The organism is Opitutus sp. sgz309028 (genome assembly GCF_059821195.1).
The window spans coordinates 460609-516703 of the sequence record NZ_JCAMRR010000002.1; the positions used below are offsets into that span (position 1 = coordinate 460609).

The 56095-nt window shown below is 65.3% G+C and carries 50 protein-coding genes and 1 tRNA gene (2 of these 51 running past the window's edge); 21 read left to right on the top strand and 30 right to left on the bottom strand.

Annotated elements, in window-relative coordinates; all coding sequences use genetic code 11:
• The 8 genes from AC6RV7_RS07710 to AC6RV7_RS07745 all read right to left on the bottom strand — a co-directional run.
• Window positions 1-446, bottom strand: partial view of an ABC transporter permease gene (locus AC6RV7_RS07710; protein WP_500093337.1) — the start only. Its footprint begins 1957 nt before the window's first position; 446 of the gene's 2403 nt are visible here — the first part of the coding sequence; the start codon lies at window positions 444-446; the stop codon falls past the left edge of the window.
• 82 nt (window positions 447-528) lie between these two features.
• Complete coding sequence (locus AC6RV7_RS07715) at window positions 529-3012, bottom strand: ABC transporter permease (protein ID WP_500093338.1); 2484 nt, start codon at window positions 3010-3012, stop codon at window positions 529-531.
• Window positions 3013-3106: 94 nt separating this feature from the next.
• The gene (locus AC6RV7_RS07720) at window positions 3107-3811 is read right to left on the bottom strand and encodes an ABC transporter ATP-binding protein (protein ID WP_500093339.1); all 705 of its coding nucleotides are present in this window, start codon (window positions 3809-3811) and stop codon (window positions 3107-3109) included.
• A 180-nt stretch (window positions 3812-3991) separates the two neighbouring features.
• The gene (locus tag AC6RV7_RS07725; protein WP_500093340.1) at window positions 3992-5245 is read right to left on the bottom strand and encodes an efflux RND transporter periplasmic adaptor subunit; all 1254 of its coding nucleotides are present in this window, start codon (window positions 5243-5245) and stop codon (window positions 3992-3994) included.
• Between the two features lie 155 nt (window positions 5246-5400).
• Window positions 5401-6204, bottom strand: coding sequence for a glycosyltransferase (locus AC6RV7_RS07730; RefSeq protein WP_500093341.1), 804 nt, complete (start codon window positions 6202-6204; stop codon window positions 5401-5403).
• 218 nt (window positions 6205-6422) lie between these two features.
• Window positions 6423-7754 (bottom strand): sensor histidine kinase, encoded by a 1332-nt coding sequence (locus AC6RV7_RS07735; protein WP_500093342.1) that lies wholly within the window; start codon window positions 7752-7754, stop codon window positions 6423-6425.
• 153 nt (window positions 7755-7907) lie between these two features.
• Window positions 7908-9278 (bottom strand): sigma-54-dependent transcriptional regulator, encoded by a 1371-nt coding sequence (locus AC6RV7_RS07740; protein ID WP_500093343.1) that lies wholly within the window; start codon window positions 9276-9278, stop codon window positions 7908-7910.
• 32 nt (window positions 9279-9310) lie between these two features.
• A complete protein-coding gene (locus AC6RV7_RS07745) occupies window positions 9311-9553 on the bottom strand; it encodes a hypothetical protein (protein ID WP_500093344.1) in 243 nt (80 codons plus the stop codon).
• Window positions 9554-9810: 257 nt separating this feature from the next.
• Between AC6RV7_RS07745 and AC6RV7_RS07750 the strand changes: the two genes are divergently transcribed.
• From AC6RV7_RS07750 to AC6RV7_RS07775, 6 genes are all read left to right on the top strand, one after another.
• Window positions 9811-9887: transfer RNA gene (locus tag AC6RV7_RS07750), tRNA-Pro, on the top strand.
• A 97-nt stretch (window positions 9888-9984) separates the two neighbouring features.
• Window positions 9985-10458: a VanZ family protein gene (locus tag AC6RV7_RS07755; protein ID WP_500093345.1), complete on the top strand. Its 474-nt coding sequence runs from the start codon at window positions 9985-9987 to the stop codon at window positions 10456-10458.
• Entirely contained in the window at window positions 10436-12463 is a 2028-nt protein-coding gene (gene ligA, locus AC6RV7_RS07760) for an NAD-dependent DNA ligase LigA (protein ID WP_500093346.1), read from the top strand. The genes AC6RV7_RS07755 and ligA overlap by 23 nt, the downstream gene beginning before the upstream one ends.
• A 70-nt stretch (window positions 12464-12533) precedes the next feature.
• The gene (locus AC6RV7_RS07765; protein ID WP_500093347.1) at window positions 12534-13859 is read left to right on the top strand and encodes a hypothetical protein; all 1326 of its coding nucleotides are present in this window, start codon (window positions 12534-12536) and stop codon (window positions 13857-13859) included.
• Window positions 13860-13996: 137 nt separating this feature from the next.
• On the top strand, window positions 13997-14629 hold the full coding sequence (locus AC6RV7_RS07770; protein WP_500093348.1) for a carboxypeptidase regulatory-like domain-containing protein: 633 nt from the start codon (window positions 13997-13999) through the stop codon (window positions 14627-14629).
• 7 nt (window positions 14630-14636) lie between these two features.
• A complete protein-coding gene (locus AC6RV7_RS07775) occupies window positions 14637-16862 on the top strand; it encodes a hybrid sensor histidine kinase/response regulator (protein WP_500093349.1) in 2226 nt (741 codons plus the stop codon).
• Window positions 16863-17064: 202 nt separating this feature from the next.
• Here the strand turns inward: AC6RV7_RS07775 and AC6RV7_RS07780 are convergent, their stop codons facing one another.
• From AC6RV7_RS07780 to uppS, 8 genes are all read right to left on the bottom strand, one after another.
• On the bottom strand, window positions 17065-17532 hold the full coding sequence (locus AC6RV7_RS07780) for a DoxX family protein (RefSeq protein WP_500093350.1): 468 nt from the start codon (window positions 17530-17532) through the stop codon (window positions 17065-17067).
• 147 nt (window positions 17533-17679) lie between these two features.
• Window positions 17680-18273 carry a hypothetical protein gene (locus AC6RV7_RS07785; protein WP_500093351.1) on the bottom strand — a complete coding sequence of 198 codons (594 nt, stop codon included), beginning with the start codon at window positions 18271-18273 and terminating at the stop codon, window positions 17680-17682.
• Window positions 18274-18428: 155 nt separating this feature from the next.
• Window positions 18429-19823, bottom strand: a complete 1395-nt coding sequence (dnaA, locus tag AC6RV7_RS07790; protein WP_500093352.1) for a chromosomal replication initiator protein DnaA — start codon at window positions 19821-19823, stop codon at window positions 18429-18431.
• A gap of 510 nt (window positions 19824-20333) precedes the next feature.
• Entirely contained in the window at window positions 20334-22364 is a 2031-nt protein-coding gene (gene ispG, locus AC6RV7_RS07795) for a (E)-4-hydroxy-3-methylbut-2-enyl-diphosphate synthase (RefSeq protein WP_500093353.1), read from the bottom strand.
• A 78-nt stretch (window positions 22365-22442) separates the two neighbouring features.
• Window positions 22443-23870, bottom strand: coding sequence for a site-2 protease family protein (locus AC6RV7_RS07800; RefSeq protein WP_500093355.1), 1428 nt, complete (start codon window positions 23868-23870; stop codon window positions 22443-22445).
• An 18-nt stretch (window positions 23871-23888) separates the two neighbouring features.
• Entirely contained in the window at window positions 23889-25076 is a 1188-nt protein-coding gene (gene dxr / locus AC6RV7_RS07805) for a 1-deoxy-D-xylulose-5-phosphate reductoisomerase (RefSeq protein ID WP_500093357.1), read from the bottom strand.
• Between the two features lie 112 nt (window positions 25077-25188).
• On the bottom strand, window positions 25189-26022 hold the full coding sequence (locus AC6RV7_RS07810; protein ID WP_500093359.1) for a phosphatidate cytidylyltransferase: 834 nt from the start codon (window positions 26020-26022) through the stop codon (window positions 25189-25191).
• A 141-nt stretch (window positions 26023-26163) separates the two neighbouring features.
• The gene (gene uppS / locus AC6RV7_RS07815; RefSeq protein WP_500093361.1) at window positions 26164-26922 is read right to left on the bottom strand and encodes an undecaprenyl pyrophosphate synthase; all 759 of its coding nucleotides are present in this window, start codon (window positions 26920-26922) and stop codon (window positions 26164-26166) included.
• Between the two features lie 134 nt (window positions 26923-27056).
• Between uppS and AC6RV7_RS07820 the strand changes: the two genes are divergently transcribed.
• From AC6RV7_RS07820 to AC6RV7_RS07845, 6 genes are all read left to right on the top strand, one after another.
• The gene (locus AC6RV7_RS07820; RefSeq protein WP_500093363.1) at window positions 27057-27350 is read left to right on the top strand and encodes a 4a-hydroxytetrahydrobiopterin dehydratase; all 294 of its coding nucleotides are present in this window, start codon (window positions 27057-27059) and stop codon (window positions 27348-27350) included.
• A 71-nt stretch (window positions 27351-27421) separates the two neighbouring features.
• Entirely contained in the window at window positions 27422-28120 is a 699-nt protein-coding gene (locus AC6RV7_RS07825) for an MTAP family purine nucleoside phosphorylase (protein ID WP_500093365.1), read from the top strand.
• A 93-nt stretch (window positions 28121-28213) separates the two neighbouring features.
• On the top strand, window positions 28214-29047 hold the full coding sequence (locus AC6RV7_RS07830) for an NAD(P)-dependent oxidoreductase (RefSeq protein WP_500093367.1): 834 nt from the start codon (window positions 28214-28216) through the stop codon (window positions 29045-29047).
• Between the two features lie 94 nt (window positions 29048-29141).
• A complete protein-coding gene (locus tag AC6RV7_RS07835; protein ID WP_500093369.1) occupies window positions 29142-30113 on the top strand; it encodes an AAA family ATPase in 972 nt (323 codons plus the stop codon).
• Window positions 30114-30130: 17 nt separating this feature from the next.
• Window positions 30131-31354, top strand: a complete 1224-nt coding sequence (locus AC6RV7_RS07840) for a DUF58 domain-containing protein (RefSeq protein ID WP_500093371.1) — start codon at window positions 30131-30133, stop codon at window positions 31352-31354.
• A 7-nt stretch (window positions 31355-31361) separates the two neighbouring features.
• A complete protein-coding gene (locus tag AC6RV7_RS07845) occupies window positions 31362-33602 on the top strand; it encodes a transglutaminase TgpA family protein (protein ID WP_500093373.1) in 2241 nt (746 codons plus the stop codon).
• A gap of 33 nt (window positions 33603-33635) precedes the next feature.
• On the opposite strand, the gene AC6RV7_RS07850 is transcribed toward AC6RV7_RS07845, so the two are convergent.
• The 4 genes from AC6RV7_RS07850 to AC6RV7_RS07865 all read right to left on the bottom strand — a co-directional run bounded on the left by AC6RV7_RS07850 (window position 33636) and on the right by AC6RV7_RS07865 (window position 38188).
• Window positions 33636-35618: a peptidoglycan D,D-transpeptidase FtsI family protein gene (locus tag AC6RV7_RS07850; protein ID WP_500093375.1), complete on the bottom strand. Its 1983-nt coding sequence runs from the start codon at window positions 35616-35618 to the stop codon at window positions 33636-33638.
• Window positions 35618-36139, bottom strand: coding sequence for a rod shape-determining protein MreD (gene mreD, locus AC6RV7_RS07855; protein ID WP_500093377.1), 522 nt, complete (start codon window positions 36137-36139; stop codon window positions 35618-35620). The genes AC6RV7_RS07850 and mreD overlap by 1 nt, the downstream gene beginning before the upstream one ends.
• Before the next feature lie 93 nt (window positions 36140-36232).
• Entirely contained in the window at window positions 36233-37060 is an 828-nt protein-coding gene (gene mreC, locus AC6RV7_RS07860) for a rod shape-determining protein MreC (RefSeq protein WP_500093379.1), read from the bottom strand.
• Window positions 37061-37177: 117 nt separating this feature from the next.
• Window positions 37178-38188 carry a rod shape-determining protein gene (locus AC6RV7_RS07865; RefSeq protein ID WP_500093381.1) on the bottom strand — a complete coding sequence of 337 codons (1011 nt, stop codon included), beginning with the start codon at window positions 38186-38188 and terminating at the stop codon, window positions 37178-37180.
• Window positions 38189-38371: 183 nt separating this feature from the next.
• On the opposite strand from AC6RV7_RS07865, the gene AC6RV7_RS07870 reads away from it, so the two are divergent.
• Window positions 38372-40699 carry a cation:proton antiporter domain-containing protein gene (locus AC6RV7_RS07870; RefSeq protein ID WP_500093383.1) on the top strand — a complete coding sequence of 776 codons (2328 nt, stop codon included), beginning with the start codon at window positions 38372-38374 and terminating at the stop codon, window positions 40697-40699.
• Between the two features lie 69 nt (window positions 40700-40768).
• Here the strand turns inward: AC6RV7_RS07870 and tatA are convergent, their stop codons facing one another.
• From tatA to dnaG, 3 genes are all read right to left on the bottom strand, one after another.
• Window positions 40769-41008, bottom strand: coding sequence for a twin-arginine translocase TatA/TatE family subunit (gene tatA / locus AC6RV7_RS07875; RefSeq protein ID WP_500093385.1), 240 nt, complete (start codon window positions 41006-41008; stop codon window positions 40769-40771).
• Between the two features lie 112 nt (window positions 41009-41120).
• Complete coding sequence (gene rpoD, locus AC6RV7_RS07880; protein WP_500093387.1) at window positions 41121-42965, bottom strand: RNA polymerase sigma factor RpoD; 1845 nt, start codon at window positions 42963-42965, stop codon at window positions 41121-41123.
• Window positions 42966-42987: 22 nt separating this feature from the next.
• Window positions 42988-44859 (bottom strand): DNA primase, encoded by a 1872-nt coding sequence (gene dnaG, locus AC6RV7_RS07885; protein WP_500093389.1) that lies wholly within the window; start codon window positions 44857-44859, stop codon window positions 42988-42990.
• Window positions 44860-44978: 119 nt separating this feature from the next.
• On the opposite strand from dnaG, the gene AC6RV7_RS07890 reads away from it, so the two are divergent.
• The 4 genes from AC6RV7_RS07890 (at window position 44979) to rpmG (ending at window position 48163) form a co-directional block, all read left to right on the top strand.
• Entirely contained in the window at window positions 44979-46022 is a 1044-nt protein-coding gene (locus AC6RV7_RS07890; protein WP_500093391.1) for a DUF362 domain-containing protein, read from the top strand.
• Between the two features lie 66 nt (window positions 46023-46088).
• Entirely contained in the window at window positions 46089-46463 is a 375-nt protein-coding gene (locus AC6RV7_RS07895) for an NADH-quinone oxidoreductase subunit A (RefSeq protein ID WP_500093393.1), read from the top strand.
• Window positions 46464-46584: 121 nt separating this feature from the next.
• Window positions 46585-47925 (top strand): diadenylate cyclase, encoded by a 1341-nt coding sequence (locus AC6RV7_RS07900; protein ID WP_500093395.1) that lies wholly within the window; start codon window positions 46585-46587, stop codon window positions 47923-47925.
• Window positions 47926-47998: 73 nt separating this feature from the next.
• Window positions 47999-48163, top strand: a complete 165-nt coding sequence (gene rpmG / locus AC6RV7_RS07905; RefSeq protein ID WP_500093397.1) for a 50S ribosomal protein L33 — start codon at window positions 47999-48001, stop codon at window positions 48161-48163.
• 109 nt (window positions 48164-48272) lie between these two features.
• Here the strand turns inward: rpmG and AC6RV7_RS07910 are convergent, their stop codons facing one another.
• The gene (locus AC6RV7_RS07910; protein WP_500093399.1) at window positions 48273-48521 is read right to left on the bottom strand and encodes a hypothetical protein; all 249 of its coding nucleotides are present in this window, start codon (window positions 48519-48521) and stop codon (window positions 48273-48275) included.
• 114 nt (window positions 48522-48635) lie between these two features.
• Window positions 48636-49727, bottom strand: a complete 1092-nt coding sequence (locus tag AC6RV7_RS07915) for an Mrp/NBP35 family ATP-binding protein (RefSeq protein WP_500093401.1) — start codon at window positions 49725-49727, stop codon at window positions 48636-48638.
• A gap of 108 nt (window positions 49728-49835) precedes the next feature.
• Between AC6RV7_RS07915 and AC6RV7_RS07920 the strand changes: the two genes are divergently transcribed.
• Entirely contained in the window at window positions 49836-51029 is a 1194-nt protein-coding gene (locus AC6RV7_RS07920) for a biopolymer transporter Tol (protein WP_500093402.1), read from the top strand.
• A gap of 78 nt (window positions 51030-51107) precedes the next feature.
• Here AC6RV7_RS07920 and AC6RV7_RS07925 read toward each other — a convergent pair whose 3' ends face one another.
• Both AC6RV7_RS07925 and AC6RV7_RS07930 read right to left on the bottom strand, forming a co-directional pair.
• Window positions 51108-51737: a superoxide dismutase gene (locus tag AC6RV7_RS07925; RefSeq protein ID WP_500093405.1), complete on the bottom strand. Its 630-nt coding sequence runs from the start codon at window positions 51735-51737 to the stop codon at window positions 51108-51110.
• Between the two features lie 115 nt (window positions 51738-51852).
• On the bottom strand, window positions 51853-52374 hold the full coding sequence (locus AC6RV7_RS07930) for a nucleoside deaminase (RefSeq protein WP_500093407.1): 522 nt from the start codon (window positions 52372-52374) through the stop codon (window positions 51853-51855).
• Between the two features lie 142 nt (window positions 52375-52516).
• Between AC6RV7_RS07930 and infA the strand changes: the two genes are divergently transcribed.
• Window positions 52517-52780, top strand: coding sequence for a translation initiation factor IF-1 (gene infA, locus AC6RV7_RS07935; protein ID WP_500093409.1), 264 nt, complete (start codon window positions 52517-52519; stop codon window positions 52778-52780).
• A 101-nt stretch (window positions 52781-52881) separates the two neighbouring features.
• Window positions 52882-53826 carry a site-specific tyrosine recombinase XerD gene (gene xerD, locus AC6RV7_RS07940; RefSeq protein ID WP_500093411.1) on the top strand — a complete coding sequence of 315 codons (945 nt, stop codon included), beginning with the start codon at window positions 52882-52884 and terminating at the stop codon, window positions 53824-53826.
• Window positions 53827-53840: 14 nt separating this feature from the next.
• Here xerD and AC6RV7_RS07945 read toward each other — a convergent pair whose 3' ends face one another.
• The gene (locus tag AC6RV7_RS07945; RefSeq protein WP_500093413.1) at window positions 53841-54164 is read right to left on the bottom strand and encodes a hypothetical protein; all 324 of its coding nucleotides are present in this window, start codon (window positions 54162-54164) and stop codon (window positions 53841-53843) included.
• A gap of 142 nt (window positions 54165-54306) precedes the next feature.
• Here AC6RV7_RS07945 and AC6RV7_RS07950 point away from each other — a divergent pair, with 142 nt between their 5' ends.
• Window positions 54307-55557, top strand: a complete 1251-nt coding sequence (locus AC6RV7_RS07950; protein ID WP_500093415.1) for an AIR synthase-related protein — start codon at window positions 54307-54309, stop codon at window positions 55555-55557.
• 8 nt (window positions 55558-55565) lie between these two features.
• Here the strand turns inward: AC6RV7_RS07950 and AC6RV7_RS07955 are convergent, their stop codons facing one another.
• Both AC6RV7_RS07955 and AC6RV7_RS07960 read right to left on the bottom strand, forming a co-directional pair.
• Window positions 55566-55775, bottom strand: coding sequence for a hypothetical protein (locus tag AC6RV7_RS07955; protein ID WP_500093416.1), 210 nt, complete (start codon window positions 55773-55775; stop codon window positions 55566-55568).
• Window positions 55776-55832: 57 nt separating this feature from the next.
• A protein-coding gene (locus AC6RV7_RS07960; protein WP_500093418.1) for a DUF1697 domain-containing protein crosses the window boundary here: on the bottom strand, window positions 55833-56095 show its 3' end. Its footprint extends 289 nt past the window's final position; 263 of the gene's 552 nt are visible here — the last part of the coding sequence; its start codon lies beyond the right edge, outside the window; its stop codon occupies window positions 55833-55835.

Sequence of the window (56095 nt, forward strand, 5' to 3'; positions counted from 1 at the left end):
TGCCAGAACGAATGACTGAGGAGAACGACATGGTTTTTCCCCGGCTGAAATTCGTCCGGTGCAAACGGACGGCCAAAGAGGGGCGCAGTGCGAAACGTGTCGCCCATCTCCGAAGAAAGCATGACGCCGACGAGGCGTTCCGCCGGCCGCCCCGCCTCGGACCAGGAGGATGCGGCGAACGCCTGCTCGGTCAGCGACGAAAGCCCCGTGATCTGCGCGCGGAGCTCCTGGATCTCCGTGGCGGAAAACGTGTAGAACCGGCCGCCGCGCGTCGTGGCCTGGATGGAAACGATGTCCTGAGGATTCGGATACGGCGCAGAACGAAAGAGCAGCGTGTCGACGACGCTGAACATCGACGTGTTGACGCCGATGCCGAGCGCGAGCGTCAGCAGGGCGATGATCGTGTAGCCCGGCGACTTCAGGAGGGAGCGGAAAGCGTATTTCATACCTGCCAGAGTTTGAGATTCAGGAGGAGGGCGGGGGTCGGGCGGAAGAGAACAGAAGCGCCCGGCTGAAATGCGGTGCGGCCTATTCGGTGCGGAGAGCCTCGATCGGATCGACACGGGTCGCGCGGCGGGCGGGAATCCAGCAGGCCGCGCCGGCGGCAAGCAGCAGCGCGAGCGCGCCGGCGATATAGCTGGTGAGATCGAAGGCTCCGACGCCGAAAAGCTGGCTTTGGAGCAGGCGGGTGGCGAACCAGCCGCCGGCGAGTCCCAACGCGATACCGGGCAGGATGAGCGTCAGGCCGCGCCGCAGCACAACCAGGAGCACGCTGTGGCGCTGCGCGCCGAGCGCCATGCGGATCCCGATTTCGCGGGTGCGGCGGCCGACATTGAACGCCAGCACGCCGTAGATGCCGATCACGGCGAGGAGCAGCGCGGTGCCGCCGAAGAAGGCGAAAAGGCTCATGTTGAACCGGCGGCCGGAATAGGAATCCGCGACACGATCGGACATCAGCCGCACGTCGTGGATCGGATGATCGGGAGCGACGGCGCGGATCGCCTTCTGCACGGCGGCCACGGCCGCGCTCGGTTCGAGCCGCGTGCGCACGGCCAGATGCACGCCGAACGGCGCCGGAAACTGATGCAGCGCGAGGTAGAACTCCGGCTTCGGATCCCGGTCGAGCGTTTCCTGGCGGGTGTTGCCGACGATCCCGACGACGCGGGCCACCGGGAGATTTGCGCTCGGGAAACCGAGCTGGAAGCGCCGGCCGATCGGATCTTCGCCGGGCCAGAGGCTCTCGGCCATCCGCTCGCTGACGACGCAATCGAGCTCCAGGCCGCGATAAACCCGGGCAATGGTTTCGACGGAGATCGGCGTGTTGGGAGCGATCTCGGGTTGCGGCTCCCGACCGGTGAATGCACGGCCACGCAACACGGGGATGCCCATCACGCGGAAGTAGTCGGTCGTGACGAAGTGGGAGTTGGCGGACGGCAGCTTCCCCGCCTCGGGCACCGGCAGGTCAGTGCGGAAGATCACCATGCTGGACGTGTTCCAGCTGAACGGCAGCGCGGAGCCAAAGGCGGCGGACTCGACCTCCGCCAGCGTGGCGACCTCGGCCAGAATGCGTTCCTGGAAACGTGTGTGAGACCACGCATCGCGTTGCAGTTCGCTGACCGCGGGCGGCGCGACCTGCAGGGTGATCACGCGCGTTGGATCGACGCCCGGCGAGATGGCGGTGAGGCGTTGCAGGCTGCGCACCATGAGACTGGCGGCGACCAGCAGGACGAGCGCGAGGGCGACCTGGCCGACGACCAGCAGATCGCCGACCTGCCAGTGGCCCGGCAGGAGGCGGAGCGTGCGCGGCGTGTTCTTGAGCGCGTCGTTAGGGTCGATTCGCGACGCGTGCCAGGCGGGGACGAGTCCGAAGAAGAGACCGGTCAAGACGGTGATGCCGGCGAGAAAGAAGAGCACGTTCGCATCGTAGCCCGATTGCGTGGCGACGATCGGCTGCATCTGCCACGGCACGAGACGGCGTCCGAAATCGTAGCCCCACAGACTCAACAGCGCGCCGACCGCACCGCCCACCGCGGCGATCAGCAGACTCTCGGTGACGAGCAGACGCACGAGCCGGAAGCGGCTCGCGCCCAGCGCCGTGCGGACCGCGATCTCGCGCTCGCGGGCGAGCGAGCGTGCGAGGAGCATGTTGGCGACGTTGACGCAGGCGATCAGCAGCACGAGGCCGACGGCGCCGAGCAGGAGCAGCTGGCTCGAGCGGGCTTCGCTGGCGAGATTATCGCGCAATGGCTGCACGCGGATGCCGGTGCCGGCGTTGGCCTCGGGCCACGCGAGCTGCAGCCGCTGCGCGATCACGTCCATCGCGGCCTGCGCCGATTCGAGGCTCTCGCCCGGTTTTAGGCGGGCGACGACGCGCGTGCCATTATGGTTTTCGCGATCTTTGAGAAACATCTCGTCCGCGGCGGGCGCGACCGGGAGGAACAGTTCGGCGGCGCGGAAGAAACGGAAATCGGGCGGCAGGATGCCGGCGACGGCGTAGGCGCGGCCCTCGATGAGCACGGACTGGCCGATGGCGGCGGGATCGCCGCTGAAAAACCGCTGCCACCCGGCATGCGTGAGCCAGACGACGGGCGCGGCGCCGGGCCGGTCGTCCTCCGGGGCGAGCGCCCGGCCCAGCGCGACGTTGACGCCCAGGACATCGAAGAACCCGGCGGAAACATAGCCGGCGGAAACGAGCTCGCTCGCGCCGGCGGTCTTCAGTTTGACGCTGTTGGTGCGGTAGATCGCGAGATCGGTGAACACCTCCTGCTGGGCGACCCAGTCCAGGAAGTTTGGATACGAAACGGACATGTCCGGCCACTGGCGGTTGCGCTCCGTGACATGCATGAGCCGCCCCGGCTCGGGGTAGGGCAGGCTGCGCAGGAAGGTGGCGTTGACGATGCTGAACAGCGCGGTGTTCGCGCCGATGCCGATCGCGAGCGTGAGCACGGCGACGACGGTGAAACCGGGCGATTTCGTCAGTTGCCGGAAAGCGTAGCGCAGGTCCGGGATCATGGACGTCGAAGTTTGAGGTTCAGGTGGAGGACGGACGCGTGGGCGCCGCAGGAAGCTTGAACCGAGACTTCCAGCGGCGACGGACGGATTGCGCTCAGGTTCGGGTGGGATCGGACTCGACCTGTTCCTGCACGACGCGACCGTCGAAGATATGGATCGTGCGGTCGGCGTTGCGGGCGAAGCGGGCGTCGTGCGTGACCATCACGATCGTCGCGCCGCCCTGGTGGAGCTCGGAGAGGAGCTGCATGACGGCATCGCCGTTTTTCGAATCGAGGTTGCCGGTGGGCTCGTCGGCGAGGAGGACGGCGGGTTTGCCGGCGAGCGCGCGGGCGACGGCGACGCGCTGCTGTTGACCGCCGGAGAGCTGGGACGGGAGGTGTTTCGCGCGGTGCCCCATGCCGACTTTCTCGAGCGCCTCGAGGGCGGCGGCCTTGCGCTCGGCGGCGGGCATGCCGCGATACGTGAGCGGCAGCTCGACGTTCTCGAACACGGTCAGATCGCCGATGAGATTGAAGGATTGGAAAATGAAACCGATCTCGCGATTGCGGATGCGGGCGCGCTCCGGGAGCGAGAGGCCCTGGACGGGACGGCCGTTGAGGACGTAGGTGCCGTCGGTCGGCGAATCGAGCAGGCCGAGAATCGAGAGCAGGGTGGATTTGCCGCAGCCGGACGGGCCGGCGATGGAAACGTATTCGCCTTTTCGGATCTCCATGTGGATGCCGGAGAGGGCGTGGGTTTCCACTTCGTCGGTGAGGAACACTTTGGTGACGCCTTCGAGTTTGATGAGCGAGTCGGACATGGTGAGGAGGAGTTGAGTTGGGGAGAGGAAAGGTCAGCGCGGAGTTTTCGGATCGGTCGCCACGAGGGCGACGAGCAGGGCGAGAATCACTAGCAGCGGGATCACGGTGAGAGAGGTGCGCCTCTCGAACACGCGAGGTTGGGCAAAGGTTACAGAAGTTGTGCTCGTTCGGGAAAAAACTCAGTCGAGCTTGATCCGGTCGTTCGTCTCCCACTGCTGCATGTCGGAGAGGATCACCCGGTCGCCGGGCTGGAGTCCGCCGAGGACCTCGATCGTGTTGACGGAACTGCGGCCGAGTTTGACGGGGACGCGGCTGGCATAGGCGCCGTCCGGTTCGAGCTTGAAGATCTGGACCGTGGTCTGTTCCTGGCCGAAGGCCGGGCGCCCGACGTAGACGACATCGTCGAGGCGTTCGAGCTCGATCGTGCCGTCCACCGAGAGGTCGGGCCGAGCGCCGCGCGGCAGTTCGCCGTTCATGCTCACGTCGACGGTGACGGTGCCGTTCTGGACGGAGGGATCGATGCGGGAAACGTGGCCGGCGACGACGCCGTTGCGCGTGTCGACCTGCGCGACCTGGCCGATCTCGATGTCGCGCGCCTGCGTCTCGGCGATGCGGATCTCGGCCTTGAGCCGGCGCGGGTCGGCGACGCGAGCGAGGTTGGTGCCGGGCTGCACCTGGGCGCCGACCTCGACGGGCAGAATCTGGAGGATGCCGTTCATGCCGGCGCGCACGGTGAGCGCGTCGAGTTCGTCCTGGCGGAGCTTGGCTTGCGCGCGGAGGCGGTCGACCTCGGCGACCTTGACGGCGAGTTGGGGCGCGATGGAGTCTTTGGTGAAAGCGTAGCGCTTCTGCTCGATGTTGTAGCGGGTTTCAGCCTGCTCGGCGGTGACCTTGGAAAGCTTCACGTCGAGCGGGGAAACGAGTCCGTCCTTGATGAGCTCCTCGTTCACCTCGGCGCGAAGCTTGGCCTGTTCGTAGTCGGCTTTGGCGGTCGCGGAGGCGGCTTCGGCGGCGAGCACGCCGCTTTCGAGCTGGACCTTGAGATTGGAAAGTTCGGCCTCGGCGGCTTTCAGCTGCGACTCGGCGTCGGTCGCGGCGCGCACCACGTCGGGATTGGTGAGGATCAGGATCACGCTGTCGGGGGCCACGGTCGCGCCGGGACGAAGGACGATCTTGTCGACGCGACCCTGCGTCCGCGCAGCGATCCAGGTGATTTCTTCCGGAACGAGCGTGCCGAGACCGCGCACCTGGCGAAGCATCTGACCGCGCTTCACGTCACCGACCCAGACGAGGTTGCGCTCCACGGTGGGCGCGGCTGGCTTCAGGCGCGCGAGTACGACGGTGATGCCGATGAGCGCGACGGCGATGGCGCTGCCAACGAGGATGCGTTTGCGAAGCTTGGCCTTGGCTTGTGATGGGCGCGGGATGTCCATGCGTGCACATCTGATTGCACGCGCCGTGCCAGCGTTTAGTTCACGTTATAAACCGCTGACAGGAAATGGATAGAAAAACGGGGCGGCGGCTTCGAACGCGGGCAAGGCATCGAAGCCGGGACGCTGGCGTCCCGAAAGTGGGATCCGCGGGCGGGCTAGATTTCGGCGGCGAGGGGCTCGTCGGCGACACCGTGTTCGCACCGGATGCGGCGTTCGCGGCGGGTTTGCTCGAGGATGCGCTCGTTTACGTTCATGCGGTAGCGGGCGATGCGGGGATGATCGAGATGGTAGACGATTGCCTGGCCGAAGACGGTTTTGGCAACGAGCCCGGCGTGACGGAGGCGCAGTGCGAGCTCAGCCTCCTCGTGACCCCAGCCGACGAAGCTTTCGTCGAAACCGTTGACCCGGAAAAAATCTTCGCGCCAGACGGCGAAGTTGCAGCCGCGGATCGCGTGTCGTTCGTTTTTGGATACGGAGGCGAAGGGCCGGCGGACGGCGCGGCGCAGGTGATAGAGGCGGCCCTGCGCGAAGAGGACGAAAGGCTGCAGCCGCCGCGGCGAGAGATCGCGGATATAGCGTGCGCGGATGCCGGCGCGGCGTCCCTGGACAAAACAGCCGCGCGCGGCATGGCGGCAGTGATCGGCGATGAAACGGCGGTGCGGCAGGCAGTCGCCTTCGAGGAAAATAAGATAATTGCCGCTGGCCGCGCGGACGGCGCGGTTGAGCGCGGCGGTTTTCTTGAACTCGAAATGCGGCTGCCAGAAACGGCGGATCGGAAAGGGCAGGCGGGCGGACCAGCGCTCGATCAGCGCGGTGGTCTGATCGTCCGAACCGTCGTCGACGATCAGCAGTTCGGCGGGCGGACGGGTTTGAAGACTCAGTGCCTCGAGGACCAGGTTGAGGGCGACGGGATTGTCCGCGAGGCTGAGGATGAGCGAGGGACGAAGGGAAGTGTTCATGGTGACGTCAGCGGTGGCGCGGCGGAGGAAGCGAAGAGTCGGTTCGCAAAAAAAACCGCCGTTGGCGGGGCGGTCAGTCTCTCACAAATGGCGCAAACCTCCGCGCCGCGCAACGCCGCCCCGCACGCAAACCTCCCGGCTTCCTGCTCGGGAGGTTTACCGACGCGAAGGGTGACGTTCGCGTGACGGAAAACGCGTGCGATCGCGGCGACCGGGCGTCACGCCGGCAAGCGCAGGCGGGCGACGCTGCCGCTGCGATCCTTGCGGTTCTCCAACGAAAGTCCGCCGCCGTGATTTTCCGCGATCTGACGGCAGAGCACGAGGCCGATGCCCGAGCCGTCAGGCTTGGTGGTGAAGAACGGAACGAACAGATTCGAGGCATTGGCGATGCCGGGACCTTCGTCCTCGATGACGATCTCGATCGCGCCGGGCAGGCGCTGCCAGGTCACCTGCACGCCGCCGCCGGTTTCGAGCGCGGCTTCGGCGGCGTTTTTGACGAGATTGATCAAAACCTGTTCGATCTGCGCGGCGTCGCAGGCGAACGATGCCGGCGGTCCTTCGACCAGCGCGACGGCGCGGCGGGTTTCGAGCGCGGTGACGCGGCGGACGAGCGGGCCGAGGTCGCAGACCGCAAGGGAGGGGGCCGGCAGGCGGGCGAGCCGCGCATAGGCCTGCATGAAGCGGCTGAGGCTTTCCGCGCGCGACGCGATGATCTCGAGCCCCGACTGCAGGTCCTCCTCCCAGTCGGGGGCGCGTTGCGGACGTTTCAACAAGCTGCCCAGGCTGCCGGCGATGGATTTGATCGGCGCGAGTGAATTGTTCAGTTCGTGACCGAGCACGCGCACGATGCGTTGCCAGGCCTGCAACTCCTCCTCGCGCAAGGTGCGGCTGAGATCCGCGATCACGATCAGATGGTGCGGCCGACCGCCTTCGCGAAACAAACTGCGCCGCATGCCCCAGCGGCCGTGACCGCCGGGAAACGACGCGGTCGCGAGGAGCCGGTTCGGCTCGCCGGCGAGACAATCGGCGAGGCCGAGCTCGGTGGCGTCGCGGCCGAGGATGCGTTCCGCCGGTTTCGCGAGCAGGATCTGGCCGGCGTGGTTCGCGAGGCGGAGCTTGCCGTCCGCGTCGAAGGCGAAGATGGCCACGTCGATCTCCTCCATGACCGTGCGGAGCAGGGCGGTGGCCTCGAGCGCGCTGAGACGCTGCTCCTGCAACGTGCGGCTGAGCGTGTTGATCTCGGCCATGACGTCGCCGAGCGGTTCGTCGCGCCGCGCGCCGCGCGCGCGGACGGAGAAATCGCCTTCCCGCAGCGCGGACAACAGGTTCGCCATGGTCTGCAGCGGCCGGACGACGCGCGCCTGCAGGGCGAGGGCGAAGCCGAGCCAGCAGCCGACGATCACGAGCGTGAGCGTCCACTGCACCTTCGGCGTCGCCGCGCTGCCGAGCCACAAATAATACATCGCCACCAGCACGGCGGGCAGGCCGGCGAGGAGGCTCTGGAAAAAAACCAACTGCTCGTGCGAGAAGCGGCGTTTGGACGGCGACATCAAAAAGGAGAAACCACGAAAGACACGAACGACACGAAAAGAAATAGGCCCACGGAACACACGGACCACACAGAAATGCTATTTCCGATTTCCGTGCGTTCCGTGTATTCCGTGGGCGAAATTTTCAGCCTTTCTTGGTTTCAAAACCTGCGCTCAGAGCCCGTATTTTTCGAGCCGGCGGTAGAAGGCGCTGCGGCTCAGGCCGAGTTCCTCGGCGGCGCGGCGGGCGTTGCCGTCGCAACGGGCGAGGGTCTTCTTGATGAGGAACGCTTCCACTTCCTCGATGCTCATTTCCTCGAGGCGCGGCGTGGCATCGCGCGCGACGGTGAGGCCGAGGTCCGGGGCGCGGACGACTTTGCCCTGCGCCATGAGCACGCCGCGTTCGACGGCGTGGTCGAGCTCGCGGACATTGCCGGGCCAGCCGTAGTCGCGCATCGCCTGCACCGCGGATTCGTCGAAGCCGGTGATCGATTTCCGATAGCGTTCGACGTGCTGCTTCAAAAAATGCTGGGCGAGCAACTCGATGTCTTCGCGGCGCTCGCGCAACGGCGGAAGATGAAGGTGGATCGTGTTGAGCCGGAAAAGGAGATCCTGGCGAAATTTGCCGGCCGCGACCTCGGCGGGAATATCGGCGTTGGTGGCGGAAATGAGACGCACGCTCGCACGATACGTGCGGGACGAACCGACGCGCTCGAACTCGCCGGTCTCGATCGTGCGAAGCAGCTTCGCCTGCTGGCTCATCGGAATGTTGCCGATCTCGTCCATGAACAGCGTGCCGCCGTCGGCGAGCTCGAACCGGCCGGCGCGATCGCTCTTCGCATCGGTGAACGCGCCGCGCACGTGTCCGAAGAGCTCGCTTTCGAAAACGCCCTCAGGCAGTCCGCCCATGTTGACGGAGATGAAAGGTTTTCCGGCGCGGACCGAGACGGCGTGGAGGGCTTGCGCGACGACGCCTTTGCCCGTGCCGTTTTCGCCGGTGATGAGGACGTTGGCGTCAGAGGGGCCCACGCGAGCGATGACCTCGAGGACGGGACGCATCGCGGCGGACTGGGCGATCAACGTCGGCCCGCCTTTGCCGCGCAGGAGCTGGTTTTCTTCCTGCAGCCGCTGGTAGGCGCGGACGGCGCTGCCGAGTGCAATCTGGTTTTGGACGATCGCGAGCAGGCGCGGGTTGTCCCAAGGCTTGGTGATGAAATCGCGGGCGCCGCGCCGCATCGCTTCGACCGCCACATCGACGCTCGCCCAAGCTGTCATCACCACAATCGGCAGCGAGGAATCGATCGACTGGAGCTTGTTGAGCAGATCGAGGCCTTCCTGCCCGGAGGTGGTGTCGCGCGCGTAGTTGAGGTCCATCAGCACCATCGCGAAATCGCGCGCTTCGACGGCCTTGATGACGGCGGCGGGCGATTTGACGGTTTCGATCTGGTAACCCTCGGACTTGAGGAGCAGCCGGAGCGCTTCCAACACATCGGGTTGATCGTCGGCGATCAGGACGCGGGGCGAGGACGTGTCGGAAGCGGCCATGGCGCGAGGAGACGAAGCGGGCGAAGGGGGAGTCAAGCGGCGAGGCGGTGCGATTCGTGGCGACGGGCGGCGCGGGCGGCAACGCGGGCCGGGCGGGCGGAGCGGTCGCTGTAGTCGCCGATCATCAACAGCACGAAGAAGGCGGCGGCGAAAAAGGCGATGGTCGATTCGGCATTGATGGCGGCGGGAACGTGAACACCGGCGTTCTCGGCAAGCGCGACACACGGATAACCGGCGGCGAGGAGGATCGTGAAGAGCTTCAGCAAGGTTTTCATGATTTGTGGAGGTTGCCCCTAGCTTTGCACCCGCCGTGCCAAGCGCCCCCTGATTTTACAAGCGCCTATAAGAAAAAAGGTAGAGAAATTCGATCCCTGTGCGCCGCGGCGAAATTCTTCCGCCGCCGGGAGCCGGCTATCCCAAAATCGGGAAGAAATCGGGGGCGGCGAAGCGCGGGCGCGTGAAGTCGTCCCTGTCGCCGAGAAAAACACTTGCCTCGGCTCCCGGGCTGCCGCTTTCTGACCGTTCTCTTGTTCGGGCTGTAGCGTAGCCTGGTAGCGCGCTTGCATGGGGTGCAAGAGGTCGTGAGTTCGAATCTCACCAGCCCGACCATTTCGCATCCTCCGGGAGGATCGCGGGAGAACGCGCACGCGGCGATTTCCTTTACGCTCGCGATCTTTTCGGCGCTGTTGCTGTCACGCAGTCGACCATGCCGCCGCCTTTGCCGCAATCCGATCGTCGCAAGCTCCTCTGGCCTCTCCTGCTGGCCGTGATGGTCACGTGGTGCTCGGCCGGATCGGTGCCGGACGTCGGTGGAGGCATCCCGTATTTCGACAAGATCGTTCATTTCTTCGTCTACGGATTGATGGCGACGCTCGTGGCGCGGCTCGGTTGGGTGCAGCAGACCCGGCCGCTCGGCATCTACGCGGCGGTGCTGGTGGTGTCGGTCTTCGGAATCACGGACGAACTGCACCAGTATTTCACGCCCGAGCGGTCGATGGATGTTTACGACTGGATCGCCGACACGCTCGGGGCGTCGCTGGCGACGCTGTTGTATGCGGAATGGCGGACGTATCGGAATTTCCTGGAGACGCCGTTCGCGGCCTGGTTCGGCAAACGGCGCGTTGAAATCGCGGGCGCTCCGTGCGTAATCGCCGCCGATGGACTCAGCCGCAGCTCGTAAACGGATCGCCGAACTTCGCTCGCAGATCGCCCGGCACGACGAGCTGTATTACCGGCAGGCGCGGCCGGAGATTGCCGATTTCGACTACGACCTCCTCAAGCGCGAGCTCGCCGACCTCGAACGCGAGTGGCCGGAGCTCACCGCTGGCGTGTCCCCCTCCGCACAGGTCGGCGACGACCGCACGGAAGGCTTTCAGGTCTACCGCCATCGCGAGCGGATGATGAGCCTCGACAACACCTATTCGGAGGACGAATTGCGCGAGTTTTACGCGCGGCTGGTGCGCGACCTGGAGCGCGAGGATCTCGCCTTCGTGGTCGAGCCCAAGATCGACGGCCTCGCGGTCAGCCTCACCTACGAAAAGGGGAAACTCGTGCGTGCCGTCACACGCGGCAACGGCGTCGAGGGCGACGACATCACCGCGAATGCGCTCACGATCAAGACGCTCCCGCACGAACTGAAGCCCACCGCAGGGGCGCCGCGGCCGGACGTGATCGAGATCCGCGGCGAGATTTTTCTCACGCTCGCGGAATTCCAGCGGATCAACCGCCAGCGCGAAGAGGAAGGCGAGCCGCTCTACGCCAATCCACGCAATCTCGCCGCCGGCACGATCAAGCAGCTCGACGCGCGCGAAGTCGCGCAGCGGAAACTCGAAATCGTGTTATACGGACGTGGATACGTGGAGCCGGTGAGCGCGCTGCCCGAAACCCAGACGCAATTTCACGGCTGGGTGAAAGCGTGGGGCCTGCCGACCGTGGAAAAATTCTGGACCGTGCGCGGTGCCGAGGAGGTGCTCGCCGCGATCCGCCAGCTCGACGAGTTGCGGGACGCGTTTGCGTATGCGACGGACGGCGCGGTCGTGAAGCTCGATTCCGTGCCGCTCCAGCGCCGTGCCGGTTCGACGAGCAAATCGCCGCGCTGGGCCATGGCTTACAAATTCGCGCCGGATCGCGCGGAGACGAAGCTGCGCGAGATCACGATCCAGGTCGGGCGCACGGGCGTGCTCACGCCGGTGGCGGAACTCGAACCGGTGGTGCTCGCGGGAACCACGGTCGCGCGCGCGACGCTGCACAATCGCGACGAGATCGCGCGCAAGGACATCCGCGTCGGCGATTACGTTTACGTGGAGAAAGCGGGCGAGATCATCCCGGCGGTCATCGGCGTCAATCCCACGCGGCGCGCGCCGGAGTGCGTGCCGTATCAGTTTCCTCAACACTGCCCGGAGTGCGGCACGGCGGTGGTGCAGATTGAGGGCGAGGTGGCGTTGCGCTGTCCGAATTTCGAATGTCCGGTGCAGGTGCGACGGCGCGTGCAGCATTTCGCGTCGAAGGCATGCCTCGACATCGAGGGCCTCGGCGAAGCGATGGTCGACGTGCTGGTGGAGAAGGGCTGGGTGCGCGGCCTGGCGGATGTTTACGGGTTGAAACGGACGGACCTGCTCACGCTCGGAAAAAGCGTGGAGAAATCCACCGACAATCTCCTGGCAGCGATCGAGACGAGCAAACGCGCCGAGTTGTGGCGCTTCATTCACGGCCTGGGCATCCCGCATGTCGGCGCGGCGGCGGCGAAGGACCTGGCGCGCACGTTTCGCAGCCTCGAAGCGCTGGCCGCCGCCAAGTATGAGGACTTCATCCGCCAGAAGGAATCGGTGATCAGCGGCATCGGCGAGACCATGGCGCTGGCGATTCTGGCCTATTTCGCCGAGCCGCGGAATCGAACTGTCGTGGAGGAACTGATACGGGCGGGCGTGACACCGGTGGTCCCGACAGCAGGCAGCTCGCTGGCGGGAAAGACGTTCGTGCTGACCGGCACGTTGCCCACGCTCACGCGCGACGAAGCCACGGCGCAGATCGAAGCGGCGGGCGGCAAGGTCAGCGGGAGCGTCAGCAAGAAAACGAGCTACGTGCTGGCCGGGGAGGAAGCGGGTTCGAAACTGGAGAAGGCGAAATCGCTCGGCGTGCCGGTGATCGACGAGACCGCGTTCAAGCGGCTGCTGGCCGGCGAGTGATCCGCCACGGACGTCCCGCGATGCGCGCGCTTGCCAGTTCGCGCGACTCTGCTACCACCGGCAGCGACGCATGCCTTTCCAGCTGGCAACGTTTCCTCGGGGGGTGAGGAGTGCGACGTTCGCCGTCGCGTCGTTCCTGTGTGCCGCGGCCGAGGATCCGTCCGCCCGACTCGAGGCTCTCGCGGCGCAGAACGCCCGGCTGGAGGCGCAGCTCGAAGAGCAGCGCAAGCTGGTCGAGCAACTGGCGGCGCAACTGGCGGAGATGCGCGGCGCGACGCAGCGGCATGACCGGGTGCTGGAGGAGTTGCAGTCGGCGTCCGACGCACCGTCGGCGCGATCAGGCGGCGGCGGACATGCGGCCGTGCGCATCACCGGCGAGGCCGGACTCGCGTTCTTCAAGACGGGGTCGGCGGGCCAGTTTCCGAATTCGGAGTTTCGCGTCGACGATGCTAAGGTCGCGATCGAGGCGCAGGTCTGGAAAAACGCGTTCGCGTTCGCGGAGTTCAATCTGCTGTTGCGCGAGAACAACGACGAGGCGTTTCACCTGGGCGAGCTCTACGTCGATTTCGAAAGCGTGCTGGGCGGCCGCGCGGTGAACCTGCGCGCGGGCCGGTTGAACGTTCCGTTCGGCGAGGAATATCAGGTGCGCGGCGTGCTGGCCAATCCGCTGATTTCGCATTCGGTCAGCGACATCTGGGGCGTGGACGAGGGCGTGGAGGTATACGGCGAGGTGGGAAAATTCAGCTACGTAACGGCCGTGCAGAACGGCGGGCACAGTCTCCTGCGTGACCACTCCTGGGACAAATCCCTCGCGGCGCGCGTCGGCTACGATCCGAACCGCTGGCTGCATGTGAGCGCGAGCGCGATGCGGACGGGGCAACTGTCGACGAGCGGCGATGCGCTGTCGGAGGTCTGGTTCAGCAACGGCTTTTTCCGCGCGCTCGGAGCGCCGGGAACGACGAAGGAGTTTTCCGCCAATCTTTACGAACTCGACGCCAAGGCGCGCTGGCGCAGCGGGCACCTCGCGGTGGCCGCGGGCTGGGTGAGATTCGACGATGACGATGTCACGGCGGACCACACGCGGCGGATGAATTATCAGTCGGTCGAGTGGATGCAGCGCGTCGGCGAGCGGCTTTACGGCGTCGTGCGCTACAGCGGGATCGAGGCGCCGCGGGGCTATCCGCTGGCGGGATTCGGCAACGCCGGCGCGTTTTTCTACAATCCCGGCGCCCCGTGGACGGAACGTTTGCGGCGGGTGAGCGCGGGTTTCGGTTACCGCTTGGGGCCACCGCTGGTGTTGAAATTCGAATACAGCGTCGAACGCGGACGCACCGTGGCGGGCGCGGATCGTGACGACCAGGACTTCCTGGCGGCGGAGGTGGGATTCAAGTTCTAGCCGGGATCTACGATCTTGTGGGGAAAATGACTCAACCGGGAATCAACCTTGCGCCAGGGCCCGAGCGACCGGCCGGCGGCCACGGCGTGGTCGGGCGTCGCCGCGCACAACTTTCCGTTCTGCTCGCGTTTGCCGTGATGAGCTCCTCCGCCCTGGCGGGAACGCTCGCTGGCACGGTGCGAGCCCGCGGCGCCGCGGAAACGGGCGGAGGGGGCAGCGACGGCGCCTACGGCAGCCGGCGGTATAAGTTCGTCGAACGAATCGACTACGATCGGTTGCAGGACTTTGTGGTCTCGATCGAAGGCCCGCTGCCGGCCGCGGGTGCTTCCCGCGTGGATACGGTGGTGCAGAAAGACGCGGCGTTCGAGCCGCACGTGCTGCCGGTGGTCGCGGGCACGGTGGTGCGCTGGCCGAACGAGGACGATATTTACCACAACGTTTTCTCGATGTCGGACGAGACGCCGTTCGATTTGAAACTCTACAAGCGCGGCGAGCGCGTGCCGGAGGTGCGGTTCGAGAAGGTCGGCCGCGTGGATGTGTTCTGCGGCATTCACACCCAGATGCACTGCATCATTCTCGTGCTGCCGAATCCGTTTTTCGCCAAGACGGACACCCGCGGCCGCTACACGATCAAGGACGTGCCGGCCGGCACGTATCGGCTGAAGGCCTGGCACGAACGCCTGCCAAGTCGCGTGCAAGACGTCGTCGTGCCGGCGGACGGCACGGTGACGGCCGACTTCGTGCTCGGAGTGGGCGCAGCCGGCGAGTAGGGGTGCGATGACCGGGACGCGATTGAGTTTTCAGACGAAGGTGCTGCTCGCCGTCCTGGCCGTGCTGGTGCCGCTGCCGGTGATCACGGTCTGGCTGGTGAGCGATCGCATCGGCGTGCAGATGCTCGACGAGGCGCGGCAGACGCTGACGTCGGCGGAGGACGCGTTCGTGAAGTCGCTCGAGATCCGCGCGCGCGCGGCGATGTTGCGCTATCAAGCGGTCGCCAACGAAGCCCGCGTGAAGGTGACCGCGGGGCTGAACGATTCGAAGACGATGGACTGGCTGTTGCGCAGCCTCCTGAGCGAGGCCAACGACGACAGCGAGGTGATGATCTTCACGACCCGCGAAGGCGGCCGGCTGGCGGGCGTGAGCCGGCGCGCGGAGCCGAGCGTCGAAGCGTTCGCGCACGGAGCGGAGGAGTTCACGGGCGCCGCGTTGAACGGCGAGGCGGTGGCGGGGATGTGGGCGGCCGCGGGCCGCGCCTATGCGGTGGTGGCCGTGCCGACCCAGGCGGAGGCGGGGCCGCCGCTCGGCGCGATCACGGTGGGTATTCAGATCAATGATGCGGTGCTGCAGCAGCTGCGATCGCCCCGCACGGAAATCCTGCTGTTGAGCGAAGAAGCCGTGGCGGCCTCGACGTTGAAGGACCCCGACCGGCACGGTGAGCTGCTGCGGCAGATCGGCTTCGGGGCGACGCCCGAGCCGGTTGAAACCCGACGCAACGTGCGCCGCGTCCAGCTGGACGGCGAACACTACCTGGCGCTTTCCGGTGCGTATCGCGGTCGCCCGGGGCTCGCGTTTCGTTACCTCATCCTCTCGTCCTACGAATTGCGGCTGCATGCGCTGCAGGACGCCCGGCGGACCCTCGTGGCGGTGGGCGCAGCCAGCATCCTGCTCGGCGGCGCGGTCGTATGGTTTTTCCTGCGACGGATCACGCAGCCCTTGCGCGAGCTGCGCGACATGGCGGAAGCGGTCGGCCGCGGCGATTTTTCCCGGAAGGTGGTGCGGTTCTCCAACGACGAGTGCGGCGAACTCGCGCAGGAGTTCAACCGGATGACGTCCAACCTCCAGACGTCGCGCGCGGAGCTGGAGAAAACCGTCTCGACGCTCAAGAACACGCAGGCGCAGCTGATCCAGAGCGAAAAACTTTCCGCCGTCGGCCAGTTCGTGGCGGGCGTCGCGCACGAGCTGAACAATCCGCTGACGGCCGTGATCGGTTTCGCCGATCTGCTCGGAGGCGCGGAGACGAACGAGAAGAACCGGCGCCATCTGGAGCTCATCGCGAAGAGCGCGCATCGCTGTCACAAGATCGTGCAGAGCCTGTTGAGCTTTGCGCGCCAACACGCGCCGGAGCGCCGGCTCGTCGAGATCAACCGCGTGGTCGACGAGGTGCTCGAGATCATGGCTTACGATCTGCGGACGAGTAACGTGGCGGTGAAGCGCGAGTTCGCGGAGGGCCTCCCGCCGTTGATGGCGGACCCGCATCAGTTGCAGCAGGTGTTTGTCAACATTCTCGGCAATGCGCGCCAGGCGATCGAACCCTTCCGCCGCGACGGCGAGGTGATCGTGAGCACGCGGGTCGTAGAAAAAACCGTCTACATCGAATTCAAGGACAATGGACCCGGCATCCGGCCGGACGCGTTATCCCGGATCTTCGATCCTTTCTTCACCACCAAGCCGCTCGGCAAGGGCACCGGCCTCGGTCTGAGCCTTTCCTATGGAATCATCCAGGAGCACGGCGGAAAAATCGGCGTGCAGAGCGAACTCGGCCATGGCGCGACATTTCGCATCGAGCTCCCCGCGGCCGCGGCCCCCGGAGCGATTCAGCGCGAACCGGAACGGCCGGCGCAGGTGGCGACTCGCTCGGGCGCAGGGAAGGCCGTGCTGGTCGTCGATGACGAGAACTGGATCCTGGAGCTGACGCAGGACTTGCTGCGCGCCGAAGGCTATACCGTCGAAACCGCCTCGGGCGGGGAAGAGGCGCTCGCGCGGATCGCGGGACGTCATTTCGACGCGATCGTCTGCGACTGGAAAATGCCCGGGCTAAACGGCCTGCACCTTTACGAACAGTTGCGAACCGGGCAGCCCGCAGCGGCGACGCGCCTGCTCTTCATGACGGGCGATGTGATCAACGAGGACTTCCAGGCGTTCCTGAAGAAGAACGCGCGGCCATGTCTCTCGAAGCCGTTCGCGATCGAGGAATTTCGCGCCGCGGTGGCGAGCGTGCGGTAGGAGCGGTCGAACCGGCGAAGTGGATCGTCTCGGCGATCGCGTTCTCCGCGGGCCCGTGCGGGGGCGAACGCCGGCGATTTTAGGACCACAGAATGCACAGAGGGCACGGAATGAGTGACTGGAATCGCGAGCCAGCCCGCCGCGGGCTCGATGCATTCCGTGGTCGAAAAACTCCGCATCCGCTCCGCAAAACGCGACGGTTCTAGAGTGTCGACGGGGAGACGCTGGGATGCGCGGCGGATTTTTTCTGGGCCATCGCCGCGTCGATCGACAGCGGGCCCGGGCCGCTGATCAGGACGACGACGAGCAGGAACAGCACGAGCGCGGAAAGCTCCAGCGACTGGCCCAGCGCGAACAGCCCGTCCTGTCGGTGAACAATGAATACAGCGCCGGCGAGGATCGGGATTTGCGCGAGCGCGGCGACGCGCGTGAGCAGGCCGACCGTCAGCAGAATGCCGCCGACGAAATGCGCGAGTGTCACGTAGTGGAGGAGCGCTCCCGTGACGAGCCACGGTTGGTTGGCCTGGGAAAGCAGGTTGAGAAAGAAGTCCGTGCGGACATCGAAGACCAGCAACACGCCGCGGGCGAAGAGGGCGAGCCCGAGGTAGATGCGGACACAGTCGAGCCAGAGATCGCGGTGCGATTCCGCCCAAGCGAGGAACTTGGCCATGGTGACCTCCTGTGGTGGGGTTGATGTGTGCACCGGCGCGACGGCGCCGGACCGCGCAGCGTAGGCGGCCGCGTCCTGCCGTCAAACGGCGCGCGCACTCGGGAGGCGGCGTTGTGCCGCGATCGGGTCGATGACCGTCGGACGAACTCAGTAACCGCGCTGCTGCAAAGCGCGGCTGAGCTCCTGCATGAAGGCCTGGGCGTCGTCGGGCTTCGGCCGGTAACCGGGCTGGCTGATCTCGGTGAAGCCGGGGCGGCCGTATTGGTCGATGATCCACTTGCCGGTGACACCGTCGCTGAAGGTGACGGTGCCGCTGGCGACGGCGCCAGGGATGAGCGTGACCTTGTCGACGGCGACGCTGACGTTGCTCGCGCCCGGCGGCGGTTCATCGAACGCCTCGTCCGCAAATTCTTCTTCCGCGGGGATGTCTTCGCCGGCTTCGTCTTTGGCGAGGCCGAGCTTCTCCTTCGCCTTGTCGAAAAAGCCCTTCTTCTCCGGCGGCGGCGCCCCGCGGTCGCTGGCAGGCGGCGGAGCCGTCTGAGCTTTGGAAAGGTCGGACGTGTCGACCTTCGGGGCGGGGTCCTTGAGCGAGAGGTTCAGGTCGTCGACGAGAAAACGCACATCGCGGTAGGTCATCGAGACCTGGAATTCCTCGGCCAGCTTTTTTTGGATCGTGGAAAGATTGTCGCCGGCGGCGACCCAGCTGGAGACGGCTTGTTGCTGCTCAGGAGTGAGGGACATGGCGAAGGTAAAAAGCTAGGAGCGGAGAGCTGAGAGTCTAGAGCAAGAATGCAGAAACGCCAGTGCGGGCCGGAGATGCATCCGAACTGTTTCATTCCGCCGAGGCTCTGGCCTCCCGGCGCTTGGCTCTGGGCTCGCGCGCAGCGCGCGAGTCCCTACTTCGACAACTGGGCGCGGAGGAAATCGACGCTGCCGCGGGTGGTGGAGTCCTGCTCCATCATGTTGTCCACGGCTTTGCAGGCGTGAATCACCGTGCCGTGATCGCGGCCGCCGAAGGCGTCGCCGATTTCCTGGAGCGAATGCTTCGTCAGGGTGCGGGCGAGATACATCGCGATCTGGCGGGGAATGGCGATGTTGTTCGGCCGGCGCTTGCTCGTCATGTCGCTGTGGCGGATCTGGAAGTGATCGGCCACGCGTTTCTGGATCGTTTCGATCGTGAGAATGTTCTGCGCCTGCTCCATCAGCACGTCCTGCAGCAGCATCTCGGTCGTCGGGAGATCGAGCGGCTTGTTGGTGAGGGCGGAGTAGCTGGCGACCTTGATCAGCGCGCCTTCGAGGCGGCGGATGTTCTTGGAAATATTCTGCGCGATGAAGGTCAGAACCGCGGGCGGGATGTCGAATTTCAGGCTGACGGCTTTGCTGCGCAAGATGGCGAGGCGGGTTTCGAAATCGGGCGCCTGGATGTCCGCGGGCAGGCCCCATTCGAAACGGGAGACGAGGCGGGACTCGAGTTTCTGGATCTCGCTCGCGCGGCGATCGCTCGAAAGGGCGATCTGCTTACCGGATTCGAACAGGTCGTTGAAGGTATGGAAGAATTCCTCCTGGATGCGCTCCTTGCCGGCGAGGAACTGGATGTCGTCGATCAACAGCACGTCGACGTGGCGGTAACGCTGCCGAAACTTCGTGAGACTGTTTTCCTGCAGGGCCTGGATGAACTCGTTGGTGAACTTTTCCGTTGAAAGATACGCGACGTGGGCCTGCGGGTTGTTGCGCAGGATGGCGTGGCCGATGGCGTGCATCAGGTGGGTTTTGCCCAGACCGGTGTCGCCGTAGATGAAAAGCGGATTGTAGGCCTGGGCGGGCGCCTGCGCGACGGCGAGGGCGGCGGCGTGGGCCATCTGGTTGTTGGAACCGACGACGAAGGTTTCGAACGTGTTACGCGGATTGAGCGTTCCGGCGGCGGGGCCGCGTTCGTCATAACGACCCTTCGGCCGGGAAGCGGTGCGGGCGCGATTGGCGGCGGGTTCGGGCGCGGCTGGACGCGAGCTGGGCGAGGGCGACGGCGCGCGATGGGCGTCGGTCTTCTTGAGCGTGACATTCACCATCCGGCCGGCGGTCAGGCGCAGCCGTTGCGTGATCAGGTCGAGGTAATTATCGTGAATCCAGATCGCCGCGAAATCGTTCGGGACCCCCAGGAGCATGGAGTCCTCGGTGGCCTCCAGGCACGTCATGGGCTCAAACCACATCTGAAACACGTCTTCAGGAAAGAGCTCCTTGAAGTCGCATTTGACGGTTTCCCAAAGGCTGGGCGGCAGGGACAATGAAGGCATTGGCTGAACGAAATCGCAGGTTTATTCACAGAGCGCCCGTCGCGCGTGGTTTTCACGTCTCTCTTCGCCGGATTTCTGCGTCGGTTCAGCGGGAAAATAGGGAGCTGCCATCATTCGAAAATCGGGGGATGAACGAAGAATTATAAACTACTGATGGACAGACGGTAGCTGGATGAAGCCTGCTGGCCGGCAAAAAACGCGGAAGGGGGACGTAAGAAAGAACGGGGCGGGACGCCGTGAACGACTGAGTGGGGGCGGAGTAACTGAGAACCAAAAAGTCATTTCAAGGCCAACTTTCTCCCAAGTTGTTCACATCGTCCGTGAGCATAACTTCGCTCACTTTTTTGTTGCGTCCCGGCCCGGAGTTTCGCGTCCGACCAGCATCGGGGTTTTACCGTAGTGCCGCCCCGATTCCGTCGCCCCGCAGCGGGCTTGTGAAGCCGTCTGGCGGGTGACGCGCCGGTGACGATTCCGTGACGGTCTTGCTTTTTTCAATACACCGGCCGGCGCTCAGGCCGGTTCCTGCTCGGGCTCGACCCACTTGCCGTGTTCCTTGATCAGGGCGATCAGACGCGCATCCGCCTCGGCGGCGGGGATGTTGTATTGGACGCACTGCTTGCCGACGTAGAGGTTGATCTTGCCGGGCGCGCCGCCGACGTAGCCGAAGTCGGCGTCGGCCATTTCGCCCGGTCCGTTCACGATGCAGCCCATGATGGCGAGCTTGACGCCTTTGAGATGGCCGGTTTGCGCGCGGATCCGCTGCGTCGTGGTTTGCAGATCGAAGAGGGTCCGCCCGCAGCTCGGGCACGCGACAAATTCGGTCTTGGAGATACGGGCGCCGGCGCCCTGCAAAATATTGTAGACAACCTTCGTGGCACGGATGGGATCGGCCTCGGTCTCGACGCTGACCAGATCGCCGAGGCCATCGCATAAGAGCGCCCCGGTGAGGAAGCTCCCTTCGAGCAGCCGCGAAAGAAAACTCGGATCCGGTTTCACCGCGGTGACGTCGGTGTTACGAATCCACAGCGGCGCGCGCGATCCGCTCCGGCGCAGCGCTTCAGCCAGTTCGCGGTAGCGACCGATGCTGTGGCCGGATGGGCACGTCGTCGCCGAAGCTTGAGGATCGAGGGTGAAAATCAGCGCTTCGTCGCCAAGCAAACGAAGGGTGTCGGCGAGCGCCGGGACGGCTTCCGGAGCCACCTGCACGGCGACGGCGAAACGCCGCGCGCGCGCGACGCGGGTGAACTCGACGAGCGTCGGGCCTTCGCCGGCGGCGAAGGTCCGGACCAGCAGCGTGCCCGGTGCAAGCGCCGCGACGGGTGACGTCAAATCGGCGGGCGTGAGCGTCGATGCGAGTTCCAGCGCGTAAAAGGCGTCCGCCGGTGGCGGCAGCGCCGCGAGTTCGGCCGCGTCGCAGATCGGCACGAGCAGACCTTCGGCCGGCGTGTCGGCGAGCGCGCGACCGCCGCGTTGGGACAGAAACGCCGCGACTCCGGCGAGCGGCACTTTCGTGATCACGCGCGGTGGATGCTCGGGGCCGACGATGAATTTATCTCCCAGCGTGACAGTCGCGGTCTCGCGGCGCGCGAAATGAAAGGGATCGAGGGTGTCGGCGGCCGGCGCGGGCGAGGAGCCGGCGCTCGCGGCCGGCGCGCGCCACAGCGACATCGCCTTGTCGGCGATGGTGCGGGCGACCGGGATCTCGTAAACGCTGTCCTCGGTGAGCGACACGCGGATGGTATCGCCGAGACCGTCGAGCAGCAGCGAACCGATGCCGATGGCGCTCTTGATGCGGCCGTCCTCGCCGTCGCCCGCCTCGGTGACACCGAGGTGCAGCGGATAATGCATGTTTTCCTGCTGCATGCGCTCCACGAGGAGCCGGTAGGCCTGAATCATCACCTTCGGATTCGAGGCCTTCATCGAGAGAATGATCTGCTTGAACGAATGCGACTCCGCGATCCGGAGGAACTCGAGCGCGCTCTCGACCATGCCGAGCGGCGTGTCGCCGTAGCGGTTCATGATCCGATCGCTGAGCGAGCCGTGATTCGTGCCGATGCGGAGCGAGCGGCCGAGCGCCTGGGCGCGGAGCACGAGCGGCGAGAACGCCTCATGCAGTCGCTGGAGCTCGCGATCGTAGTCGGCGTCGCTGTATTCGCGGACGGCGAATTTCTTCTTGTCGGCGTAGTTGCCCGGATTCACCCGGACCTTTTCGACGTGCTCGACGGCCTCCATCGCCGCGCTTGGGAGGAAATGGATGTCGGCGACCAGCGGGATGTGACCGAAACCCGCGGCGGTGAACTGCGCCCGGATGTCCTTCAGGCATTGCGCGGCGGCGACGTTGGGCGCGGTGACACGGACGATTTCGCAACCGACCTCAGCGAGCGCGATGGACTGCCGGACCGTGGCGGCGACATCCTGCGTGTCGCTTGTCGTCATGGACTGGATACGAAGCGGATTGTCGCCGCCGACGCCGACGGCGCCGACTTTCACCTCGAGAGTGCGGCGGCGGATCGTTTGGAAACGCGAAGCGCAGTAGGACATGCTGGGAAGCTGGGACGCTGACACGCGAAAAACGGAAATTGCGGCGGGAGGCGTTTCCCGGATTTCCCGTTCTCCGCTTTATTTCCGGGCGGGCGATTCCGTGCGGTCGGCCTGCACGTCACGGGCCCAGCGGCGGACGTCGAAGAAGCTCACGTAGATGATCAGCGAGAAAATGAGAACGAAGAACGCGCTCTGCGTCGCCATGATGAAGTTCGGCGGCAGCTGCCGGCGGCGCAGCCGGCTGATCGTCGCGAAGAGCATCTGGCCGCCGTCGAGGACCGGGATCGGCAGCAGATTGAAGATCGCGAGGTTCACGTTGACCAGGATGGTGAACCACAGCACGCGGCGGATATCCCATTGCGCCTGCTGGTGCAGCGCGCGGGCGATGCCGATGGGGCCGCTCATTTTGGACGGGCCGACGTCGGAGCTCGGGCTGAGCAGGGCCGAGAGCGTGCGGAAGGTCATGCGGACGTCGTCGCCGATCTGCGTCCAAGGATTGGGGTGCACGACGATCACGTATTCGCGATAACGGATACCGATGCGGTAAACGGGCTTTCCGGTGCGCTCGTCGGTTTCCTGCTGCGGCTGGATCGTCCGGGTGAACTGGGAGTCGCCCCGCTGGAAAATGAACTCCGTCGGCTGGTGGGCGTTTTTCATCAGATGCTCGCTCACGGCGGAGCGGCTGAACACGCGTTTGCCGTCGAGCGCGACGATGCTGTCGCCTGGTTGAATCCCGGCGCGCTCGGCCGGCGAGCCGGCCAGGATTTGCTCGGCGGTGAGGTCGTCCGCGGGTTCGACGCCGGCGACGCGGATCTGATCCTCGCCGAGCAACTGAGGATAAACGGTGATCGGCATCCGCTGGCCGTCGCGTTCGATCACGAACTTCGCCTCGCGGCGGCCGTCGTCGGTGCGGCCCTTGCCGAGCAGGACGGCGTTGATGATGTCTTCGAAGTTGGCGACCGCGAGGCCGTCGATGGATTTCACGATGTCGCCGGCTTGGAGACCCGCTTCGGCAGCGGGGTTGGGGACGACCTTGCCGTCCTCGAGCGTGACGGTCGGGGCGACGTTGCCGAGCTTGGTGGTGGCCAGCACGGAAAGGGTCGGCTGGCCGACGATCCACACGATGGTGGCGAGGACGAGCGCGAAGAGGAGGTTGAAGGCGGCGCCGGCGGCGAACACCAGCATGCGGCTCGTGTAGCTGACGGGCGGCAGTTTCTCGACATCGACGTTGCTCTTGCCCTCCACGGTGGAGAGGTCCGCGAGCTGCGGCAGCAGGACATAGCCGCCGAACGGAATCCATGAGAGCCGGTATTCGACGCCATCGCGGCCGCGCCACGAGAAGATCGCGGGGCCGAAGCCGATCGAGAAACGTTCGACATGTACGCCGCGGCGGCGGGCGAGCAGGAAATGGCCCAGCTCGTGGACGAAAATGGATCCTCCGAAAAAGAGGATCACGAGGAAGATCGCCCAGAGGTTGGAAAGGAGGGAGGCGAGATCGAAGGACACAGGAAAGGGAAAGGGACGTTAACGGGCTAATTTTTCAACCTGCCGCAAGGCCAGGCGCCGCGCGTGGGCATCGGCGGCAAGCACGGCCGGCAGGGACTCAGGTTCGTAGTTCTCAATCTGTTCCAGAGTGTGGTCGATCACCGCCGGGATCGCAAGGAACGGGATTCGCGATTCGAGGAAGGCGGCGACCGCGATCTCGTTCGCCGCATTGAACACGGCCGGCGCCACGCCGCCAACGACCATGGTGCGCTTTGCGAGCCGCAGACAGGGGAAACGGTCTTCGTCGACGGGCCGGAATTCGAGTCCCAGCAGCCGCGTGAAATCCAGCGTCGATTCGACGCCGGGGGCGCGGTGAGGATGGAGCAGCGCGTGCTGGATCGGAAACGTCATCGACGGCGGACAAAGCTGCGCCAGCATCGCGCCGTCGGTGAACTCGACCAGGCAGTGCACAATGCTTTGCGGATGAAGGACCGCGGTGCATTGCTCCGGACGTAAGTTGAAAAGCCATTGCGCTTCAATGAGCTCGAGGCCCTTGTTGGCGAGCGTGGCGGAATCGACGGTCACCTTCGGCCCCATCGCCCAGTTCGGATGTTTCAACGCGTCGGCGGGCGTGACGTGCGCCAGGCGTTCGGCCGGCCAGTCGCGAAACGCGCCGCCACTGGCGGTCAACACCACGCGCCGCACGCCGGCTTGCGGATGGCCTTCGAGGCACTGGAAGACGGCGTTGTGCTCGCTGTCGACCGGAAGGAGTTTCACCTTTCGTTCGCGCGCCGCCGCCATCACGAACTTGCCGGCCAGCACGAGGATCTCCTTGGACGCGAGCGCCAGATCCTTGCCGGCGGCGAGCGCAGCGAGGGCGGGCTCGAGGCCGATGGTGCCCACCACGGCGACCAGCACGACGTCGGCCTCGGGCAGTTGCGCGAGTTCGATCAACCCCGACAAACCGCCGACCAAACGCGTGCCGGGCGGCAGCCCGCCGGCGGCTTGGGCCGCGGCGAAGGCGTGATCGTCGAAAACCGCGACGTGCGGAACCTGAAAATCCCGTGCGATTTGCGCCAGCCGTTCGTGATTCCGGCGGGCCGCGATGCCCACCAGTTGCAGCTTGTCCCGATGGGCGGCGATCACCCGCAAGGTGTTTTCGCCGATCGAACCGGTGGCGCCGAGCAGGACGACGCGTTTGGGAGAAGGTGAGGATGAAGCCGCCACGAAAGCCGGCAAGTATGCGCGAGCGGGCGGACGCGCGGCAAGCGCGGGTTGGCGCCGTCGCGCGATCTTGACGCGTCTTTCGCGCCTCCCCCGTGGGCGGCGGGAGACGCCGTTACCAAGCCAATCCGAACAGGAAATAGCCGAGCGGCGCCGTCAGGATCAGGCTGTCGCTGACGTCGAACATGCCGCCGATGCCCGGGATGATGCCGCCGGAGTCCTTGATCGTGGCCCGTCGCTTGATGACCGATTCGATGAGGTCCGAGACGATGCCCACGACGGCGATCGGCGCGGCGATCAAGGCGGCGACGAGCGGCGTCAGGTGCGCGGGAAAATGATCGCGCGCCAGCCAGGCGACACCGGCGCCCACGAGCATGGAAACGAGCACGCCGCCGATCGCGCCCTCCCACGTTTTCTTCGGGCTGATCTGCGGCGACATCTTGTGTTTGCCGAACGCGAGGCCGGTCAGCAGCGCGCCGACGTCGCAGAATTTGGATACGGCCACGAGCCAGACGAAGAGCAGCAGCCGGCCGGTTTCGCCGATCGCGTCGGCCGGCAGCGGCAGGACGATCCGCACTAGATACTGCAGCATCAGTGCAACATAGACCAAGCCGAAGAGCGTCGCGGCCAGGGCTTCGACGCGGTTCTGCGGTTCGCGTTCGCCGAGGATGCGGACGGAAAACACGATCACCGCCGCGGCGAGCAGGTGCGAGGCCGGGAGCTGCCATTTTGCTTCGAGAAAAGGCGCGAGGGTGATGAGCCCGCCAAAGGTCATGCCGAGCTTGTCGAACGGCACCAGGCCCACGCCTTGCATCAACTTGAAGAATTCGCGCAGCGTCAGGACGGAGATCAGCGTGATCAGCGCGATCGCGCCTTCCGTGCGGAAGATCACGAGCGAACCGACGACGATCGCCCAGAGGAGAAAGGTGCTCAGGATGCGTTTGGCCATGCGAAAGGGGAATTGGGGAAGGGCGGACGAAACTCCGGATTCGGCCGCGCGCGGGGCGGCGGCAAGGTTGCAGTGAAATCCTGGATACGTCGCGGCAGGAAGAGTGGTCGCGGGACCGGAAAAGTTCGGCGGTGGCCGCGGTTACTTGGCCGCGATCGCGGAGTTCACCTGCTCGCTGGTCTGCCCGAAACGTCGCTCGCGCCGCCCGTATTCGGCGATCGCCTCGGCCAGGTCCTGTTTCGTGAAGTCGGGCCAGAGCACCGGCGTGAAAACGTATTCGGCATAAGCGCCCTGCAGGAGAAGAAAGTTGCTGATCCGCTTCTCGCCCGAGGTGCGGATGATGAGATCGGGATCGGGGAGATCGGCGGTGTAGAGATAGCGGCTGAACGTCTCCCACGAGCTGTCGTTGAGCTTCACCGTGCCGGCGGCGACCGCCGCGGCGTAGGCGCGCGCGGCGTCGACGACCTCGGTGCGGGCGCCGTAATTCAACGCCAGCACGAGCGTGTAGTCGTCGAAGTGCTTCGTTTCGTCCGCGGTCTGGCGCAGCAGCTTCTGCACGCCGGCCGGTAATTCGCCCGTGCGGCCGATGGTGCGGAAACGCACCCGGTCCCGCACGAAGGTTTGCAGTTCCTTTTTCAGATAAAACTCCAGCAGGCCCATCAAGCCGCCGACCTCATCCTGGGGACGCTTCCAGTTTTCCACCGAAAACGCGTAAAGGGTCAGCGTCTTCACGCCCAGATCCCGCGCCGCAAACGTCGCGGTGCGCACCGTCTCGACCCCGCGGCGATGTCCCTCGATCCGCGGCAACCCGCGCTGCCGGGCCCACCGGCCGTTGCCGTCCATGATGATGCCGACGTGCTGCGGGACAGCGGAAACGGGACGAGCGGCGGAGGATGACATGTCTCCGCGCAGTTAGGAACGGGCGCCCGGGTTTGACAAGCCGGCTTCGCGGCTCGCACCCGTCGGTAAAACTGACGGCGCGGCGAACGCGGCCGCCGAGTTGCGCCGGCGCCGCCGGAGGGCAACGTCGTCGTATGAGCGCACCGCTTTCCCCCTCCGAGTTGCAATCCCACCTCGCCGGCCTCCCGGCCTGGAAATACGAGAATGACGCGCTGACGCGCACTTACGAGTTCGGCAGTTTTCGCGAAGCCATGAGCTTCCTGGTCCGCGCCGGTTTCGAAGCAGAGGCGATGAACCATCACCCGGAATGGACCAACGTCTACAACCGCGTCGCGATCCGGCTCAACACGCACGACGCCGGTGGCAAGGTCACCGACAAGGACGTGGAACTCGCACGCCGCTTCGAAAAAATCTCGTGGGCGAAGTGAGGCACGGCCCGTGAGCGACGCGGCCGGTTTCGCGTTGTGTTCGGCCGCCATCGCCGCGTGATGGGACGCGCATGAAAGTCGCGTTCATCAGCGGGACCAGCATTGTGAACTCCACGCTTTTTTCCGCGTGGGACGTCCGGACGGTGACGACACCGTATGGACAAGTCACCTACAAGACCCGCGGCGATTTCGCGCTCATCAACCGCCACGGCTACGCGTTCCCGCTGCCGCCGCATTCCATCAACTATCGCGCCAACATCCGCGCGCTGGCGGACCTTGGCTTCGAGAACATCGTGTCGCTCAATTCGGTCGGCTCGCTGAAAAAAGACCTGCCGCCGGGGACATTCGTTTCGTGCAGCGATTACGTCTGCATCCAGCAAGGGCCCATGACGTTCTTCGACCAGGAGCTGCGCGGCGGCGCGCCGGGCATCGCCAACAACCTCATCCCACAGTTGGTCGAACAGCTCGCGCCGGAGTTCACGATTCATCCGGGCAAGGTCTATGTGCAATTTCGCGGGCCGCGTTTCGAAACGAAGGCGGAAATCCGCATCGTGAAGGATTGGGGCGACGTCGTCGGCATGACCGCGGCGCACGAAGCCGATTTGTGCACCGAACTCGGCCTGCGTTACAATAGCCTCGCGCTGATCGACAATTACGCCAACGGCCTCGAGGGCACGGAAATCGATTTCGCGAAGTTCAAGGACCTGGTGAAGGACAATCAGGCAAAAGTGAACCGGTTGTTCGAGCGCCTGCTCGAGATTCTCGCCTGAAGCGGCTGACGACGACTGCGCGAGAGCGCGCGGTCGTCGCGAAAACCGCGAGTTGTTTTCGCGGGCGCGGTGGTGTTGGTTAGCCGGCAATTTATGAAAACCATCGGCATCCTCGGGCTCGGCATCATCGGCGAAGTGTGGGCGCGAAACTACGCGGCGGCGGGACGGCTCGCCGCGAGCTGGAATCGCACGCCGAAACCCGACGTGCCCGGTTGGAAAAACTCGCCCGAGGAAGTCGCCGCCGCCGCGGACGTGATCCAGATCGTCGTCGCCGATCCCGCAGCCGTTGAAAGCGTGATCGACCGGATCGTGCCGCGCCTCGGCCCGGGCAAAGTCGTCGTGCAATCGAGCACGATCGACGCCGCGAGCAGCGCGCGTTTCGAGGAACGCGTGACGAAAACCGGCGCGCGTTACCTCGCGGCGCCGTTCACCGGCAGCAAGCCGGCCGCCGAGCAGAAGCAGACCGTGTTTTACCTTGGCGGCGATCGCGCATTGATGGCCGAGCTCGACGAGTTGCTCGCGCTGATCTCGAGCAAGCGTTTCATCATCGGCACCAACGAACAGGCGTGCACGCTCAAGCTCGCGATGAACCTCAACATCGCGGCCCAGATGCAAGGCCTCGCGGAAGCGCTCACGATGGTGCGCCATGCGGGAGTCAGCGACGACATCTTCTTCGACGCGCTGTCGCAGAACGTCAGTTATTCTGGGCTTTCGAAGCTAAAGGAGCCGAAGCTGCGCGCCGCCGACTACTCGCCGCAGTTTTCGGTGAAACACCTTCACAAAGACCTGCGCCTCGCATCGGCGACGGCCGGCTGCTCCGATTTCCCGCTGCTCGACGCGGTGCGCGAGGCGTTGAAAACCGCGGAAGCCCGCGGCATGGGCGACGAGGATTTCTCCGCGATCATCAAGCTGCTCGAACAGGATTGAGGCGCGGAGCCCGCCGTAGGGCGGGTCTGCGAACCCCGTTTTCGCGCCCGCACCGGGATTTGACCGCGGTGGCAGATCTTGCAGCGTGGCTGCCATGAGCGAATTCTTGGCGGCGGGCCAGGTGACGGAAGCGAAACGTGCGCTGGACGCGCTGCGCGCGAGCATGCGTCGCAGCATCAAAGGCAAGGACGACGTGCTCGAGCAGGTGCTCGTCTGCCTCGTGGCTGGCGGACATCTGCTGATCGAGGACCTGCCGGGACTCGGCAAGACGACGCTCGCCTACACGCTCGCACGCTCGATGGATTGCGCGTTTTCGCGAATCCAGTTCACCAGCGACCTGCTGCCCAGCGACGTGACGGGGGTCGCGATCTACGACGAGACGCTGAAGGAGTTCGTTTTCAAGAAAGGTCCGGTGTTCGCGAACATCGTGCTGGCCGACGAGATCAACCGCGCCACGCCGAAAACCCAGTCCGCGCTGCTCGAGGTGATGGACCGCGCGCGCGTCACGATCGATGGCGAGCCGCATGCCGTGGGTTCGCCGTTCATGGTGTTCGCGACGCAAAACCCTGTGGATTACGAGGGGACGTTTCCGCTGCCCGAAAGCCAGATGGACCGCTTTCTGATGCGGATCCGCATGGGGTATCCAGAACCTGAGGACGAACTGGAGATCCTGCGGGTGGCGCGGACGAGCTACGACGCGATCGCGCTCGACCCGGTGCTGTCGCGCGAGGACGTGTTGAACCTGCAGGCCCTCGCCGCGCGCATCTTCATCGAAGACAGCGTGCTTTCGTTTCTGCAAAAGATCGTGGCGGCCACGCGCACCGAGGCGGAATTTCGCGCCGGCGTGAGCGTTCGCGGCGGCCTGGCACTGCGCTCCGCCGCGCAGGCGCGCGCGCTCGTCAACGGCCGCGATTTCGTGCTGCCGGAAGACGTGACCGAACTGGTCGGGCCGACGCTCGCGCACCGGCTTGGGCTGGTGCACCCGACGAGCGATGCGTTGGAGGAACGGCGGGCGATCGCCGCGGCGTTGCGGCGCATCGTGGGCAGCCTGCCGACGCCGGTGTAAACGGGATGGGGATCGACATGGCGGTTTTCCCGAAACGCGAGCGGAGGCCGGCGAGCGCGGGCGCGGTCGGCTTCTGGGCGCGGCTCTTGTGGGCGCTGATTTATCCGCGGCGACGCCACCGCACGACGCCGACGATCGCCGGCGGGCTGTTGATCCTGCTGTCGTTCGGCGTCGGCACGGCGGCTTACAATGCGGGCAACAACATCCTCTTCATCACGCTTTCGCTGATGCTCGCGTGCCTCGTTTTGAGCGGCGTGCTCTCCTGGCTGAACTTCCGCCGGCTGACCTGGCGGCTGGAGATCGCGCCGCCTCTGCGGGTGGGGCAGCCGGCGACCGTCGGACTGCGGGTGACGAACGCGAAACGCATCCTTCCCAGCTACGGCTTGTGGTTCGAGCTGGTGGCCCGGCCGGTGGAAACCAATCCAATTCGACGCGCGGAAACGACCTTCACGGCGCGCGGGCTGGATGTGAAAGCCGCGCTGGCGCGCGCCGACGCCGGGGAGCGGGGCCGCGTGCCTTTGACCGCGCGAATCGATCCGCGGGGCGAAGCGCGTCTCGAGTGGACCTTTGTGCCGGCGGCGCGCGGAAAAATCCGCATCGAACTCGAGCGCGCGGGTTCGCTTTTCCCGTTCGGATTTCTCCAAAAAAGCCTCGCGACCGACGAGCAGGGGGAGGTCGTCGTCTGGCCTGCGGCCGTGAGTTATCGCCGCCAGCCGGTGGCGGTGGCGCGATCGCTGCCCGGCGGCGAGCGGCTGGCGCGGGGCGGCGCCGGCAGCGATCTGCTGGCCTTGCGACGCTACGAACTCGGCGACTCGCACCGGCTGATCCACTGGAAGGCGAGCGCGCGGTCGCGGCGGCTGCTGGTCCGGCAGTTCGCAGCGGAAAGCGCCATCGGGTTCGCCTTGTGGTTCGAAACGGAGGCGGTGCGCTGGCCGCGCGCCGAACAATTCGAACGGGCGGTCGCGCTCGCGACGACCCTGGCGGAGGACCTTTTTCGCGCCGGTCGTTTGACCGGCGCGCGAGTGGATCGCGACCCGCTGGCGCCCATCCGGCAGGTGCGGGACCTCGAGGCGTTTCTGGACCGGCTGGCGGTGGTCGAGCGCGCGGGCGACGGCGACGCGCGGGGCGACAGCCCGCGCGGGACGATCGCGCCGCGTCACCAGAATGTGGTGACATTTTCGCCCGAGGGCGGGCAGGGCGTCGTCGCGCGGGCCAACGATCGCGTGCTGGCACAGACCTGAGGGCGTCATGAAATCTGCGCGGCCCCAACTCGACGCCGATGAGCTCCGCCAGCTGCGCTGGCTGGCGGGAGGAGGCGTGATCCTGGTGTCACTGGCGACGGTGTTCTACCTCGATGTCGACACGTGGGGATTGTTGATCGCGGTCGGCGCGGCCGTGGTGGCGGGGTGGCGTTGGCCGACGTGGCCGGCACGGGTGCCGCGGGTCTGGCATCGGCTGGCGTTTCCCATCGTGGCGGCGTTTTTCACGACCGATCTGTGGCTGACCGGCGAGTTGCTGCCGGCGACGGTGCGGCTGGATCTGCTGCTGCTGCTTTATCGCGCGATCATCTACCGGCGAAAGCGCGACGACCTGCAGGTCATCGTGCTGGGCTTGTTTCTCGTGGTGGTGGCGGGCGTGTTGTCGGTCTCGCTCGCGTTTGCGCTGCACATCGTGGTGTTCGCAGCTGCATCGATTGTTTTTCTGCTGACGATCACGCTTTCCGAAGACGATCCGAGCGACGGCAGCGATCCGCGGCCGCGCTGGACGCGACACATTCGTTGGCCGGCGTTGTTGCGGCGGGTCCGGCAGGTGACGGACTGGCGGGTGCTGGCGTTGGGCGGCGGACTGTTCGCTGGCCTGGTCGGTCTTTCGGCGCTCCTGTTTCTGGCGATCCCGCGCTTTCAGCTAGAGAACAGCTTCTTTCTCGAACGCTTCATCACGAAGAAAACGCGCAGCGGATTCACGGAAACGATCCGGTTTGGCGACGTGACGGAAATCACCCTGGACCAAGGCGTGGCGCTGAGTGTGGACGTGTCGGACCGCAGCCGGATCCCCGCGGCGCCGTATTGGCGGATGTTGGTGCTGGACGAATATCGCGAAGGCACGTTTCGCATGTCGGCTTTGCTGCGTGCGCGCAGCTTTGGTCCGGAGCTCGGTCGGGCCGCGGTGGCTGGCACGCTGCCGGCTGGTGAAACGCGCCCGGCCGTGTGGACGTTTTACCTCGAATCGGGGGTCAGCCGTTACCTTCCGCTCACGGGCCGGTTCGAATCGCTGCAGTTTCGCGAGCGGCAGAATCATCGGGTGGCGCGGGGGTTGAACCTGGTCGCGCTGCGCGACGAGCCCGCGACGATGACCGCGTATCGGGTCACGAACATGGGTCCGGGCGGGGCGCTCCCGGACGGGCGTTTCGCGGCGGAACTACAGGCGCGCAGTCCGCTGGCGGCGGCGATGCTGCGCGTCGGCGTCGACGAGGCCGACTTCGCCGTGCTCGACCGGGTGGTCGGCGAAATTGCAGCCGGCGGGATCGTGGCGGCGCAGATGCATCCGCCTCTGGGCCCGCCGCCGGCGGACGCGGGACAGGAACTGACGGCGGCCGAATTCGCGCGCCGCGCGGAAGCGTGGCTCGGACGGAGGCACCGTTACTCGCTGCAGCCGGCGATCCCGGGCGGCGCCGGCGATCCCGTGGTGCGCTGGCTCGCTTCGGACGAAGGCGGACATTGCGAGCTGTTTGCCGGGGCGTTCGTGCTGCTGGCGCGGACCGCGGGCTATCCGGCCCGCGTGGTCACGGGATTTCGCGGCGGCTCGTGGAATGGCTACTCGAACAATTTCACACTGCGGAACGCGGATGCGCATGCCTGGTGCGAAATCTTTGATGCGACGGCGGGCGAGTGGTTGCGCGCGGATGCGACGCCCGGCGCGCCGGCGGCGGCGCGGGACGACGCGGAAGGCGAGGCGGCGCTGGCGCGGCGGCTGGATCGCAGCTGGACGGCGCGTTTGGACAGCCTGCGCGTGTTCTGGTATCGGCGGATCGTCAACTTCGACCAGCAGTCGCAGGCGGACGCGCTGAAGACGGTGCGCGACACGGCGTCCGTATCCGGAGAACGGATTCGCGCGTGGCTCGAGCGGACGGGGCGCGAACTGCGCGGCTGGGTCGCGGCTCCCTGGGAGGTGCGGCGTGCGCTGGCCTGGGTTGGCCTGGCGGCGATGGCGGGGGGACTGGCGTGGGGGTTAGGCCAGTGGCGCCGCCGGGGCTTTCGGTGGAAGTGGGGCGACCGCTCGCGTGGCGCGGAGGCGGTGCGGGCGGAAGCCGGCCGCTGGCTCCAACGGCTGCGTGCCGGCGGAGCATCGCCGCGTCACGCTGCCGCGCGGCAGCGCATCTGGACGGAGTTGGAGAGGTTGCGCTTCGGGCCGCGGGAAACGTGGACCGCGCCCGCAGAAAGCTTTTCACGCGCGCGACGGGTCTGGCGCGAGCTGCGTCGCGAACGCTGATGCAGGCTCAATTTCGCCGGCGCGTCCGGCAGTTCAGTCTGCGCTCGCCGGCGTAAACAGCGTGGCGATCGGCGGCACGGTGGGCTGGGACTTTTTTTCGAAGTATTTCTTCAGGATCGCGTTTGCCACGGGGGCAGCGTAGCTGCCGCCGCCGAATTCCTCACCGGGCGTGTCGCCTTCGAGCATCACGGCGACGGCGATTTCCGGTTTCTCGAGCGGAGCGAAGCAGATGAACCAGGCGGCGTTGAGGTTGCCGGGGATCTGGGCGGTGCCGGTTTTGCCGGCGATCTTCACGCCGGGGATGCGCTGGTTCTCCACCCGAGTCAGCACCCGCGCGGTGCCATAGGTGGTGCAGCCCAGCATGCCGTCGAGGACCGCGGCGCGTTGCTCGCGAGTGAGCCCGGTCCGCTCCGCGCGCTGGGTGGGTGCGTTGGGATCATGGACGAGGGTCGGCTTCGTATAAACCTCGTCTCGGGCGAGGGACGCCGCGAAGCACGCCATGGTCAACGGATTTTCGAGGACGTAACCCTGACCGATCGACATGTTGGCGGTGTCGCCGGGAAACCAGCGCATGTCCTGCGTGCGCAATTTCCATTCGGGATCGGGTATGGTCATTCGATTCGGCTCGTGCGGCAGTTCGATGCCGGTGGGCTGGTCGAGGTGAAAGCGGCGGGCCTCCGCAGCAATGACCTCGGCGGTGGTGGTCAGACCCAGCGTGTAGTAATAGACGTCGCAGCTTTTCGCGATGGCTTCGGGCAGGGCGACCTCGCCGTGGCGGACGCGGCCGTTTTCGCAGGTGAAGATGCGACCGCCGACGCGCATGGCGCCCTGGCAATCGGAGATGATTTGGTCAGGCGTGATCTTGCCCGCCCGCAGCGCCGCGATGGAGGTGAGGATCTTGAAGGTGGAGCCCGGCGCGTGGAAGGCGGAGACGGCGCGATTGATCCACGCCTTGCGTTTCTCGATGTCGGCAGCCGCGGCGTGCGTGAGATGCGGGGAAAACGCGGAGAGATCGTAATCCGGCTTGCTGGCGAGCACGAGCACCTCGCCGGTGCGGACATCGAGGGCGACGGCACCGCCCATGACGCCCGTCGCCTCCATGGCGGTTTCGGCGGCGCGCTGCAGATCGATGTCGAGCGATGTCGTCAGGTTTTTGCCCTGGACCGGCAGGCGTTTCTCGAGCGGCGGATTGACGCGGTAGCCAGCGGGATCGACGCGGAAAATGGTACCGCCGGCTTCGCCTTGCAGCTGGGAGTCGAAGGCCTTTTCCAGGCCATCGCGACCGACGCTGCCTTTCATGGTGAACGTGGTGAGGTCCTCGCCGGGAAAGTCCTCGGCCTCCACCGACGGATCGACGCCGACGTATCCAAGCGTATGTGACGCGACGGAGCCGTAAGGGTAGTAACGGGTGCTCGAAGTGTAGAGCTGCAGCGGCGACGAGACCGGAAGCATCTCGACGAGTCGCGCGTAGTCCTCCGGAGCGAGGTCGGCGATCAGCGTGTAGGGCAGGAGCAGCTGGCGGTTGAAATGTTTTCGCAGGTCGGTCGAGTCGACTTTCTCGGTGCGGCTGAGGATGCGGTTAACCTGATCGAGGTAGCGCTGCACGACGGTCGCGCGGGCGATCTGCTCCATCTGCGACGAACTCGGCAGGTCCTTGTCGCCGGTGCGGCGGTAGTTTTTCCGGACGGTGATGAACTCGCGGCGGAACTCCTGCCGGAGTTCGTCGAGGTAAAGGACCACGGCGAAGCGCGGACGGTTGCCGACGAGGAGCCGGCCGTGGCGGTCGTAGATGTTGCCCCGCGGACCGGGGACGAGAATGCGACGCTGATTCTGGACGCGTTCGCGCTCGTGATAGAGGTCGGTCTTGATCAGCTGCTGGTAGGCGAGCCCGCCGACCAGCGTCACCAACAGCGCGGCGACGACGAAATAGAAGAACACGATCCGCGGATCGTAGCCGCGGTGGGTCTCGACGAGGCGCCCGGAGCGTTCGGCCAGGTTGGTGTCGGCGAGCGGCATCAGCGGAAACGCCGGACGTAGACGACGGCGAGCGCGTCGCTGAGCTCCACGGTGCGCGCCTGCAGCGCCATGAACCAAGGCGCAATCAGCGCGAGGAAAACCTGGGAGCAGACGAGATCGAAAATGAGGCGCGGCCAAGCCGCGGCGGGAGTGGGAGCGTCGTCGATCAGAAACACGGAAAAAACGAGGAAAAGGGTGAGATTGGCGAACAAGGCGATGACCACGCGGCCGGCGGTTTCGTCGCGCGGCACCCGGTCGCGAACATGGAAAACCAACGCGTGGGCCGCCGCAAACAGCAGCGCGTGCATCCCGAAGGCGACGGGCGAAACCGCGTCGAGCAGAAGGCCGGCGAGAAAGCTGGAGAGCAGGCCGCTGCGCAGCGACAGGCTGAGGGCGCCGTAAGTGACGAACAGGCCGCCGACCCACAGGTAGACGTGGCGGCCGGCGAGGCTGTGGTTCACCTGCGAAACGACCGCCCAGAGCAGAAACTGGGTGATGAAAAGCGTGAGGGCGCGGCGCATGATGTGGAGTTGAGCGTTGGGAACGAAAAGTCGGGAGAGCTGAAGGTCGTGTCGAAGTCCGCGCGACGCTCGTGCCTCAACTCCCGACCTCGTTTAGTCCCGATCCAGCGGAACCAGGACGGTGACCTCGTGCAGCATGGAAAGGTTCGGATCGAGTTCGATTTCTCCGGTTTTGAACAGCCCGTCGGGGCTTGGCTCGACCTTCACGATCGTGCCGATGAAAAGTCCGGGCGGAAACACGCCGCCGTAGCCGGAGGTGACGAGCCGCTTCGGGGTCCGCGCGTCCGCGAAGATGTCGAGCGGCACGAACTCGAGCACGCCGCGCGCGGGGCCGAACGTGCGATTCTCGCCGCCCTGAAAACTGATCGGGCGGTCGTCGCCCTCGACGACGCCGGCGATGCGGAGCCGCGGACTGCTGATCAGGTCGACCACGGAGGTGTAGGCGTGGACCTCGACCACGCGGCCGACGACGCCGCCGGTGAACACGACGGGCGCGCCGATGACGATGCCGTAGTTGCTGCCCTTGCGAATCGTCATGCGCTGCCACCAGCCGGAGAAATCGCGGCGGGCGACGCGCGCCGGCTCGGCGCGGTAGTTGGCGTAGGCCGGCATCCGCAGGAGCGACTCCAGCCGGGTGATCTGGGCGCGCAGCTCGGCGTTTTGCTGCACCGAGAGCGAATAGGAGGCGTTGAGCCGGGCGAGGTCGCGGCCCGCTTCGATCAACTCGGATTTCGAATGACCGCGCAACGACCAGAACTCCTGCAGGTCGCGGGCATGCGAGGCGGTGGCGTCAACCGGAGCGGTGAGTTCGAAGAAGCTGGCGCGGGTGAACGTCTTGACGACCACCGGAACGAACAGCCAGGCGAGCACGACGATTCCAAGCGTGAGGAACGGGCGGGCTTGGTCGATTCGTTGCGGCACGAGGCGGGTGAAAGGCAGCCGGGATCAAGTGGCAAGAATCAAGCGGACGATCGCACTGACGCTGGTCGTTCGCTTGCTTCCTGTTTCCTGTTCCTTCGCCGTCGTGCGCAGCGCCGGTCAGGCGTTCTGCATCAGCCAGGAAAGGTCGTTCAACACGGCGCCGGTGCCATTGGCGACGGCGGAGAGCGGGTCCTCGGAGATGGTGACGGGCAGGCCGGTTTTTTCGGACAGCAACTTGTCGATCCCGCGGATCAACGCGCCACCGCCGGCCATGACGAAGCCGCGGTCGACGAGGTCAGCCGAGAGTTCGGGCGGGCAGCGTTCGAGCGTCACGCGCACGGCGTCGACGATCGCCGCGATCGTGTCGGCGAGAGCTTCGCGGATTTCCTGTGAAGTGATGTGGATGGTTTTCGGCAGACCCGCGACCGAATCGCGGCCCTTCACCTCCATGGTGAGCTCCTCCTCGAGCGGGTAGGCGGAGCCGACGCGCAGTTTGATCTCTTCCGCGGTGCGCTCACCGATGAGGAGATTGTAGGCGCGCTTCATGTAGTTGATGGTCGCCATGTCGAGTTCGTCGCCGGCGACGCGGATCGATTTCGAAAAAACGATGCCGTTGAGGGAAATCACCGCGATCTCCGTGGTGCCGCCGCCGATGTCGACGATCATGTTTGCGGCGGGTTCGTCGATCGGAAGACCGACGCCGATCGCGGCGGCCATCGGCTCGGGAATGGTGATGACCTTGCGCGCGCCGGCGTGCGTGGCGGAGTCCATCACCGCGCGTTTCTCGACCGCGGTGATGCCGGAAGGAATCGCGATCACGACACGCGGTGGCGCGCGGAACGACGTGCTGACCTTGCCGATGAAGTAGCGCAGCATCGCCTCGGTGACGTCGAAATCGGCGATCACGCCATCCTTCATCGGACGGATCGCCGTGATGTTGCCCGGCGTGCGGCCGAGCATGCGCTTGGCTTCGTCACCCACGGCGCGGACCTTGCGCGTGGTCGTGTCGAGCGCGACGACCGACGGTTCGCGCAAAACGATTCCCTTGTCCTTCACGTAAACGAGCGTGTTCGCGGTGCCGAGGTCGATTCCGATGTCGTTCGAAAAATAACCGAGAAAGTTGGACATGATTTCGTGAAGGGGTGGCGTATCCGCCGACGGAAACGAATCGCCGGTGATTTGGGGTGTCAACGAGGGAATGGCCGCGTTTCAGAGGGGAAAACGCGATGGCGCACGTCGTCGCGCGGACAGAGCCTGAAGGTCGGAGGCTTGACCCGCTTTGATCTTTCGCGGCGTTGTAGCGCCGGCGCCATGCAGGGAATCCACATCATTCGAGACCTGGCGGTGATCCTGACGATTGCGGGCATCGTGGGCTGGACGTGCCAGCGCGTGGGTCTGTCGGTGGCGGTGGGGTTTCTGGTGGCAGGCCTGCTCGTCGGTCCGAACACACCGCCGCTGTCGTTCGTGTCCGACCTGGCGCGGGTCGAGACGCTCGCGCAGCTCGGACTGGTCTTCCTGATGTTTTCGATCGGGATGCGGTTGAGCCTGCGGAAGCTGCGCCGCATGGGACTGGGGCTGTTTCTCGCCACGTTTGGTGCCGCGGTCGGAATTTATTATCTGACGCGCCTGCTGGGCGCCGCGCTGGGGTGGAGCGGCACGGAGAGTGTTTTTCTCGCCGGCATGTTGATGGTGTCGTCGTCCGCGATCGTCGGCAAGGTGCTGCAGGAAACGGCGGTCACGCACGAACGCTTCGCGCATCTCGCCGTGGCGGTGACGATGCTGGAGGACGTGCTCGCGGTCGTGATGCTGACGCTGCTCAACTCCTATGTGCAACTGGGTGGGAAAGGGCAGGCGGGCCCGCCGATCGGCGAGACGCTGTGGATGCTGGCGGCGTTTGTGGCGCTGGCGGTCGTCGGCGGGCTGCTGCTGGTCCCGTGGTTGTTGCGGCGCATGAGCATCGCGGCCGACGAGGCCTTGCAGACGCTGGGGATCGCGGCGTTGCTGTTCGGGCTGGCGTTCGTGGCGCAGCGGGCGGGCTATTCGCTGGCGCTCGGCGCATTTCTGCTTGGGACGATCGTGGCCGAGACGGCGCACCGTCATCAGGTCGAACGCACGTTCGAGGGCATGCGGGATATTTTCACTGCGGTGTTCTTCGTCGCCGTCGGTATGCAGATCGATCCGCGGATCCTGTGGTCGCAGGCGGGGCTGATCGCGGGGGTGGGGGCGTTCACGCTCGTGGCGCGGCCGCTGGCGAGCGGGCTGGCGTTGACGCTGGTGGGGACGCCGTTGCGCGACGCGGTGCGGGCGGGCCTGTGCGTGACGCCGATCGGCGAATTTTCGTTCATCATCGCGCAACTCGGCGTGGGCGCGGCGGTGCTGCCGGCGGAATTCTTTCCGCTGGCGGTCGGCGTGTCGGTGCTGACGGCGTTCTTTTCGCCGCTAATGGTGCGCCGCTCCGACGCGATCGCGGATCTGGTCGAGAAGGTGCAGCCGCGGTGGCTGACGGACTGGATCCGTTATTATCACGGGCGACTCGAGCGGCTCTCGGCCCGCCAGCGGCGGAACAAGCTCTGGCAGCTCAGTCGCAAGCGCTTCATCCAGGTCGGGGTGGAGATCCTGATCGTCAGCGGTGTATTGATTTTCTCAGGACAGCTGTTCGAGGTGGTGGTGAGCTGGCCGGGTCCGGAGTGGCTGATGCCGCACGGACCGCGGATCGTGTTCTGGACCGTGCTGTGTCTGGTGCTGATCGCGCCGCTCGTCGCGATCTGGCGAAACATCTCGGCGCTGGCGTTGCTGTATGCGCAGGTGTCGACGGCAGGCCTGGCTCACGCGGCAAGGGTGGCGCCGACGGTGGAGACGGCGCTCAAGGCGGTGGCGGGCGTGCTGCTGTTTTTGTGGCTGACGGCAATGCTGCCGATGGAGGGCACGGCTCGCTGGCTGCTGCTGGCGAGCGGGCTGGTCGGTCTCGCGGCCATCGTGCTGCTGCGGCAGCGGTTGATCTACTGGCACAGCCATCTCGAGGTGGAGTTGCAGAGCGTGATGAGTTCGGGGGAGAGCAGCATGACCGGCACCTCCGAACCGTGGCTGCGTCCGCATGAGGACTGGGACCTGCACATCATGGATTGCGTGCTGCCGGACCTGGCCGACGTGCGCGGCCGGACGCTGGCGGACGTCGATCTTCGCGCGAAGTTCGGCTGCTCGGTCGTGGGGATCGAGCGACAGGGATTCACGATCCCGCTCCCGGCGCCGGACGCGGTGCTTTATCCGCGGGATCGTGTGCTGCTCCTCGGCACACGGGCGCAGGTGCGCTCCGGGCGCGCCTTTCTCGCGACGGTCTCCGGCGCGGCGGCGGTGGAGTCGACCTTCGAGGAGGTGCAGATGCGGGCGGTGCGCGTGCCGGAGTGGAGCCGGGCGTTGGGCCAGACGCTCGCCCAGATCGCCCCGGCGCAGGCGTTCGGCGTTCAGATCGCCGGCGTGAACCGTGGCGGCATGCGTATCCTGAATCCGGGTGCGGAGGAAAAACTCCAAGCGGGCGACGAGGTGCTCACGCTCGGCACCGGCGATCAATTGGACGAATTCAGGACGTGGCTGCGGGAGCGTCCGGGTGAAGACGTCGCGGACAGTAGCGCCGAAATCTAGGCGAGGGGCGCAAAAACAAAAAAGCGCGCCGGGCGGGCGCGCTTGCAGGGAAAACGAACGAGCCGCGGTTCAGTTGGCGCCGGGCGTCTTGGTGACCTCGGGCTTGCGGGTCTCCTCCGCGGCGGCCGCCTGGGCGGCTTCTTCCTCGTCCTTACTGGCCTTCTTGAACTCCTTGATCGACTGGCCCAGCCCGCGCGCGAGCGAGGGAAGTTTGGAGCCGCCGAAGAGAACCAAGAGGATGACCAAGATGATGAGCAGTTCGCCACCACCTAGGCCGAAAGCGGCGAAGAATGCGGAGTAGGTTGCCATACGCGGAAGCTATTCTGGGGTCGAAAACTGTAAAGAGTGAAAGCGGTATTTGCCGCCGCAAACGAGCCGTGAAAACCGAAAAACGTTTTCGCGGCTCAATGTTGCAACCGACCTACGGCTTCGGTGGCGGAAACGGGAAGCCGCCGGGCAGTCCGGCGCCGGGAGGACGCGCGGGCAGTCCGCTGGTGGCGGCGACCTTCATAAGGTTCTGCGCGTTGTCGATCTGCTCGGCGTCGAAGAAGCCGTGCAGCTGACGAATGCGCGTCGGGTGGCGCATCTTGCGGAGGGCCTTGGCTTCGATCTGGCGGATGCGTTCGCGGGTGACCTTGAACTGCTTGCCGACCTCCTCGAGCGTGCGGCTGTAGCCGTCGATCAGGCCGAAGCGGAGCGAGAGCACGCGGCGCTCGCGCTCGGTGAGCGAGTCGAGGACGTCGATGATCTTTTCGCGCAGGAGCGAGAACGCCGTCATGTCGTAGGGGTTCTCGGCGGATTTGTCCTCGATGAAGTCGCCGAAGCTCGTGTCGTCGCCGTCACCGACGGGCGATTGGAGCGAAATCGGCTGCTGCGCCATCTTCATGATCTGCTGCACGCGCTCGACGGGCAGGTTCATCTCGTCGGCGACTTCCTCGGGCGTGGGCTCATGGCCGTATTCCTGGAGGAGCTGCTTCTGGACCTGCATGACCTTGTTGAGCGTCTCGATCATGTGGACCGGGATGCGGATCGTGCGGGCCTGGTCGGCGATCGAGCGGGTGATGGCCTGGCGGATCCACCACGTGGCGTAGGTGGAGAACTTGTAGCCGCGGCGGTATTCGAATTTCTCGACGGCCTTCATGAGGCCCATGTTGCCTTCTTGAATCAGGTCCAGGAAGGAGAGGCCGCGGTTCGTGTATTTCTTCGCGATCGAAATCACGAGGCGAAGGTTGGCCTCGACCATCTCGGTCTTGGCTTGGTGGGCTTCGCGGACGTGGACGCGGGTTTGCGCGACGACCTTCAGGAGTTCTTGGGCGTCGATGCGTTGCACGGCCTCGATCTGTTTCAGGCGATGCTGAATGACCTTCGTGTCGATCGCGGCGTCTTTCTTGGACTTCGGATGCTTGGCGCGATCGAGCTGGACGTTGAGCGACTCGACTTCCTCCAGCACGGGGCGGAGCTGTTCGAGATACTCCTCGTAAACCTTCAGCTTGAAGAAGAACTTCGGGAAAAACTCGCGCAGCGACTTTTCGCGCTTCTGGTGCTTGGCGAGGACCTTCTTGCGATCGGCATCGGTCTTGGCCTTCAGGTATTCCTGCCACGAGTCGGCGACGGCTTCCTCGGCCTTGCGGGTCGAGAGAACGAGTTTCTCGAGGCCTTTGAAATACGATTCGCGGCTGTCGATCTTCTTGTCGATGACGACGCGATCGAAGCGCTCCTGACGGTCGAGGAGCTTCTGGCCGATGTTGATGATGTAGCTGCCGATGTTGGTCGCCTGGAAAAGGGCTTCCTGGGCCTTCAGCTCGGCGGTCTCGATGCGTTTCGAAATTTCGACTTCCTGTTCGCGAGTGAGCAGCGGCACCTGGCCCATCTGCTTCAGATACATGCGGACCGGGTCGTCGAGGATGTCGTGCTGCGAGGAGCGCGACTCCTCCTCCTCGGCCTCCTCCATACGCTGCTTGTAGTCGTCGACCTGATCGGGCTCGAGGATCTCGATCTCGAGGTTCTGGAGAATCGAGAGGACGTTATCGATCTCCTCCTGGTTCTCGACGGACTCGGGCAGCGCTTCGTTGATGTCGTCGAACGTCAGGTAGCCCTGCTCTTTGGAGAGGCGGATGAGCTGGCGGATCTTTTCGTTGATGCTGCCCGCGGGAATATCTGCTCCGGCGGCTGCGTCTCCGGCGAGACCGGAGGCGTTTTTCTCGAGAGCGGCTTCGACAGCTTCGGAGTGGGTGTCCGGCGAGCCGGACTTGGCTTTGCGCGACATGTGATGGTTCTCTATAAACGAACTAAACCGCCACGGACAGGCCGAGCGGTTGGCGTAACTGACGATGGATTTCGGAGCGTGCTTTGAAGAGTGAAATTGGGTCAGAATCACTGTCCGTGTGGGCAGTGGCTAACGCAAGTTCTATTTCCTTCAGCCGGGGCTCGAGCGCCCGGGCGCGCAACTGGCGCAGGCCCTCGTTGGCCACCTTGACCGGGTCGTCGAGTTTGGGGCTGTCGAAAATCAGGCTGGCTACCAAAGTCCGTTCCTCGGGTGTTTCAAGCAAGGCGTCGAGATGATCGCGGCCCGGCCAGGTATCGTGTTCGAACTCGGCGAGAAAGCGATTCAGGAGCGTCCCCGACAAGTGGCGGGTGTCGATCCAGTCGTGCGGCAGCGCGGCGCTGAGTGGTTTGCCCAGAAACTCGAAATGGAGGCAAAGGAGCAGCAGGTCGCGTTCGGGAGTGGCGACATCGGTGAGCGGCGCCGAACTGGCGGGCGGAGCCTCAGGCTGCGACGCGCGCCGGGTGTCGTGCATGCGAGACTGCCGGCTTGTAAAAGTTTGAAAGTCCTTCTGGAAGGCGGCGACCGAGAGCCGCAAGTGGGCGGCGGCTTCAGACGCAAATTCGGACCGCGCGACTTCGCTTTCCGCGGCGAGAATGATGGGAAAGATCTCCTGCGCGGCGCGGGTTTTCTGCTCGGCACTGGCGGCAGCGGGCTGGGGTAGAACCGCGTGACAGGCGAACGCCATCGCGCTTTGCGCGTGCTGCCGGACGTCGTCGTAGGCCGGCAGTCCCTTTTCCAAAAACAGCAGGTCGGGATCGAGTTTTTCGCGGCCCGCGAGCGTGAGGAAACGAACTTCCAGCCCGGCCTTGAGCGCCATGGGAAGGAAGCGCAGCGCGGCTTTCTGGCCGGCGCTGTCGCTGTCGAAAAAGCATTCCACTTGCGCGTGGTAGCGGCGCAGCAACACGAGCTGCGGGTCGGTGATCGATGTGCCTTGCGGCGCGATCGCGGTTTTCAAGCCGACGCTCCAGCAGCGCAGCGCGTCGAGCTGGCCTTCAACGAGGATGAAGGGCTTGCCCTCGCCGACGGCGGTGCGGGCGCGGTCGAGATTGAAGAGCAGGTTGCCCTTCGTGAAGATCGGCGTTTCCGGAGAGTTGACGTATTTGGCTTCGCGCGCCGGATCGTCGGCGGGCGTGAGTTGCGTCTGGCGCGCGGTGAACGCCACGACGCGTCCCTGATGATCGCGAATCGGGATCATTAACCGTCCTCGAAACCGCGGGCGCAGCGAACCGAGCGTGATCGCCGCCTCCTCGTGCACGAAAAACAGTCCGCACCGGCGCAGCGCCTCCTCGGAAAACTTGCGCTTCAGCAAGGCGGCTCCGAGTCCGCTGCCGGCGGCATCGGCCGCGCCGATCTTGAACTCGTCGGCCAGCTCGAGCGGAAACCGGCGCTGCTCGATCCAATACTTCCGCATGTAATCGCCGGTGGCATCGCCCGTCTTGAACGCCTGGTGAAAATGCTCCGCGGCGACATCGTGCAGATCGAAGATTTCCTGACGCAGCGAGCGTTCCTCCCGGGTTGGCCCGCCGGAGCCCTCCTCGTATTCGATGACGATGCCGAAGCGCTTGCTGAGCGCCTCGACGGCCTCGGTGAAATTGAGCTGCTCGGTTTCGCGGACGAACGTGATCGCGTCGCCGGCCTTGCCGCAGCCGAAGCATTTGTAGAAGCCCTTGTCGGGATCGACGTTGAACGACGGCGTTTTCTCCTGGTGAAACGGGCACAAGCCCTTCAGCCGCGCGCCGCCGGCTTTGCGCAGGGTCACCACGCGCGAAACGACGTCGGCAAGATTGACGCGCAGTTTCAGGTCGCGGACGCAGGACGGTTTGATGACGGGCATGAAGGCGCTCAGCGCGCTGGGTCGGCGGCGGACGAAGAATCCACTTTCAACCCGGAGGCGGGACTGTCAAGTTCCGCGCCCTGCGCAGGAAACTTTCCCGTCCGCCCGGCTACTCACCCATGATGCGTCGCACTCTCCTTCAGCTCGTTGCCACACTCGGGCTCCTCTCATTGCCGTTGCTGGCGCGAGCGCAGACCGCTCCGGCCGCGCCGGTCGAGGCGCCGGTGTGGCAGGCGCGTCTGCCGGATTTTTCTGAAGCCACCTACAATCGCGAAGTCGAGTTGCTGATTTCGCGCTTCGAGGCCGCCAACGGTCGGAAAGTGGCGCCCGGCGAGAAGAAAAAGGTGGGGCTCAAAATCTACACCGACTCCGGCCCGGGCATGGCGACGCCGGTGCCGCTGGTGAAGGCGGTGATCGCCGCGCTCGAGCGTCGCGGCTTCGATGCGAAGGATATTTTCCTCGTCGGTCTGAACCAGCTCCGGCTGCGCATGACCGGCTACCTGCCGTCGCTCGTCACGGGCAGGTCGCCGTTCGAGGGCCACCAGGTCTACGTTTTGGAATCCGGCCGCTATTACGATCCGGTCTGGTTCTACGATTCGCCGCTCCCGCAGCGCTTCGACCCGATCTTCGCCGAGCAGCAGACGAAGGATTTCGACAACACGAGCACCCGCGACGAGGACCGTAAGAGCTTTTTGGCTACACCGCTGTTTTTGGATGCGGATTTCTGGATCAACCTCCCCGTTTACACCGACCATTCGATGCTCGGCATCAACGGCGCCCTCGTGAACGCGACCTTGTGGAACGCCTCCAACACCGCGCGCTTTTTCCGTTCGCCGGCGAACGCTCCGGCGGCGGTCGCGGAAATGAGCGCGATCCCCGAGCTGCGGCAAACGTGGCTGTTCACGATCGCGAGCCTCGAACGTTACCAGTTCATCGGCGGTCCGTTCTTCAACTCGCTCTACACCGCTTCGGAGCCGATCGTCTGGTTGAGCACGGATCCGGTGATGATGGACGCGCTCATGCGCGCGCGCATCGATCGCTTGCGGAAGCGCAACGGTTTCGAACCGATCTCCGAGGAAATCCGCACCCTGGAGTTTGCGGAGACGCTCGGCGTCGGCTCCACGCAGATCAAAAAGGCGAAGATCATCGACGTGGATTCCTGATTTTCGGCCGATCTGGCGCGAACTTCCCTCTTGTCTCCGGGTCCCGCCTCCCCCCAATTGTTTGCCATGGGCTCTGCCGCGTATCTCCCGTTCTTGATCCAGATCCTGCTCGCCGCCGGGATCACCGGCCTGGTGATCGGTGCGAGTCATTTCTTCGGGCAGCGGTCGAAGTCTTCCAAGATCAAGGATTCCGCCTACGAATGCGGCGTGCCCTCGGAGGGCGTGATTCACACGCGGTTTTCGGTAAAGTTCTACGTCACCGCGCTGCTCTTCATGCTTTTCGATCTCGAGATCGTGATCCTCGTGCCGTGGACGTTCATCTATCGCGAGTTCCTGGCCAACAACATCGCGATCCTCGGGCCCATCGCCTTTTTCGTCGGCGTGCTCGTGCTCGGCTTGTTCTACGAAATCAAGAAGGGCGCGCTCGAGTGGGAGCGATGATTGAAGCTCCGCGTCGAGAGTCCGCCGCTGAGACCGTAACGCTGAGCGCAAAACAACGTCCATCGGTGCCCGCCTCTTTCGACTCCAGGCGCTCCGCTCCGGGCTCAGGACTTTGAGATCAATGCGGCTCGAGAAGATCATCGCCCGCAGCCGGATCATCGATCTGCACAGCCTCGATCTCGAGGGCGCGCTGCAGGAGCTCCTCGCGGTTTGCGTCAAGCAGTTCCCCGACCTCAAACCCGAGGCGTTGTTGAAAGGGCTCCTCGCGCGCGAGAGCACGATGACCACGTATCTCGGGCTCGGCGTCGCGCTGCCGCACGTGCGCGTGAAGATGAGCCGCCGCTACATCCTCGCCATCGGCCGGAGCCGCGCGGGCATCAAGCACGACGGCGCGCTGACCGACGACCGTGTGCGCCTGATCGTGATGCTCATCGCCGGCGAGCGCGCGCGCGATTACCTCCAGGTTCTCGCTTCGATCGCGCGGCAGGTGAAGGAGCCGGCGGTGGTGGAAAGCCTCATCAACGCACCCGATCTCGATGCGCTGCACGAGCAGCTCGTCGGCGGCCTCGGTGGGATCCGGCCGGTGCAGGCCCAGCAGAATCGCATCAACCGGCTGATGTTTCGCGAGGCCGAGCGGGTGGCGAAAGGCGCGAACTGCCGCGCGCTGATGGTATTTGGCGACACGTTCATCGGCGGCATCGAGGCCAATGCGATGCCGTCGAAGCTGAAGACGATCCTGGTCACGCGCAATCCGGTCGAGACCAGCAACGACCAGAGGGATTTCAACGAGACGATCCAGGTGCGGTCGTTTTCCAATCAGCGGATGGCGCAGCTCCGCAGCGCGATCCTCGTGGCCCTGACGCGCGGCGTGATCGCGTTCACCGATCGCGTCTGCTGCATCGGTGGCATGACCGGCAGCAACCAGCTGGATACGCTCACCGTCGTCGACATCGAGCGGGAGTTCCAGACCCTGTTCACGGGCCAGAACGACCTGTTGCCCGAGGACGTGAAACCCGAGGTGCTGGAGCGGGTGATCGCGGTCGCGACCGAGCTCGCGGTCGAGGGCCGCGAGGGTCGGCCGGTCGGCTGTCTGTTCGTGGTCGGCGACAACGATCGCGTGGCGACCCTCACCAAGCCGCTCGTGTTGAATCCATTTTACGGTTACAAGGAAGAGGATCGCAACATCCTGAATCCGTTCATGGACGAGACCGTGAAGGAGTTCTCGTCGATCGATGGCGCGTTCGTCATCCGCGGCGACGGCGTCGTCGAGTCCGCGGGCAGCCTGATCCAGGCCGGCGATAGCGATTTCACGCTGCCGAGCGGACTCGGGAGCCGGCACGCCGCGGCCGCGGCCATCAGTGTGGCTGCGCATTGCATCTCGATCGTCGTGTCGTCGAGCACGGGGCAGGTGACGCTGTTCCGGCGGGGCGTCATGCTGCCGCTGACAGAGAAGCGCCGCTGAGCAGGGCGGTCCACTTTAGGATTGCGCCGCCCGGGGCGGGCCGTTTGCTCTGACCCTTCAATCCATTTATCACATGCAAGAACTCGTCACCCTGGAGTGCACCGAAGCCCGGAAAGAGGGCAAACCCGCTTCCCGTTATCTCACCTACCGCAACAAGAAGACGGTGACGGAGCGCATCGAGAAGAAGAAGTATAATCCCCATCTCAAGCGCCACACGGTCCACAAAGAGATCAAGTAAGCGCAGGGGGCATGCGGGCGTTCATCGCCCGCCAGAAACAGCAAAGCCGGGCTTGATCCCGGCTTTTTGCTTTGGTCGCGCCTGGAAGTGGTCGGCGCGCAGGTGAATCTCACGAACGGTCGGACGGCGGGAAGGGAGGGGCGGAAGGCGCGGGGTTCGCTCCGGGAGCCGCGACGCCTTGCTGCTGTTGCTGCTGCCGGCGGGCGGCGCGCCAGCCTTCGCGATGCTTGCGGATCCAGTCGAGCAACGCGCGCTCAAAGCCGATGTCGTAGCCGAGCCGTTCCGACTCGAGCCACTTGTGCTTCAGGATTTCCTCCCGCTCCGCCAGGAATTCCTGGTAGAGGCTGGATTGCTTCACAAAATCTCGGCTCGTCGCTGGCTCTGGTGCGGAGGAACTCATTCGACAAATCTGCGCGGACGGAAATGAGAGCGACACGGCCATGACTGTCAATGCCCGCAATTTTCCGAATTGTCACGCCCGCGGTGCCGCGGGTTGCGCAAGTCGCGACAGAAGCGTGTCTGCGATCGTCTGGAATTCGCGCGCGGCCGAACTTTCAGGCGATTTTACCACAATCGGCAGCCCGGCGTCGCCGCCTTCGCGAATCTCCGGCACGAGCGGCACCTGTCCGAGCAACGCGGTGCCGAGTCTCTCCGCGGCGGCAATCCCGCCGCCGCTGCCGAAGAGCGCGTGCCTGATGCCCGCCGGGTCGACGAAGTAGCTCATGTTTTCCGCCACACCGAGCAGCGGCACGTTCACTTTTTGAAACATGAGGCCGCCTTTCCGCGCCACATTCGTGGCGGCCGGCTGCGGCGTGGTCACGATCACCGCGCCATCGAGTGGAAGCGTCTGGACGAGGGAAAGCTGCGCGTCGCCGGTGCCCGGCGGCAGATCGACGAGCAGCACGTCGAGTTCGCCCCATTTCACGTTTTGGACGAATTGCTGCACGGTCTTCATGATCATCGGACCGCGCCAGACGACCGGCGTGTTGTCGTCGACGAGAAAACCCATGCTCATGACCTTCACGCCGTGTCGTTCCATCGGGATCAGCATCGCCGACGGTCCGTCGCCTTCGATTTCCGGACGTCCGTCGAGGCCCATCATCAGCGGCACGCTCGGGCCGTAGATGTCGCAGTCCATCAGGCCGACGCGGCCCGGGCGTCCGTGTTTCTCAAGCAACTGCGCGAGCGCGCAAGCGAGGTTCACGGCGAAGGTGCTTTTGCCGACGCCGCCCTTGCCGGAGCCGATGGCGACGGCGTGCTTGATGGTCTTGGGCGCCTGGCCGTTGCCGCCCATATTGCCTCCGGCGGCGGGAGCGGCTTTCGCCGGCGTGACCGCGATGTCGACGATGGTTTCGCGCACGCCCGGGATCGCCCGCAGGCAGGCGTCGACTTCACGCTTCAAATGCAGCGGCACCTTCGGATCGCTCGAGGTCACCGCGAGCGCGACCTTCGCGGTGCCATCGATCAGTGCGGCCGAACGGACGAGTCCGAAGGAGACGATGTCCCGGCTGAACCCGGGATATTTCACTTGCTTGAGATGCTCTTTGATTTCGTCGGGGCTCACGGCGGAGAAAAGTTCGGGCGCGAAGAGGAAATAAAGTTGTTATGGAGGAACCGGCTGTAAATAGAAATGCCGAAGACCCTCGGCACCTTTAAGCGATACTTTCAAGCCATGCAAAAAATTCTCCGACTTGCCCTGCTTTTCACCGCGCTGGCCGCGCCTGCACTGGCGCAGCGCAACATCGGCGAGGTCGTGGTGGAGGCGGAAAAGGATACGATTCCGGTGCGCGTGGCGGCGAACGCGGCCGAGCTCAACCAGCTCGCGCTGCAGGCGTTCGGCTCCCACGGGCGCTACCGCCTCGCCGCCAGCGGCTACGCCTACGACATCAAGTTCACGCTCGCCGGATCGAACCAGGTCCGCGTCGACATCACGCGGGGCCGTGGCGGCGAGGCGTTCGCCTCGGAAGTCGCGAGCGGCTCGAGCGCGCGCGACGCGCTGCTCCGCGCGGCGGACATCGCGGTGGCGAAGACGAACGGCCTGGGCCTGCGGGGCTTCTTCGCCTCGCAGCTTGCCTTCATCGGCGAGCGCACGGGCAAAAAGGAGGTTTATACGTCCGATCTCTTTTTCGGCGGGGCGAAACAGATCACCAAGGACAACGCCCACGCGCTCACGCCGCGGTGGTCGCCCGATGGCCGCAAGCTGCTCTACACGAGCTTCTACAAGGCGGGCTTCCCGGACATCTTCCAGATCGACCTCAACACGTATCAGCGGACGACCTTCGTGAGTTTCAAGGGCACGAACAGCGGCGCGCGCTACAGCGCGAGCGGCCAGCAGGTCGCGATGGTGTTGAGCGGCGAGGGCAATGCCGAGATCTACGTGGGCAACGCGCAGGCGCGGCAGATTCGCCGCCTGACGCGCACCGACGCGGTGGAAGCGTCGCCTTGCTTTTCTCCGGACGGTTCCCGCGTCGTTTTCACCTCGGACGCCGCGGGCGGGCCCCAATTGTATCTCATCTCCACGGCGGGCGGCTCGATGCAGCGGCTGCCGACGAACATCAGCGGGTATTGCGCCGAGCCGGACTGGAGCACGGCCAATCCGAACCTCATCGCGTTCACGATCCGGATCGGCCGCGGCTACCAGATCGCGGTCTACGACATGGCGAAGCGCAGCAGCTCGCAGGTTTCGCGTGCGCCGTTCGACGGGATCGAGCCGAGCTGGCTGGCCGACGGCCGTCACCTCGTCTACACCGCGCGCGATCGGAGCACGAGCGTTATCTGTATTTTGGATACAGCGACCGGCAAGAGCACGCGCGTGAGCCCGCTATCGTTCGGCTCGGTGATGCAGGCGAGCGTGCTGGCGCGCTGAGCGACGAAACGAATCTCCCCAAAACAAAAGCCGCACCGGAAGGTGCGGCTTTTTTGTGAATCGAAATCCGGACGCGACTTACTTCGCGGCGGTGTAGTTGGCTTCGGCGGCGTCCCAGTCGACGACGTTCCACCAGGCGGAGATGTAGTCCGGGCGGCGGTTCTGGTAATTGAGGTAATAGGCGTGTTCCCAGACGTCGAGGCCGAGGACGGGTTTGCCCTCGAAACCGGCGACCGCCTTGCCCATGAGCGGGCTGTCCTGGTTGGCGGTGGAGCCGACCGCGAGCTTGCCGCCGGCGCCGACCACGAGCCAGGCCCAGCCGGAGCCGAACCGCGTGGCGGCGGCCTTGCCGAAATCCTCCTTGAACTTGGCGAACCCGCCGAGCTCGGCGTCGATCGCCGCGGCGAGCTTGCCCTTCGGCGAGCCGCCCTTGCCGGGTCCGAGGATTTTCCAGAAGAACGAGTGATTGGAGTGGCCGCCGGCGTTGTTGCGCACCGCGGTGCGAATGGCTTCGGGCACCTTGCTCAAGTCGGCGATCAGCTGGTTGACGTCCAGCGCCGCGAGATCGGGATGATCCTTCAGCGCGTTGTTGGCGTTGGTGATGTAGGCCTGATGATGCTTGGTGTGATGGATTTCCATCGTGCGCGCATCGATATGCGGAGCCAGGGCGTCGTAGGCGTAGGGCAGTTTGGGAAGTTCGTAAGCCATTTTTCGTCTTTGGTTACTGGTTGATGGGAAGGGCCAACAAAGGCCCGCTCGCGCGATCCGTCAACTGCCGGAGCGTGTTTATGCCGCAGGAGTTACGCCGGCCGCGCGCAGCCGGTCAGGCGTCCGCGCGCTTGAGCTTGAAATACGCCTGGAGCAGCTCACGGCATTCCTGCTCGAGCACGCCGCCGGCGGTGAGCTCGACGCGGTGGTTGACGCGCGGCAGATCGTTGAGATTGGTCGCGCCGCCGAGGCAGCCCATCTTGGGATCCGGCACGGCGTAGCAGACGCGCTTCACGCGCGACATGAGCATCGCGCCCGAGCACATCGGGCAGGGCTCCTTCGTCACGTAAACCGTCGCGCCCTCGAGCCGCCAGTCGCCAAGCTTCGCGGCCGCCTGGGTGATGGCCAGCATCTCGGCGTGCGCGGTGGGGTCGTCGGAACCCTCGACGGTGTTGTGCGCGGAGCCGATGACCTCGCCGTCGACCTCGATGATCGCGCCGATCGGCACCTCGTCGCGGCGCCAGGCGTCGATCGCCTGATTGTAGGCGAGACTCATGAAAAAGACGTCGTCGCGGATGAGTTGGGAAGGGAACCGTTTTTCGAACGGGCAGGGCAGCGACGGAACGGAGTCGGACATGAGAGGACAGAGGAGACGTGGGCGCGTTGCCCGAGGTAAAGCCTTGCCTAGGGTGCGGCTTTCCGCCTTACAAGGGACTTTTATTTCGGCATCGATCCCATGATCCAACCCTCCTCCGAACTCACGCGCACGCGCGTCCAATATGGCTGACGGCAATTCGATCGAAGTCGAGGGAAGGGTGGTGGCGGTGCTTCCGGGCACGATGTTCAAGGTTCAGCTTTCCAACGGGCACGTGGTGCTCGCGCACATCTCCGGCAAGCTGCGGAAGAACTTCATCAAGATCGCCGCGGGCGACATGGTGAAAATGGAGATGAGCCCTTACGATCTCGAGAAGGCGCGCATCACGTTCCGCATGAAGGAGAGCAATCCGAACTACACGCCGCCGCCGCGCCGGCGGCAGTATTGAGTTTCGAAGCGTGCGGCATGGCGACCGGCGACGAAGCGGCCTAGGCCCTGCGCGTCACGGATTCCACGCCGCACAATTGCTTCCGGTCGGTGCGCTCCGCCATGAAAAAGCCTCGCGCCCGAACCGAAGATTCCAGCCGCGCCCCGGGTGATTTTGCCGAGGCGATCGAATCGTTTCTTGGCTTCGTCGGACTCGAGCGCGGGCTCTCGAAAAACACGATCGCCGGCTATCGGCGCGACCTCGATCAGGCGGCCGTCTATTTTTCCAAGGCCGGAGCGTCGGACTGGCGCCAGGTTTCGGGCGCGCACGCCTCGGCGTGGCTGCAATCGCTGAGCGCGAAATCCTACCGCCTCGCCAGCCTTGCCCGAAAACTCAGCGCGCTGCGCAGCCTGGCGCATCACCTCGTGCGCGAACGCGTGCGCGACGACGATTTCACCGCGCTGCTGGTCGGGCCGAAGCGGGACCGGCGCATTCCCGGCACGCTCACCGAAGAGGAGGTGCGGCGGCTGCTGGCCGCGGCGGCGGGCGGCGATCCTCGCGCGCTGCGCGACCGGGCGCTCCTGGAGCTGTTTTACTCGAGCGGCCTGCGTGTATCCGAACTGGCAGGACTGACGATCCAGCAGGTCGACCTGGAGCACGGCTTCGTGCGCGTCTTCGGCAAGGGCGCGAAGGAGCGCGTCGTGCCGGTCGGCGGTCAGGCGCTATCCGCCCTCGCGACCTATCTGGCGTCCGGTCGTCCGCATTTCGTGAAACCCCGCACGGGCAGCCAGCTTTTCCTGAACAAGAACGGCGCCGCGCTCTCCCGCGTCATGCTCTGGATACTGGTCAAGAAATACGCCGAACGCGCCGGCATCACGAAGAACGTGAAGCCGCACGGGTTGCGGCACTCGTTCGCCACGCATCTGCTCACCGGCGGTGCGGATCTGCGGGCGATTCAGGAGATGCTGGGTCATTCGAGCCTCTCGACCACCCAGATTTACACCGCGGTGGAATCCCGGCGCCTGCGCGAGCAACACGGCAAATACCATCCGCGCAACCGCGCTTGATCGTCGCGGCGCTCCTACTTCCCGTCGAGCCGGGCGAGCTCTTTTTCGATCTGTTCCCGCGCGGCGCTTCGTTCCGCCCGCGCTTTTTCGGCCGCCCATTCCGCCGTGTGGTCGTAATTCCACGCCTCGCGCTCGAACTCCCGCCGGGCTTTGTCCTGCGCCTGCTCCAAGGGGTGTCCTGCCCGCGTCAGCTCGGCAACGCGCCGGTCGAACTCCTTTTCGCTGGGGACCCGGTGCACCAGCGTCGGACCCTCCGGGCGGCGGACGTGCGGCCCGGTTCCGCAGCCCGGCAGCAAGATCGCGATCGCAGGGATGACCCAAAGGCGGTGACGGCTCATGGGAAAGCGGGGCTGCAGGGCAGGGGCGGACGGAAACAAAGCAACGTGCGGCCGCGCGTCAAATGCCGGCGTATTCGATCGCCGAATGCGATTGCGCTCCCGAGGCAGTTGCAAACGATCGAAAGGAGTTTTCCCCAAGCCTGTGACCCCAATCCTGACGTTGACGGCGGCGCCGGAAGCCCGGCGCGAAACGAGTCCCAATCTGTGGCGGCAAACCGATCCGGCCGGCCATGCCGGAACGACGGACACGCTGCGTATCGAAATTTCGGTGACGGAGCCCGCGAGCGATCTGAAACGGATCGCCTCCGGGCTGGCGGCCGCGTTTTCGGCTCCGCCGTTCTCGCCTCCGGCGACGGTCGGCTTGGCGGACGAACCGGCGCCGCCCGCCGGAGCGGGTCGCGGTGAAACAGATGCCTCCGCTACGCCGGTCTTCGATGTCGCGACCCTGCATGACCTGAACGGAAGCCGCGCGCAGGCCGCATTGCCGAAAATGTTGGTGGAGATGGGGGCAGGGCGCACGACGGCCCGCGTCGACCTCCAGCGGTCGGCCAACTCCAGCGGCGACGACGGCCTTCTGGTCGCACAGGCCCGATTTTCCCTGCGCCTACCCGCAGGAGCGGCCGTGTATCACCTTACGAAAGCGTTGCGGGCCCTCGCCGCCAGCGGTGCGAAGGCTGACCGCGGAATGATGGAGTTGCACCTGCCGGCCGTCGTCACGACGGCTGAGTTGGACGGGCTGGCCGCGAGCATGCGCGAAATAGGGGCCTTGGCGAATTCCGTGCGCATGGGGTTGCAGTTGCAGCTCGGGCGCGCGAGCTCGGCCCAGGAAGGGGGCGAATTGGGATTCCGTTTTGCCGGTCTTCCGAAGCCGATTGCGGCGGGGCCGGAGACGAAGCCGGGAGCGATGCTGGTCCTGCTGGGCGATCCGGGCGCGGATCTGGCGGGCAGCGTCTACCTGCAAGCGGTCCATCAGCTCACCACCGCGCGGCCGACGGCGACGGATTTCGCGCAGGAGAAAAAATTGCAGGATCTGCTGGCCAAGCTGGCGGGCGCGGGGGCGGCGGCGCCGGTGAAGGACGTGGGGCCGGGAGGGCTGCTGGTCGCGCTGGCGGAAGCGTTGCTGGCGAGCTCCGCGCCGGTCGGGGCCGAGGTGGACCTCACGTCGTTGGGCAATCTCCGCGCCGACGTGCTGCTGTTCGGCGAGAATCAGGAGCGCGCGCTCATCGTCACGGAGCCGCGCCTGGTCGGCACCGTGCTGGCGGAGTCGCATATGAACGGCGTGCCCGCAGCGTTGATCGGCCGGTTCGTCGCCGAACCGAAACTCGATTTGAAAACACGTTCGCTGGCGACCACGTGGCCGCTGGAAACATTGCGCGCGGCTCGCGCAGGCTGATCCGCTCGTTACGCGGGAGCACGACCGCCGAGTAGCCGCGCGGGCAGAAACAGCAGCGCTTTGATGAAGGCGAACGTCGCGCTCACGCAAACCCCCAGCAGCCGGAACGGCAGCGCCACGAGCCAGACCAGCGGCGCGACGAGGAGCGCCAGCAACGCGAGCGGCCAGCAAACGACGAGCAACAGGCACCAGAGGAAAAAGACGGCGAGCGTTTTCATGTCGGGCGTTCGAATAACACGCGGCGGCGCGGAAAAGTTACACCGAACGCGAGAGACTCAAGTCGACTTCGGCGGATAAAGCGCCGCCATTTTTCGCAACGTCTTCAGGTTGCGCATCGACGAGGCCGGCAGGCGAAACTCGCGCATGGCTGGCAGCGTCCACACTTCGGAGTCGCTGATGCGGGTTTGGCAAAGCCAGTAATACTCGCGTCGGCGAACGCGGAACGCATCGGTCTCGGTGCGCACCGCCTCCAGCTTTTGCGCGATCGCGGATGGCAGCGCTTCCCGGAAAAATCCGACGTGGACGGTGGAGCTGTCCC

Coding starts and splice junctions, on each gene's coding strand:
- AC6RV7_RS07715 (WP_500093338.1), bottom strand. CDS start 3,012: ATGATCCCGGACCTGCGCTACGCTTTCCGGCAACTGACGAAATCGCCC.
- AC6RV7_RS07720 (WP_500093339.1), bottom strand. CDS start 3,811: ATGTCCGACTCGCTCATCAAACTCGAAGGCGTCACCAAAGTGTTCCTC.
- AC6RV7_RS07725 (WP_500093340.1), bottom strand. CDS start 5,245: ATGGACATCCCGCGCCCATCACAAGCCAAGGCCAAGCTTCGCAAACGC.
- AC6RV7_RS07730 (WP_500093341.1), bottom strand. CDS start 6,204: ATGAACACTTCCCTTCGTCCCTCGCTCATCCTCAGCCTCGCGGACAAT.
- AC6RV7_RS07735 (WP_500093342.1), bottom strand. CDS start 7,754: ATGTCGCCGTCCAAACGCCGCTTCTCGCACGAGCAGTTGGTTTTTTTC.
- AC6RV7_RS07740 (WP_500093343.1), bottom strand. CDS start 9,278: ATGGCCGCTTCCGACACGTCCTCGCCCCGCGTCCTGATCGCCGACGAT.
- AC6RV7_RS07745 (WP_500093344.1), bottom strand. CDS start 9,553: ATGAAAACCTTGCTGAAGCTCTTCACGATCCTCCTCGCCGCCGGTTAT.
- AC6RV7_RS07755 (WP_500093345.1), top strand. CDS start 9,985: ATGCCGCCGCCTTTGCCGCAATCCGATCGTCGCAAGCTCCTCTGGCCT.
- ligA (WP_500093346.1), top strand. CDS start 10,436: ATGGACTCAGCCGCAGCTCGTAAACGGATCGCCGAACTTCGCTCGCAG.
- AC6RV7_RS07765 (WP_500093347.1), top strand. CDS start 12,534: ATGCCTTTCCAGCTGGCAACGTTTCCTCGGGGGGTGAGGAGTGCGACG.
- AC6RV7_RS07770 (WP_500093348.1), top strand. CDS start 13,997: ATGAGCTCCTCCGCCCTGGCGGGAACGCTCGCTGGCACGGTGCGAGCC.
- AC6RV7_RS07775 (WP_500093349.1), top strand. CDS start 14,637: ATGACCGGGACGCGATTGAGTTTTCAGACGAAGGTGCTGCTCGCCGTC.
- AC6RV7_RS07780 (WP_500093350.1), bottom strand. CDS start 17,532: ATGGCCAAGTTCCTCGCTTGGGCGGAATCGCACCGCGATCTCTGGCTC.
- AC6RV7_RS07785 (WP_500093351.1), bottom strand. CDS start 18,273: ATGTCCCTCACTCCTGAGCAGCAACAAGCCGTCTCCAGCTGGGTCGCC.
- dnaA (WP_500093352.1), bottom strand. CDS start 19,823: ATGCCTTCATTGTCCCTGCCGCCCAGCCTTTGGGAAACCGTCAAATGC.
- ispG (WP_500093353.1), bottom strand. CDS start 22,364: ATGTCCTACTGCGCTTCGCGTTTCCAAACGATCCGCCGCCGCACTCTC.
- AC6RV7_RS07810 (WP_500093359.1), bottom strand. CDS start 26,022: ATGGCCAAACGCATCCTGAGCACCTTTCTCCTCTGGGCGATCGTCGTC.
- uppS (WP_500093361.1), bottom strand. CDS start 26,922: ATGTCATCCTCCGCCGCTCGTCCCGTTTCCGCTGTCCCGCAGCACGTC.
- AC6RV7_RS07820 (WP_500093363.1), top strand. CDS start 27,057: ATGAGCGCACCGCTTTCCCCCTCCGAGTTGCAATCCCACCTCGCCGGC.
- AC6RV7_RS07825 (WP_500093365.1), top strand. CDS start 27,422: ATGAAAGTCGCGTTCATCAGCGGGACCAGCATTGTGAACTCCACGCTT.
- AC6RV7_RS07830 (WP_500093367.1), top strand. CDS start 28,214: ATGAAAACCATCGGCATCCTCGGGCTCGGCATCATCGGCGAAGTGTGG.
- AC6RV7_RS07835 (WP_500093369.1), top strand. CDS start 29,142: ATGAGCGAATTCTTGGCGGCGGGCCAGGTGACGGAAGCGAAACGTGCG.
- AC6RV7_RS07840 (WP_500093371.1), top strand. CDS start 30,131: ATGGCGGTTTTCCCGAAACGCGAGCGGAGGCCGGCGAGCGCGGGCGCG.
- AC6RV7_RS07845 (WP_500093373.1), top strand. CDS start 31,362: ATGAAATCTGCGCGGCCCCAACTCGACGCCGATGAGCTCCGCCAGCTG.
- AC6RV7_RS07850 (WP_500093375.1), bottom strand. CDS start 35,618: ATGCCGCTCGCCGACACCAACCTGGCCGAACGCTCCGGGCGCCTCGTC.
- mreD (WP_500093377.1), bottom strand. CDS start 36,139: ATGCGCCGCGCCCTCACGCTTTTCATCACCCAGTTTCTGCTCTGGGCG.
- AC6RV7_RS07865 (WP_500093381.1), bottom strand. CDS start 38,188: ATGTCCAACTTTCTCGGTTATTTTTCGAACGACATCGGAATCGACCTC.
- AC6RV7_RS07870 (WP_500093383.1), top strand. CDS start 38,372: ATGCAGGGAATCCACATCATTCGAGACCTGGCGGTGATCCTGACGATT.
- tatA (WP_500093385.1), bottom strand. CDS start 41,008: ATGGCAACCTACTCCGCATTCTTCGCCGCTTTCGGCCTAGGTGGTGGC.
- rpoD (WP_500093387.1), bottom strand. CDS start 42,965: ATGTCGCGCAAAGCCAAGTCCGGCTCGCCGGACACCCACTCCGAAGCT.
- dnaG (WP_500093389.1), bottom strand. CDS start 44,859: ATGCCCGTCATCAAACCGTCCTGCGTCCGCGACCTGAAACTGCGCGTC.
- AC6RV7_RS07890 (WP_500093391.1), top strand. CDS start 44,979: ATGATGCGTCGCACTCTCCTTCAGCTCGTTGCCACACTCGGGCTCCTC.
- AC6RV7_RS07895 (WP_500093393.1), top strand. CDS start 46,089: ATGGGCTCTGCCGCGTATCTCCCGTTCTTGATCCAGATCCTGCTCGCC.
- AC6RV7_RS07900 (WP_500093395.1), top strand. CDS start 46,585: ATGCGGCTCGAGAAGATCATCGCCCGCAGCCGGATCATCGATCTGCAC.
- rpmG (WP_500093397.1), top strand. CDS start 47,999: ATGCAAGAACTCGTCACCCTGGAGTGCACCGAAGCCCGGAAAGAGGGC.
- AC6RV7_RS07920 (WP_500093402.1), top strand. CDS start 49,836: ATGCAAAAAATTCTCCGACTTGCCCTGCTTTTCACCGCGCTGGCCGCG.
- AC6RV7_RS07925 (WP_500093405.1), bottom strand. CDS start 51,737: ATGGCTTACGAACTTCCCAAACTGCCCTACGCCTACGACGCCCTGGCT.
- AC6RV7_RS07930 (WP_500093407.1), bottom strand. CDS start 52,374: ATGTCCGACTCCGTTCCGTCGCTGCCCTGCCCGTTCGAAAAACGGTTC.
- infA (WP_500093409.1), top strand. CDS start 52,517: ATGGCTGACGGCAATTCGATCGAAGTCGAGGGAAGGGTGGTGGCGGTG.
- xerD (WP_500093411.1), top strand. CDS start 52,882: ATGAAAAAGCCTCGCGCCCGAACCGAAGATTCCAGCCGCGCCCCGGGT.
- AC6RV7_RS07945 (WP_500093413.1), bottom strand. CDS start 54,164: ATGAGCCGTCACCGCCTTTGGGTCATCCCTGCGATCGCGATCTTGCTG.
- AC6RV7_RS07955 (WP_500093416.1), bottom strand. CDS start 55,775: ATGAAAACGCTCGCCGTCTTTTTCCTCTGGTGCCTGTTGCTCGTCGTT.